This window comes from Bacteroides sp. NSJ-48 (assembly GCF_014287405.1).
Lineage (GTDB): Bacteria > Bacteroidota > Bacteroidia > Bacteroidales > Bacteroidaceae > Bacteroides > Bacteroides stercoris.
Genome location: NZ_JACOOD010000009.1, coordinates 57,672 through 115,342 on the forward strand (window position 1 = coordinate 57,672; position 57,671 = coordinate 115,342).

The following is a 57,671-nucleotide window of genomic DNA, read 5'->3' on the forward strand; positions in this document are numbered from 1 at the left end:
TTGATATACGCCCTGCACAATTTCGATGCGTTAGGGCTTACGGGCGGTATTCTCCATGTAGAGGGCAAGATTGCGGCTTTTACTTTCGGCATGCCTATCAACCAAGACACATTCGGAGTACATGTAGAGAAGGCCGATACCTGTATAGACGGCGCTTATGCCATGATTAATTACGAATTTGCCAACCATATCCCGGAACAATATATCTACATCAACCGGGAAGAGGACTTAGGTATTGAAGGGTTGCGGAAAGCAAAACTTTCCTATCAGCCTGCCATTATTCTGGAGAAATACGTCGCCTGTTTAAAAGAACAGCCGGTAGAGGCCATCAAGTGGTAAAAAAGGTAAAGTTGACAGGACTATAAAACAGGGTGCACAATTATGATAAGGGAGGAAGCAATGCGGGAAAAGATAAAGAGTTTATGGAAACTATGCTTTAACGACAGCGATGAATTTACAGATATGTATTTCCGCTTGCGTTACAGCAATGAAGTCAACATCGCCATTCAAAGCGGTGAAGAGGTGATTGCCGCCCTGCAAATACTACCCTATCCCATGACTTTCGGAAAGAGCGAAATCAAGACAGGATATGTGTCGGGGGCCTGTACACATCCCGATTATCGCAACCGCGGGGCTATGCGCGAACTGTTATCGCAAGCCTTTACCCGTATGCTACACAATGGCATGTCCATTTCCACGCTGATTCCGGCAGAACCCTGGTTGTTCGGGTATTATGCCGGTATGGGCTACATGCCGGTATTTAAATACTCCTCAACAACCTTCACGGCTTCAGAGGTTACCATCGCTGACGAAACGGCTGTTCTGAACAAAATAAATGATTATCAGGAAGAATCATATCGCTATTTAAACCGGAAACTGCGGGAACGCCCCTATTGTATCCAGCATACGGAAACGGACTTCCGGGTAATCCTTGCCGATTTACAGTTGGGGGAAGGCTGCGTCTATACATTGAAGCAAGGCGATAAGATTACGGCTTTAGCCATCGTATATCCGGCAGGCAGTACTTGGCAGGCAGGAGAAATCGTTGCGGAAACTCCCGGTATGTACCCGTTGTTGCTACAACGTATTTGCGAGCAGCTGAACATCCCGTCCATCCGGGTTATTAGTCCGTCTGAAACAGAGCCGACCCCGCAAGTATTGGGTATGGCGCGCATCATCAATGCCAAAACGATACTGCAACGATATGCCGCCGAGCATCCGGAACTGAAAATGAGCATCGCACTTACAGACTCGCAGATCAGCGCCAATAACGGTTACTACTATCTGAATAACGGCAAGTGTATAAGTAGTGCCAAGCGGCTGCCGGGCAGCCACTTGGCACTCACTGTCGGCGAACTTGCCGAAAAGATATTATCGCCATCAAACCCTTACATGAGTTTAATGCTGAATTAACAGCTGCTACAATCCGCTGAAGTCTACGCCCTCGAATACCAGCGACGGGATGCGCCATGAAGAAGACATACGGGGATCATTACCCACAGCCGATAGAGAAGCCCAAAGCGTAATCATATTACCCGTGACATTCATTTCGCTGACGGGCTGGGTCAATTTGCCATTTTCAATCAGGAAACCCTCTATACCGTACGAAAAGTCTCCGGAGCTGCTGTTACAATTACCGCCATTGAATCCGGTAACCAGGATGCCTTTCTGCACGTCGGCCACCAGACCGTTCAAATCTTTGTTTCCCGGTTTGAGCACCAATAAGGAAGGAGAGTTGACAGTCGGCTCCACTCCCATTTTTTTAGAGTTGTAGGTATCAATGAAGTATGTTTTCAACACACCTTCTTCAAAGATAGAACGCCGTTCGGTTGCCACTCCTTCGCTATCGAAATAGCGCGCACCGCTTGCACCGATTAAATGGGGCTCATCCATCAGATTCAATAATCCGGCCCCTACTTTCACATTCAGTTTATCCAACAGAAAAGAGTTTTTTTGCTGTAATGCCGAACCGTACAGCGCACTCAGTACCGGACTGAGCAAATTACTTGCATTCATCGGGTCTACCACCATTGTATACTTGCCGGAAGCAACCTTCTTCTGTCCGAGTTTCCGCAGTACGCGCTCCAAGGCTTTCGTTCCGACACCCGATTTTACTAGTTTGTCGTAAAACAGAGCCGATTCATACCAATAAGAAGATGGACGCGCCTCTCCCTCGCCACGCAATGCCACATCGGCAGAAACCGAAAACCAGGTAGACTTGGACTCGCCTTCAAAACCGTTGCTCGTCAAACGGTAGGAAGAGCTTTCTCCGTCACCATACGAAGTTCCTACGGATATAATACGGCTGTCTTTGCCCAAGACTTCTTCGGCAGCAGCACGCGCAATGGCAACTTTGTCATCCGGATTAATAGTTTCGAAACGCTTGTCAAACAATTGCAAGTCCGGCTTTCCACCTTTATAATAACGGGAAGCATCGGGCAACACACGTGCCTCATCCACTGCCAGATAGCGCGTAGATTCGATACCGTTCTTTATAAACGTCTCCAGTTCTTTCTTATCCAAACGGTTGGTTGAATAAGAACCATACCTGCCGTCCACATACAAACTGATGCTCAACCCGCTTTCCGAGGCTTGTTGCAATCTGTCCATCTTGGCATCGCGTAATTCAAATGAAGCGTTGGAGTTGGAATACAGCACCAACTTTGCTGCCTGACACCCGTTTTTCAAGGCATAGTCCATTGCCCACTGCGCCAGCTTTTTATTATTGTCTGTAATCATATTTTCAGTTGATTGTTAGCTATTGATAATTGACAATTAGAAATTATCAGTTATCAATGCTCCGTTAGTACTTAATTTTCCCCTCCTACGGTGAGTTTGCTGACTAATGCCGACGGCATACCGCACGTCACCGGACAAGACTGTCCATCCTTACCACAGGTCCATGTACCATTGTCAATCTTATCATTGTCGGCCACCATTGTGATGTCTGCCAATGCTTTCGGACCGTTACCTATGATATTGATGTCCTTAATGGGCTGCGTCAGCTTTCCGTCCTCAATCAAGTAACCGGACTTCACGAAGAACGTAAAGTCACCGGCTCCAATCTGTACCTGACCATTCGTAAACGTGTCTACGAAAATACCGTTCTTCACCGTAGAAATAATATCCGCTTCTTTCATATTGCCGGCTTCCATATACGTAGCACGCATACGGGGAATAGGCAGGTTACGGAATGTATCGCGGCGACCGTTTCCGGTGGGATTCACACCGTAATGCTTTGCACTGATACGGTCGTGCAGGTAGCTGGTGAGCACACCTTCCTTAACAATATACGTTTTCTGCCCCTCTACGCCTTCATCGTCGAAATTCACGGAACCCCGATTGAAAGGTATCGTACCGTCATCCACCACGTTAATATGTTCGTTGCACACCTTCTTGTTCAACTGACCGGCAAATATGGATATATCCTTACGGTTGAAGTCTGCCTCGAACGCATGTCCTATAGCCTCGTGCAGCAGGATTCCCGAACCGCCCGAACCCATTACAACGGGCATTTCACCACCTTTAGGCTTAATGGCCTTAAATAGAATAGCAGTACGATCTACCACTTCACGGGCAATCACGTCCACCACATCATCGGTCATAAATTCGAATCCCTTGCGATAAGACCTGCCAGCATAGCCGTTTTCCATCTTACCGTTCTCCTCCATGATGCAGACTGCCATAAAGGATACCATTGGACGGTAGTCGTAATAGCTCACACCTTCCGAATTGCAGAACAGTACATGCGAAGTGCTGTCCTGCAAATAAGCCTGTACCTTTCGCACACGGTTGTCCAAAGAGAATATTTTCTCATTCAGTTTCTCCAAATAGGGAATCTTCTCTTTTACGCCCACATCTTCCCAAGGAGTAGCCACGGCATAGCGACTCCGGGCTATGGTTTTCTCCGTCAGCCCCACAGGTTTGCCTGCCCTGCCCGAAGATGCAATACGGGCAGCAGTACGGGCGGCACGCAACATTTCTTCCAAGGTAACGCCTTCTACATAGGCATAGCCACTTTGGTCTCCGGAAAGCACACGCACTCCCATACCGAAATCGATATTGGAGCCGCAGTTATTCACCTTACCGTCCATTAAACTCACACTATTATTGAAAGTGTGTTCGAAGTAAAGGTCCGCATAATCGCCGCCCTTTTCCAAAGCAACAGCCATTACTTTCTTTAAATCCGCTTCCGTCACACCAAAATGATTGGCAGCGGCAGCAACGGCAGACTTAGAGTCCGCACCGCCCAATGCTCCGCGCACAGACCCGGGCATAGCCAGCGAAGGCATAGCCAGTGAACCAAGAACGGCCATTCCGCCGGTTCGCAAGAAGTTTCGTCTATCCATATAAGTTTGTTATAAATTATAAATTACAGGTCGCTTATCCTCAATATAACGGGGGAATACAGAAAGGAGAGCTACCTTTGATTACCGAACAACCAATGCGCCTCAGCCTACTAATGCCGCATCTAAATTTCTTTTGTCAAAAGACTCTCCAATTCCTCGGCACTCAGGCGCAGATAAAACTGCCCTTTGTAGGCTACCGAAATAGAGCCTGTTTCTTCCGATACAATGATTGCATGGGCATCCGACACCTGAGATATTCCCATCGCTGCACGATGCCGCAAACCCAATTCTTTCGGAATGTCCAGATTGTGCGACACGGGCAGGATACATCCTGCCGCCTTAATGCGCTTCTTGCTGATAACCATAGCTCCGTCGTGCAACGGACTATTCTTGAAAAAGATATTTTCTATCAGGCGCTGGTTTATATCGGCGTTGATAATCTCCCCTGTACGCACCACATCGTCCAACGGCATATTATGTTCCACCACAATCAATGCACCGACTTTCTGCTTGCCCATACTGATACAAGCCATTACAACGGGCATAATTTCATCGTGTTCCATACTTTCTTTCTTGTTTCCCGTAAAGAAGCGCACCAACGCACTGGCATGCTGATGCGAACCGAGCGTAAGCAGAAACCGCCGTATTTCATCCTGAAACAAGACGATAAGTGCCAACACGCCCACGCTGACCAGTTTATCAAAAATAGACCCTAACAGTTTCATCTCCAGCACCTGAGAAACCACCAGCCAAATCAGGATAAACACCAGTATACCCGTAAACACATTGATAGATCCGGAAGCTTTCATCAGCTTATATGTATAGTAAAGCAGGAAAGCTACCAGCAGGATATCTATAAAATCTTTTATGCCAAATTCAAAAAACACGGTCGCAAGTGATTAATGGTTAATTATTAGCGATTAACGCAGAACGGGCCGCATTCATGGCTTCCACGATTTTCACCGCTTCCACTGCCTCGCGCACATCGTGCACACGAAGTATATCAGCCCCTTTCAACAGACAGATGGTATCCAATACGGTTGTACCGTTCAACGCTTCCTGCGGAGTCGTTCCCAACAAGCGATAAATCATAGATTTACGGGAAACGCCAACCAGCAAGGGAAGTTCAAAAATACGAAATTCCTCCAGATGAGCCAACAATTCATAATTATGCTCAATGGTCTTGCCAAAGCCGAACCCGGGGTCCAATATGATATCCTTTACGCCTAAATCGCGTAATTGCTGCACCTTACGGGCAAAGTACATAAACACCTCTTTCAGCAAATTATCATAATGGGGATGCTGTTGCATATTTTGCGGCGTACCCTGCATGTGCATCATGATATAAGGAACATTCAGGTCGGCAACCGTACGGAACATATCATCATCCATTTCTCCGGCGGCTATATCATTGATAATTGCCACACCGTATTCCTCGACACACATTCTCGCCACATCCGCCCTAAAGGTATCTACCGAAACAATTGCATCGGGCTGTACCTTCCTCAGAATACCCAACCCCATGCGCAAGCGTTCCATCTCTTCCGCAGGCGACACATTCTCCGCATTGGGACGCGAAGAGTAAGCACCCACATCGATGATAGCAGCTCCTTCCGCCACAATCTGCTCTATGCGGCTTGTTATGTCGGCTTCCGTCTGCATGCGGCTGCCGGCATAAAAAGAATCGGGAGTGACATTGAGAATTCCCATGACGCAGGGAGAAGAAAGGTCCAACAGCGAACCGTTGACGTTTATATATTTGGATTGCAGAACTTTCATGGCAGCGTTTTTTGATTTATATATCTGCAAATGTAAACAAAAAAGCCATTGTTGGTACACCAAGTCTGAAAAATAAGGTATCTTTGTTCGCAAAATATCATTTTTATTACGAACTGCAAAACTCCCCCGAAGGAGAAAGATATGGATATAACCGCTCTTTATCAGATATTTCTCGGCTGCACCGGCATAACCACCGACAGCCGCAACTGCCCCGAAGGCTCACTGTTTATCGCCTTGAAAGGCGATACGTTCAACGGCAACGCCTTTGCCGCCAAAGCATTGGAAGCAGGCAGCGCCTACGCCGTTGTAGACGAAGCCGCCTATGCTCCTGCCGGAGATACACGTTATATATTAGTGGATAACTGCCTGCACACCTTGCAACAGCTTGCCAATTATCACCGCCGCCAACTGGGTACGCGCATCATCGGCATTACAGGAACCAATGGGAAAACAACGACCAAGGAGCTTATATCCGCCGTATTGTCTCAAAAGTACAATGTACTGTACACACTGGGAAATCTGAATAATCCGATCGGTGTACCGCTCACCTTGTTGCGCCTGACAACAGAGCATGAGCTCGGCGTAGTGGAAATGGGAGCCAGCCACCCCGGCGACATCAAGGAACTGGTGGAAATAGCCGAACCCGATTATGGGATTATCACCAATGTAGGAAAGGCTCATTTGGAAGGCTTCGGTTCTTTCGAAGGCGTTATCCGGACCAAAGGCGAACTGTACGACTATCTGCGCCGGCAGGGAAACTCCACCATCTTCCTTCATCAGGACAATCCTTACCTCAGGGAAATAGCCCGGGGACTGAATCCGATAACCTACGGAGAAGAAAACAGTCTGTATATCAACGGCCACGTTACCGGCAATTCCCCCTACCTCGCTTTTGAGTGGAGAGCCGGAAAAGAAGGAGAATTTCACCAAGTGCATACCCGACTGATTGGCGAATATAACTTTCCCAATGCTCTGGCAGCCGTCACTATCGGGCATTTCTTCGGAGTAGAAGCAGAGAAGATAGACAAAGCCCTGAATGAATATGAACCCCGGAACAACCGTTCGCAACTGAAAAAAACGGCCGACAACACCCTGATTATCGATGCCTACAACGCCAATCCCACAAGCATGCTGGCAGCCATCGGAAATTTCCGCAACATGCAAGCCGAGAAAAAAATGCTGATATTGGGAGATATGCGCGAACTGGGAAAAGACAGTGCCGAAGAGCACCAGAGAATAGTAGACTATCTGGAAGAATATGGCTTTGAGGATGTAATATTGGTAGGCGAATTATTTGCAGCAACCCGCCACACATATACCACTTATCCCGATGCTCCGGCTCTAATAGCCGCGCTTCAAAAGCACAAACCCTGCGGAAAGACAATCCTGATAAAAGGCTCGAACGGAATAAAGCTGAATACGGTAGTCGATTATCTCTAATCTGTAGATTTACGCATCACTCTTGGTTTCAGCACGAAACAAGCCACCAATGACGCCAGGACAGCTCCCGTGGTATTGGCTGCAAAATCCAGCCAATCACCGCCGCGGTAGGTAGTACAAAATGCCTGTAACAATTCTATCGCTCCGCTGAACAATACCGGACAGACAAATGCTCCTACCCATGCGTGCCACATAGGCGTGCGGTCTCTCCGATGCGCCCGCAAGAACTCCAGCCACAACATACCGGACATGCCGAAATACATACAGATATGCACCACCTTGTCAAGGTTAGGGATAGTGCCCAAATCGGTAGTGGGCGGTTTAAAAAACGACAGATAAATTACAGCAAGTATTATCACCAGCGATACCGGATATTTCTTAATATAATATAGCATATCTCAAATTATGAACAATCTGTGTGCAAAAGTATGGAACATTTTCTATATTTGTGCGTTTTAAGAGCAATTAATAACGAATTGTAAGAAAAATCCACGTTTTATGACAAGAAATGAAAGAGCCAACTTTGGAAGCAAATTAGGAGTGATACTTGCTTCAGCCGGTTCTGCAGTTGGCCTGGGTAATATCTGGAGATTCCCTTTTGAAACAGGCAATCATGGTGGCGCAGCCTTCATACTGATTTATCTGGTATGTGTACTTATATTAGGTATTCCTATCATGATAGCCGAATTTCTTATCGGACGCCGTTCACGCGCCAACACTGCCGGAGCGTATCAAAAGCTGGCCCCGGGAACCCATTGGCGTTGGGTGGGACGAATGGGTGTATTAGCCGGATTCCTTATTTTGGGCTACTACTCGGTAGTAGCGGGTTGGACCTTGGAGTTTATAGGAGAAGCCGCAACCAACAGTTTTGCCGGCAAGTCCGCCGCAGAGTTCATCGCTTCCTTCAACGGCTTTGTCAGCAATCCGTGGCGTCCTGTTATCTGGTTGGTGGTATTCTTGTTAGCCACACACTTCATCATCATAAAAGGAGTGGAAAAGGGTATTGAAAAATCAGCCAAGATAATGATGCCCATGCTGTTTATCCTGCTGGTAGTGCTTGCCATTTGTTCCGTATCACTACCCGGTGCAAGTGCGGGTATCGAATTCCTGCTGAAACCCGACTTCAGCAAAGTGGACGGTAATGTTTTCTTAGGTGCAATGGGACAGGCATTCTTTTCACTCAGCCTCGGCATGGGATGTCTTTGCACATACGCTTCTTATTTCAGGAATGACACCAACCTGCCTAAAACAGCACTCAATGTGGCAGGTATCGATACGTTAGTTGCCATTCTTGCCGGATTCATTATCTTCCCTGCAGCGTTTTCCGTTGGCATCCAGCCGGATGCAGGACCGAGTTTATTGTTCATCACCTTACCCAATGTATTTCAACAGGCATTCGGCAACATACCCTGGCTGGCAATCGCCTTATCCATCATGTTCTACGTTTTGCTGGCGCTGGCGGCATTGACTTCAACCATTTCCTTGCACGAAGTGGTAACAGCATATCTGCATGAGGAGTTCAAGTTTACACGAGGAAAAGCAGCCAAACTGGTTACTGCCGGCTGTATCGTGCTGGGAGTGTTATGTTCGCTGTCATTGGGCGTAGGAAAGAGTTACACGATTTTCGGTCTTAACCTGTTCGATTTATTCGACTTCGTCACCGCTAAAATCATGTTGCCCTTAGGCGGGTTCTTTATCTCTATCTTCACCGGATGGTATCTGGATAAAAAGATTGTATGGGAAGAAGTCAGCAACAACGGAACTTTAAATATACATATATACAGATTACTAATCTTCATTCTGAAATATATCGCTCCAATAGGAATCGGACTTATTTTCATCAACGAATTGGGCTTCTTCAAATAAACCATAATGAAGAATCCGTTTAAAGACTTCTTATACTTCTCCCGGGGAGAAAGACGAGGTATCCTTGTTCTCATCATTGGAATAATCCTCATCTTTCTCTCCGGGTATATCTATTCTTTCCGGCAAAACAGCAGGCAACTTTCTGAAGAAGAATCCAGGATACAGGCTGCCGCCTTGAAAGAATACGACAATTTTATCAGTTCTGTGCGGGAACAAGAAAAAAACGATAACAGCCGTTTCAAGAAATCGGAGAGATATAAAAAGAGAACAGTTGTATTAGCTCCTTTCGACCCTAACCGTACAGACTCCGTCACCTTCTGCCGCTTAGGTCTTCCTGCATGGATGGCAAAGAACATCTTACGTTATCAAAGCAAAGGGGGAAAGTTCCGCAAGACCGAAGATTTCAAAAAGGTATATGGATTGACAGAAGAACAGTACCAAACGCTCTCTCCCTATATCTATTTTACGGCAGAAGACACTATAAGAAAGGCGACCTCTCTACTCACCCTTCGGCAGGCATCCAAAGACAGTATTTATAAATATCCGGCAGGCACCGTGCTTAACTTAAACCATGCAGATACTACTGAATTGAAGAAAGTTCCCGGCGTAGGCAGCGGCATAGCCCGGTCGATAGTGAACTATCGGCAACGTTTAGGCGGCTTCTACCGAATAGAGCAATTGCAGGAGATTCATTTGGATTATCGCCAACTGCAAGCATGGTTCACCGTTACGCCTTCTGAAATCCGGCGCATCAATCTGAACCGGATCGGCATAGAGCGCCTTCGCAACCATCCTTATATAAACTTTTACCAGGCAAAAGCCCTTGTGGAATACCGTAAAAAGAAAGGAACACTCCACAACCTCAAACCCTTTGCCCTCTACGAAGAATTTACCGAAAGCGATTTGGAGCGGCTTAGCCACTATGTTTGTTTTGAATAATGAAAGGACGGACAGCTATTCCTTACAAACCTCACCGTCTTTCAGATGAATGGTACGGTCGGTGATTTGTGCCAATCCCTCATCATGCGTCACAATTACAAATGTCTGGCCCAAACGGTTACGCAAATCGAAGAACAGTTGGTGCAGTTCTTCCTTATTATGCGTATCCAAACTTCCGGACGGCTCATCCGCCAACACCACCGCAGGATGATTGATGAGCGCACGGGCAACGGCAACCCTTTGCTTCTCTCCACCGGACAACTCATTGGGCTTGTGCGAAGCGCGTTCCGCCAATCCCATGAAGTCCAATATTTCGGCAGCCGCCGCTCTGGCTTCCTGCTGTCCCACTCCGGCAATGAAAGCCGGTATCATCACATTCTCCAAAGCCGTAAATTCCGGCAACAACTGATGGAACTGAAAGACAAAGCCTATATGCTTATTACGGAAGGCGGAGAGTTCTTTCTCCTTCAGGCAATTCACCAATGTACCGTCAATCGTTACCGAACCGCTATCGGGCATGTCCAAAGTTCCCATAATCTGCAACAAAGTGGTCTTGCCCGCACCGCTGGGACCGACAATACTGACCACCTCCCCTTTTTTTATCTCCAGGTCGATGCCCCGCAACACCTGCAAACTGCCGAAACTCTTCGTTATTCCTTCTAATCGTATCATTGTTTTAGTTACTATTTATTCCTTACGGTCATGACACATTTTATCTTTAACACATAGGTACGTTCTGACTGTTTGATAGCCCTATTACAACCTCTTAATAACGTATTCCGCAAGGTAACAGCCGAATACAGCCGGCATATAGCTTACAGTTCCGCAAGTGGACTTTTTATTCTGTTCATCTTCCGTCAACAGCACTGCCTTAGGGTCGGCTTGCTCGGTACTGAATACAACCGGAAGTTTACGTTTAATCCCCAGCTTCTGCAAACGTTTCCTCACCGCCTTACTCAATCCGCAATGATAGGTATCCCATATATCGGCAAAACGTATCTGCGTAATATCACTCTTTGCGCCCGCCCCCATACTCGATACAATCTTAATATGCCGTTTCAGTGCTTCCGTTATCAAATAGCATTTGGGAGCAAGTGTATCGATGGCATCCACTACAAAATCATATCGGGCGGCATCAAGCAGTTCGGGTATATTATCGTCTTTCAGAAATACCGGCAGCACCGTCAACTGTATGTCCGGATTGATATCTTTGAAACGTGCCGCCAAAACCTCCGCTTTCTCCCTCCCCATAGTGGAATGCAAAGCAGGCAGTTGACGATTTATATTGGTAGGCTGCACCGTGTCCGCATCCACAATCGTCATCCGCCCCACACCTGCACGGCATATCATTTCGGCTGCATAAGCGCCTACTCCGCCAAGACCTACAACCAGCACATGCGCCTGTTGCAGCCTTTCCATTTTCTCCTCTCCCAGCAAAAGCCGGGTTCTCTGTTTCCAATCCTCCAGCATCACCAACCACTAATCATTAATCACTAATCGCTTATCACTAATCACTAATCACTTACTAATCTTCCTTAAACCATTTATAAACCCACTTTCCTACCTTCTCGTAATGCTGCGCCTCATTTCGCGGATTAGAGAAAGAGACGGCATCCTGGGGTTCGCCCAACTGGTCGGGATAAAGTACAATCAAACTATTATTGGAGAAGTATTTGCTCAACTGCGCCGGGAGCTTCTCGAAGGAGCTGTCGTAAGAGATGGATCCCCTACGTGCGCTTATCACTACAAGCAAATGATCGTAATTCACTTGCCCGGTCAATATCAGCAAATCCCCCCAATCATCCAGACGAGAGAAGTCCGTCAAGGTCTGTCCATACTTTTTCTTCACCAATGCCTGCAACTGTACAGTTGTTTCCTCGTTTGCAAAGAAATGTACCCGGCAGCCCAACGTACCGCCCATCCGGCAAAAATGCTCCACCCACTTCTGAAAGCCTGCTTCGTATTCCGCCTTGGGAGGAACGGCAATGATGATTCGCCGTATCGTATTAATCGGAATCAGGAATTTGGCAATCATAACTTCGCGATGCAGTCCTTTCAGCAGGTTCTCGGCAAGCATACCGAAGAAAGAGTCTACAATATTGACCTTACGGTGCAAACCGATAATCACATCGGTCACCTCATATTCTTTCGCCGTATGGATAATACCCGAAGCAATATTCAAGTCATACCGTGTAATCTGGCGCAACGGCACATCGGCAGAAGCCGTAATCATGGCCGCCTTCTCCAAATACCTTTTACCGCGAAGCTCCAAACCCTCGGAAGTATTGTTGTCATTGATTACGTTCAAAGCCAACAGATTATCTTTCTGTTTGGTATCACGTATCAACAAGGACAGGTTCATCAGATATTCAATCGTATCCGGATTTGCCACCGGAATAAGAATCCTTTCCGCCTCAACCGTACGCTCCTCTTCCAGATGCGCCTCGCACATGGCAATCTTGCGTGCGGCCCTTTCCGTAATAAAGGAGCTCACCACACATGTCACAAGAATCAGCAATACCGTACCGTTCAGCACATCCTCATTCAACAAACGCTCACCGTTCGGCAAGATGATATTATAACCCACCAATACCGCCGCCAGCGTAGCTGCTGCTTGTGCATTGCTCAAGCCAAACATCAGCTCACGCTCTATGGGAGCCATTTTATAAATTTTCTGCGTCAGCCAGGAAGCGATCCACTTGCCCACCAGCGCCACAACAATCATAACGGCAGCCACCTTCAAAGCGTCTCCCTGCCCGAAGATGACATGAATATCAATCAGCATGCCCACCCCTATCAGGAAATAGGGTATGAACAGAGCGTTACCGACAAACTCCAGATGATTCATCAACGGTGATACATGCGGTATGAGGCGGTTCAAGACCAGCCCTGCCAAGAATGCTCCCAAGATGCCTTCCATTCCCACGAACTCCATTAAACCCGCTCCCAGAAAAACCATGGCAAGTACGAAAATAAATTGCATCACGTTATCATCATAGCGGCGGAAGAACCAGCGTCCGATACGTGGAAACGAATACATAATCAGCGCTCCGAGGAATATGACCTTAACCACCAGCCACAGCCAGAACAGTCCGCCGGACTCTCCTTTAAACAGACCGCCCACCACTGCCAGCACCAGCAACGTAAGCGTATCCGTCACAGCCGTACCGCCCACAGCAATACTTACACTGCGATGGCGGGACACACCGTAACGAATTACAATCGGGTAAGCCACCAGCGTGTGCGAGGCATACATACTTGCCAGCAATATGGACGTCACGAGACTATACTTCAGCAACATCATATTGGTAACCAAGCCTATGCCTATCGGAATGACGAAAGCCAGCAATCCCAGCATCACAGCCTTTCCGCGATTCTTCTTGAAATCGCCCATATTCATTTCCAACCCTGCCAGGAACATGATATAATAAAGTCCGACCTTGCCGAACAACTCGAAACTGCTGTCGCGCACCAAGATATTGAAGCCATGCTCGCCAATCACCAATCCCGCCAGAATCATACCGATAATGTGCGGTATACGTAATTTATTCAGCAATATGGGCGCAAACAATATAATAAGGAGTACAAGGAGGAATATCCATGTAGGGTCTGTTACAGGAAGTGTCAAACTGAAATTGAGCCAGTCCATACGCAGTGAGTTTTAGGTTTTAACTGCAAAATAACGAAAAAGTTTTCACTTTATGCGGTGTCATACAGCAATTTGTTATAAATTTGCAGCCAACTCTATCATTTATAGATAGATTAGAACTATTTTATAAACTAAATTAAAACAAAAGAAAAATGAAAGTAGCTATTGTTGGAGCAAGCGGAGCCGTAGGACAAGAGTTCCTGCGAGTGCTCGATGAAAGGAATTTCCCGTTGGACGAGTTAGTATTGTTCGGTTCTAAACGCAGTGCCGGCACTAAATATACCTTCCGCGGTAAACAGATCGAGGTTAAACTCTTGCAACACAACGATGACTTTAAAGGGGTTGACATTGCTTTCACTTCCGCAGGCGCAGGCACCTCTAAAGAGTATCTTGAAACAATCACCAAGCACGGCGCTGTGATGATTGACAATTCAAGCGCTTTCCGTATGGATGCCGATGTTCCTTTGGTTGTACCCGAAGTCAATGCCGCCGATGCCAAAGACCGTCCGCGCGGCGTTATCGCCAATCCTAACTGTACTACTATCCAAATGGTAGTGGCACTGAAAGCCATCGAACAGCTTTCTCATATAAAAACCGTACACGTATCCACGTATCAGGCTGCCAGCGGTGCAGGCGCCGCTGCTATGGATGAGTTGTACGAACAATATCGCCAAGTATTGGCGGGTGAACCCGTGACCGTGGAGAAATTCGCCTATCAACTGGCATTCAATCTGATTCCCCAGATTGATGTGTTCACTGAAAACGGATATACCAAGGAAGAGATGAAGATGTACAACGAAACACGTAAGATTATGCACTCCGACATCAAAGTCAGCGCAACATGTGTTCGTGTACCTGCCCTCCGCTCGCATTCGGAAAGTATCTGGGTAGAGACAGAACGGCCCATTTCTATCGAGGAGGCACGTGAAGCATTTGCCAAAGGTGACGGACTGGTATTAATGGACAATCCGGCAGAGAAAGAATATCCGATGCCGCTGTTCCTCGCAGGAAAAGACCCTGTATATGTAGGACGTATCCGCAAGGACCTCACCAACGAGAACGGATTGACTTTCTGGATTGTGGGCGACCAGATCAAAAAAGGTGCTGCATTGAATGCGGTACAGATTGCAGAGTATCTGATTAGAGAGAAAGCGCTTTAAAATTTCTCCTAATCCATAAACCGACAAGGGTGTGTTAAAAATAGAATGTCATTACTATTACAGCATTCATTTTTAACACACCCTTGACTATGTTGCTTGAGACTTCCGGTTTTTAGGTCGTTTTAAGTATATCAATAAGACACAGTTTCTGAAATCTCACTTTCTGCATTATCTTTGAATAACGAAGTCACAAAATAAACTCCCTTTTCCGATAATTTAAATGACGTTCCTTGGGTAATACCTACCAAATCGGCTTTCCGCTCTTTCCCATTATCTTTATATATAGCGTAATAAGCAACATTTGAAACCGCTCCCCAAGACAAATCAGACCCATTCAACCTGATATTGTCCGGTGCCGGAGGAAGTACCGCAGCAGTTCGTCCTAAATAAGGAGGCAATACTTTCTTTCCATATATAGCCTTGACCGCATCTGCAATACCAACCTTATTTTCTACCAAGTTCTTGGCACTGTACAATACACTTCCCTTTACCTTCGGCTTTGCACTGGCCAGTTCAAACTGCTTCATTAAGTCATCTGACGATTGAAACTTACTTCCATATTGCGAATCGCCAAATTTATAAATGCCATATCCTATCAATAAGTGGTTCTCATATGTATATTGCGACCATAAATCCAACCTCAGATTAAAACTGGTAACCTCATTGCCTGTGGCAAAATACAGCTGCGGAATAACCACATCCACCCAGCCTTCCTTTGCCCACGTATTGACATCTGCAAACAATGTATTGTAGTTACGCTCCATATCAGCTGCCGGACTAATAGAGAAAATCACTTCCGGACGAGTCTCAATAATAGTTTTCTGGATATTCCTAACTACGGTATTTACATTATTACGCCTGAAATCCTCGACATTCTTAAATTTATCCTTCCCATATTTTTGAAATTCCGCACCATCATTCATTGTCTCAGAAGCTTCCAATGACGGATAGAAATAATCATCCATGTGAATACCGTCAACGTCATACTTGGTAATAATTTCCCTGACAATATTTGCAATCCGTTCCTGAACTTCCGGCAAAGCAGGATTATAAACTCTGATTTTCTCATAATCCTTAACCAGTTCCATGGGTATTTTGGCATCCAGTTTTGGGAAAGCAGCATTCTTATTTGCACGCGTAGCTATACGGTATGGATTTAACCAAGCATGAAACTGGATACCTCGCTTATGGGCTTCCTCAACAAGAAATCCTAAAACATCATAATCGGGTCTTACTCCTGCACTTCCTGTAATATACTTACTCCAAGGCTCATATTCCGATTCATAAAACGCATCTGCCATACCTCTGATTTGGAAAAATACCGCATTCATGTTATACCCGACCAATAAATCCAGATAATCTGTATACAACTTTTTCTGAACATCGGCATCATACTTTTCCATAGGCCAATCGAGCCCCCATACCGTAGCTATCCATACTCCTCTCAGTTCCTTTCCGGGCAGAACAGACGAAGAGGTCTGACCTTCTCCCTGAGAATGGCTGCCATCATTCAAAATGCCTTCATCGTCTTTACTACATGCTGCGACCAGCACAAGTAAAATGATTATATATATATAGTTCAAATGTTTCATCCTTAAATTTTTAATAAGAAAGCCGCCTGATATTTTTAAAATAGACGGCTTTCAAGTTGACAATATAAAAATTCAATTTAAATGTAGAAAATCAGCATATTATTCCTCTTCCTGCTTAATAGGGAACTCGCATATTACAAATCCTGATCCTGTGCGTGATGCAAACACACAAAGCTTGGCATCTTTCCCGTTCTCATCTTTCTCTATATAATAATCTGTCTGCGCCAAGGCGTTTCCATTTCCACTTCCACCTAATTTAAATTGGTACAAAGGATTGTGATTGTCTCCTTCGTCAAATTTCCGCAAAGCCTCTTCTATGGTAGCCCCTTTGCTCAAATCATAAATTTCCAAAGCAATGGTTGCAGTAGATGCACTACCCTGACCAGCGGTACAAACCAACAGATAACGCTCCTCATTAAAGTTGATTATCCTTGGAGCCACAGCCTCTCCTTTTATGCTCGACGCATATATTTCGCCTACAGACTCATTGACCAATGTTACAGGAATTCTGACACCCGACCATAAATACTGGTCTGTATTTCCCACTCTATATACATTGGTCACCATCGTAGCATCAGATTTTGACGGTAATACTTTAATGGCAGTGGCATCAACTGTTTTATAGCTGCTTACGGGTATTCTTAGAAAATCAGTAGCTGCATTATCACCAAAGAATATAAATCCGTTACCATTCTCATCTATATTATAAGAGGCATTATCACCATGTCTGTTTCCTGCTCCGGAGATACTTCCAACATTAATATTGGCTATCGTTTCCGGTTGGGAATCCGGTGTTTCCCAATGATAAATCTTAAGAGGAGAAGCTTTGGCACCCGACAAACTTGAAAGATATACATGACCATTACTCAACGCACCCATGTTATAAGAGAAAGTACCACCGCTAACTCCAGTCAAATCCAGCAGAATCGGGTTGATTTCCCCCTTCTTCAAATCCGATACTTTAAGAAGATGAGGTTGTGTAGCTCTGCTGACAACCAATACATGTTCGCCATCATAAGAAGCACAACGGGTAGATGCAGCATCGGCATAATCACTATAAATGTTATCTCCTGAAAAATTATATACAGTAGGCTTTTCAAAATCAGCCCCATACACAGGAACTCTTTTCCGGACTTTAACAAAATATTCCTTATACCTCTTATTATTTACAATCCGAAGTATCAAAGTCTTGTCGGAAGTTTCCTCATCCATTGAGAAATCCATGACCGGAGTCTGAAGCTCCGCGCCCTCCGAAAGTTCCGCCTCAAAGCTCAAAGCTGAAAAATTAGTTTCAACATCCAAACGGGGAAAATTAATTGTCTTATTGGCTTCATCAATTGTTCCTTCCACCACAGTTTTCCCGTCTGCCCCGGCATTAACTATCTTTATTGCTAAAAGCTCCGTATCATAAGGTGCTATATGGCTTTTAGGATAATCCTCCTCACAAGAGACAAGACTAATACCAAGCAATACAGCCATAAATCCTAAACTTTTTATTAATTTATACATAATCTCATGTTTTAATTAAAAACCATTGTTAACTCACGGATGTATCCGTCAATTCAAACTTGCCGGCCATCCCTCCGTTTGAGTAAGTGTATATCCTCTACTCTTATAATCTTCAATCTGATTAATTCCGATAGGTGAGAGATATGGGTTTACATTAGGCACATTCAAGAAGGGCAGTCGTCCTTTATTCTGTTCCGGATAGAAAAATCCTTTCATAGCAGCAGCATTAGTGCCATCATAAACGGTCAGACTTCCATCCTTGCCCATAACCCTGATTTTCCCGCTATTCTCTGATTTCAGTTCTTCGGGAACCTCATCCTTGAAATTTACCCAAGTACCTACCAGCAAATCCTGATTTCTATCGGTATCCATGTACTCCAATTTTTTCCAACGTCTCAAATCGACGATACGTGAGAATTCAAAAGCAAATTCCATTCTTCTTTCCCGTCTGATTTCCCAAAGTAACGGAGATACGGTGACATCTCTACCCGGATCATCAGGCAGAGCATCTAACTTCATGTCTGCTGTCCTGACAACACCCAACGCTTTTGCTTCCTCTGCAATCGGTCTGTTACGGATCTTGTTAATAGACTCATCTATATCAGTCTGGACAACCGCCGGTCCTCCCAATGTAGCAAGTTCCGCTTTAGCCTCAATCCAATTCAATAAAACTTCAGCATAGCGGATTACCGGATAGCCAGTCACATTCTTTTCACCCTGGAATTCCGGAGCCGGAGAACCGCCTTTTTCAATATACTCCAATGCACTCCGAGGGATAAACTTAGTTACATACAAATAACAGCTTTTAGCTCTGGGAGTCGGCTTTTTGTAAAAACTTGCCTCAAATCTGGCATCTCTTGTCTTTATCAGGTTACTTAAAGTAAAATCGGCTGCATTGGCAACTGCAGAAGTTTGCCAGTCCTTACCATCCGTACAGATAAACGCCTTAATCAAATCCAAATTCGGACCGACATCGGTAGGGTCATTCATGTTACAAGTCGATGCTATGGAATGAGTCACACCCTTATCCGCATCATAGGTACGATACAGGATACAGTCTTTCGTACTTTTCGTCGACCCGAATAAAGAGCGGAAATCAGTCACAATATCATATTTTCCACTGCTCATCACCAAGTCAGCCGCAGCAATAGCCTGCTCAAAAAATTTCTTCGCACGTTCATCATTCTTATAATAATATTTTTGCCAACTTGCTTCAAACAATGCCCATCTCGAAACAAAAGCAGCCACCACATAACGGTTCACATATTGTGCATCCCCGTCATCCAAACGGACATTCTTCATGGCAAAATCAAAATCATCATAAACGGCATCCATCACTTCATTTCTCGGAGTACGATCCTTATACAAGGCATCCTTATCCGTATTCAACACCTCTGTATCGTAATAAGGGACATCACCAAAAACATTGACCAGACGAGCATACTCCATTCCTCTGAAGAAGCGGCCTATTCCCATCCAATGATTGTATTGTTCTTCGGTCAGAATATCCTTCATTCTGGCAGACACACGATCAAGCATGACATTCGCTTTCCTTATCCAAGCAAAATTCCATGTCGGACCGGTAAATTCGCTCTGCCACATCATATCCAGACTCGTTGAGCCTTTTGATGTAGGGACAGTCCGTCCAAACTGCGTTTGGGTGGACAATCTCACTGCATCATCATTAAAAGTATAATTTGCATTAGGAGCATACGTCGTTTCATACTTCAATCCATATCCTACAAAGAAGTTGGTATAAAAGGCATTGGCATACAAACGTACCCTATCCTCACTGGTCCAGTAAGCATCATCTTCCGATGTAGTCAATGAAGGACGGTCCAGCACATCATTACAATTCGTAAACAGGAAGATGATTCCGGTTAAAATCATATATATTTTAAATCTCATAATTACTCTTTTTTAGAAGGTTAATTGAACGCCACATGATAAAGTCTTGAAAACAGGTGTGCCCATACCCGTACGTCCCAAGTTATAGTTTGAGTCAGACCTGAACATTGAATAACCTGAGATAGCCTCCGGGTCGATAGGCAATCCGTTCAGCTTGTCAAATGTAAAGAAGTTCTCTAATGACATATAGAGTCTGGCCTTGGATATATACACTTTTGAAAGAAGATTCTCCGGGAAAGTATATCCCAACGTTATATTCTTGATTCTCAGGTAAGACATATCCAGCAAATAGCGTGACTGTTTCTGCATACTGAAACCAGTATTGCTTCCACCCAAATTCCATGCTCTCGGATAAAATGCATCCGTACGCTCTTCTGTCCAATAATCGGTTGTGAAGGTTTTGGGAAGAGCACCCTCTTTGGCATTATATCCGGGAATAGCCAACTGACCGCTACCCCAAATCTGACGCTTGCCGATGCCTTGGAAGAAGATTGAAAAATCAATCCCCTTATAATCCGCTCCCAAACGGAAGCTATACTCATAGCGAGGAGTAGAATTGCCAATCACAGTCTGGTCACCGGGATTACCATTCGTACCTGTTCCCGGCGTGATATAACCGTCTCCGTCCAAATCCACGAATTTAACGTCACCCGGTGCAAAAATCAATTTGTTATTGTCTTCATAATGTACCTGATACACCGGATATGGGGAAGATTGTTTATTGGTAGTATGCGCTGTTCCGTTATAAATGACAGTAATTTTTTCTATTTGTCCGTCTGCTCCGTAAACAAAGTCCTCTTTTTGAAACAATCTATCTGTCACAAAACCATAAATATCGCCATATCGTCTTCCGGTAGAATAGGTTGTCCCTAATTTACGGTCTTCCCATGGAGTCAGATAGTCCGCGCCTTTGGTTATATAGGTAGTTGCATCGGAAATAGAAGCCATAACATTAATTCCCAATCCATTGGAAAAACGATGGGTAAAATCAGCCGACAACTCCCAACCTTTGGTTCTCAAACTACCGTAATTACCTTTAGGAGCTGTAGCACCAAGTGTCACCGGCAAGCTTTCTCCTTCAATAATCATGTTTTTCGTATCCCGACGATACCAATCGAAAGTTACTCCGAATTTATTCTTAAAGAAACGCAGGTCTACTCCAAAATCCAAAGTCTCAATCTCTTGCCAACTGATATCACTGTCCACTAACGAAGGAGTACCGTACAAAGGCATCTTATTACCGCTTCCGTCCAGCCATGACGATTGGCCGTCAGCCAATATGGCTTTGTACAAGGTATTGGATACCGTCTGGTCACCAATACTACCCCATGAAGCCCTAAACTTACCAAAGCTCAAAATATTTTCAACCGGTTTCATGAAACTTTCATTGGTAAACACCCAACCGGCAGAAAAAGAAGGGAACCAACGCCACTGCAAATTCTTCGGAAATTTAGATGAACCATCCCTACGTATATTAGCTTCTAAGAAATATCTGTCTTCGAAAGAATAATTCAGACGTCCGAAAAAACCTAATTGAGCTTCCCAATTGCGGTCTCCTTCAATGAACTGGTCACCGGATGCCAATGGAAATTGCGGGTTTGTCAAATCAATAAGATTTGTTTTCCACCCTTTATGCGAACTCCATTTACTGGTAACCCTGTTCATACCCACCATAAACTTAAAGGCATGCTCTTTTTCAGCTCCCAATTGCAGGTTATAGGTGGTATAAATATTAAACGTATTATTATCTACCGATTTATTCTGATAGCCGACCTGACTAGCTCCCGGACCCGAACTGTTATAATATTTTTCTACAGGGAAACGGTATGCCGGCATGCCTCCCGTGTCTACTCTTTCGCCTTGTTCATTGACAAAGACCTGACTGCCGTTCTCTATCCACGCCGTAGGCGCATACCATGTAGCACCGGCCTCGTATTGGGTTACAGACGAATTTGTTTCCGAAGTTTGTCTGTCGTAAGTATAATCAAATTTAACATCCCAATTCTTCGTAATATTCAATGTAAAACCCAGGTTAACGTTATAATATTTATTTTGCAGATTATCTGTATTTGATGCAGCCATTTCATACGACGGCTCTTTCAAAGGATTGCCATGTTCTGTCACTCCCATCGGAAACAATGGGCTCCAACGATACATATACAACCAAGGGTCAGCAGAAGTATTACCAATACCCGGATAACGTTTATTACGGTCGGAATAGATAGAACTGGCTCTCACTGTAAGATATTTATTCAATTCCGATGTTACACTGACCGATGCATTATATCGTTTGAAATCGTCCTTCTTGGCAGTCTTAGACATACCACTCTGATCCAAATACCCCAATCCTATATTATAGCTGGTCTTGCCGCTTTTACCATTTACCGATAAATTATGGCTCATGGTCGGAGCCCAGTTCCTGACCATAGCTTTAGCCGCATCATAAAGTCTATATCCATATTTATCTTTTCCGTCATAATACCAGTCACGGCCATATACTACCGGTTCATTCCATTTTACCTTTCCTCCATACTGTTTCTGCCATTCTATGGCTTTCTCCAGGCTTTCGGGACTAATACGCCAAAAGCCACCCGCCGGCATCGGTTCTCCTCTGTTTATTTGAGCATCCAATGTGTACTGCAAGGCTTCAATTCCACCAATTTCAATGCTTTTGGCAGGATCTTGCCAAGAAAAGTTATTGGAATAGCTAACTTCAAATTTATCTGTTTGCGCTCCCGATTTAGTTGTTATCAAAATAACGCCAAACGCAGCTTTTGAACCATAAATAGAAGATGAAGCTGCATCTTTCAATACGGAAATAGACTGGACATCATTGGGATTAACCATCTGAATACTTGGAATTTCCACGTTATCCAACAAAATAAGCGGAGTATTATTTCCCGAAATGGATCCAATTTGACCGCGAATTTTAATCAAAGGGTCCGAACCGATTTCTCCCGTTGGAATTGTAATATTAACACCCGGCACTGAGCCTTGAAGTCCACGACCGATATCCGCAATAGGACGACTGTCCAATGTTTTATTTACGTCGACTGTTGCAACTGCACCTGTTAAATTAGCTTTCTTTTGAGTTCCATAACCCACCACAACAACTTCCGAAAGTAACTCGCTATCCTCTTTTAAAACAACCTTTACCGTCTTGGTTGCTTTTACCTCTTGAGTTTGATAACCAACGAAAGAGATTTGTAAGGTTGAACCCGGCTTTACATTCAATGTAAACTTTCCGTTAATATCAGTTATTCCACCATTTGTCGTACCTTTCTCTACCACACTAGCTCCGATAACCGGTTCTCCGTTTACATCTACAACCAAACCATTGACTATTTGAGTTTGCAACTGTTCTGTCACTCTCAAAGAACCGTCAATGGTAGTCTGAGTAGCTATCACATTTCCACTGCTTAATAGCAAGGTGCTGATTGCTACTACCGTGAGGATCTTTTTATTAGACAATCCTCTTTTTCTGCAATCTTCATTCATAAGTGATTGATGATTTTGTTAATTAAAAATAGTTTTTTCCAAAAATGGTAAGATAGAAATTAATAAGAGTAGGATAGAATCACCCAAACTCTTGTGTTTTCACTTTTCCATAGGCATTTCTCAATTTAAGGGTTCATAAATGGTATGTTGTATCTCTTTTCTCTCTAAAATTCCAAGTCCACCGGGAACTTAGACAAAACGTTTTATTTACAATAATGGCATCAGGAAATATTAAATGCTTGAATAGCAGTTTCTTTTATTTTCTTTCGTATCAGTTAACCTCTACGATTGCAAGTAGTAATTCGTTAAACCTTGGTTGCCCTTTCGTTAGACCTTGGTTATCCTTTCGTTAAACCCAGGTCTAACGAAAGGGCAACCAAGGTCTAACGAATTAAAAATAAACAATCAACTGCTTATTTATAACAGATGCACAAATAGTTATCAGCTTACAACTATTTTATTTAAAAAGACTGTTCATTATGGGGAATACCATCTATGTAGTAAACTTTTCGAAGAATTATCACAGGAATATTAAAAATAACTATATATTTGTATTCAATTCTAAAACTAATTAGCTATGAAACTGATTGCGGAAAGTGGTTCTACAAGAACTGAATGGGCACTGGTTGAAGACAACCACTTGATACAGCGTGTTTTTACCGAGGGATTGAATCCTTTTTTTCAAACAAGAAGAGAAATTAGCCGGAGTGTACGTTTAGGATTGCCCGATATTTTTTTCAAAAAGAAATTGGAACAAGTATATTATTATGGAGCCGGATGCACCTCTTATGAAAAAAAGAATATATTGGGTGCATCCTTAGTAGCACAATTCAAGACCCCTATTCAGGTTGAAAGTGACCTGCTTGCAGCGGCACGCGGTCTGTTTAAATGCGAAGCCGGCATTGCCTGTATCTTGGGAACAGGCTCTAATTCATGCTTTTATGACGGAAAAATAGTAGTCAAGAACGTCAAGGCAGGTGGTTATATCTTGGGCGATGAAGGCAGTGGAGCTGTATTAGGCAAAATGTTTCTGTCCGATGTGTTAAAAGGCTTGGCACCTAAGGATGTAATGGCCGATTTTTTTGAAAAATTTCGTATCAGTTCTAATGAAGTAATGGAATCGGTATATAACCGTCCTTTCCCAAACCGTTTCCTCTCAACGATTTCTTACTTCTTGGCAGACTATACAAACGATGATTATGTCTTTGAGCTGATAACTAACAATTTAAGAGGATTTTTCACTCGTAATGTCTGTCAGTACGACTATAAGAATTATCCGATTAGATTTGTTGGTTCATTGGCCTATAGCTATGCGGACATCTTAAGAGAAGTTGCCGGTGAATTTGGAATTGAACTGGACGTAATTGAAGAAACTCCAATGAATGGACTGATAGAATTTCATTCTTTGAATATAGAAGAGCCTTAAACTATTTATATAATAATGTATATAGGAAAAGAATTTGCAAATTTTAAAGTATAAGACTAAAAAAAAGCAAATATATGTTCTTGATATTGAATAATAATATATCTTTGCTCCGTATGAAGTATGCAAGTTCTTCATCACCCTTTGTTAATAATAGAATTTATCTCTTAAAGCAATCGATAAAGTTAATAAATTGACTGATAATCAATATATACCAAGTTCCCGGTGGACTTAGAATTTTAGAGAGAAAAGAGATACAACATACCATTTATGAACCCTTAAATTGAAAAAATGCCTATGAAGCAATGAAGAAACTTAGAGGATATACAGTTCATTTTACCTCTTAATCCTCCCTTTTTTTTACCTAACTGAAAAACTATTTTTATTAACAACAAAATCATCAATCACTTATGAATGAAGATCGCAAAAAAAGAGGAATTAAAAATCATAAAATCCTCATGACAGTGGCTATCTGTGCACTGTTTCTTGGCAGCAGTAACACTTTTGCTGCCCGATCTACTTCCCATGAAAACCATGGCGTAACAGAGCAGATGCAGTCTGTCGCTGTAAATGTTTTAGTAGTAGATGCCCAAGGCGAGCCTATCATTGGCGCCAACGTTGTAGAAAAAGGTACTACCAATGGCGGCATTACGGACATCAATGGAAAAATCAGAATGAATGTTAAAGCAGGAGCACTTTTACAGATTTCTTTTGTAGGGTATACCACTCAAGAAATAAAGGCCACTCCTAATCTACGGGTAGTGTTGAAAGACGACACTGAATTATTGGATGAAGTAGTAGTCGTAGGTTACGGCTCACAGAAAAAAGAGAACCTGACAGGAGCAGTCGCTTCCGTTAACGTGAATCAGACATTGGAAGGACGTCCTATTGCCGATATCGGTCGTGGTTTGCAAGGTACCACTCCGGGCTTGTCCATCCAAGTACCAAGCGGCGAAGTCGGTTCTGACCCGATTATTAAGATACGCGGACAAATCGGTTCCATCGAAGGAGAAGCTACACCTTTGATTTTGCTCGACAACGTAGAAATACCTTCTATCCAAATGGTCAATCCCGATGATATAGAAAGCATTTCTGTACTGAAAGATGCTGCATCTGCTTCTATTTACGGTGCAAAAGCAGCATTCGGCGTAGTATTGATTACAACGAAAAAAGGCGCCAAGAGTGATAAGGTCAATGTTTCTTATCAAGGCAATCTCTCTTTCCAAAACATGGCAAAAGAGATGAAAATGGGACAGCTCAATGCACTGGAATACAGTATAGAAGCAATGAAACGCTCCGGAAAAACAGCCACCGGCGGTATTTCATTCTTTATGACGGAATCCGGCTTGGAGCGCGCCCGCGAATGGCAAAACAAATATGGCGGCAAGTTAGGTCCCGACGACCCTTATGTATATGGGCGAGACTGGTATGTGGATGCCAATGGACGAAATATCGGTCTGAGAACTTTCGACCCGTATGATTATATGATACGCGAATGGGCACCGACTCACTCACACAACGTTTCAATCAACGGTAAAAGTGGCAAGACAACTTACAACATCGGCTTAGGATATCTGCATCAGAACGGTATGATGAAGCCTGCCAAGAAAGACGATTTTACACGTTACAACGCATCCGTACGTTTAAGCACCGAAATCAACAAATACCTGACTATACGTGCGGGTTCTATCTTCTCCTCACGTGACAAGAGATACCCTTATTCTACCTCATCCACTACTGCCGACCCGTGGCTGTACTTGTATCGCTGGGGTCCTAACATGCCGTTAGGTGTCAATGAAGACGGAAACGACTTGCGCAGTCCGTGGTCTGAAACAAAACAAGCCAATACAGCTTCACAAGTAGATAATTACCTCAACATAAGCTTGGGTACAACCGTAAATGTGACCAAAGACTGGAAATTTGATTTTGACTATACATATGCCAACGAAACAGGAGTTATCAAGAAACCCGGAACACGATATAGCGCAGCAAACGCATGGAGTGCCGGTGTGCCGAGAACCGATGCCAACGGCAATCAGATTTATGTAAACAACTTGGGACAACAAGTAGACGCAGCAGCCGAAGGTGCAATGCCCGCATACAAACTTCCGTATGAAGAATATACTCCCCATGGTTCAAATCCCGACCATATCTACAGAAAATCCTCAGGAGCACGTCGCCATACCTTCAATGCAACAACCGATTACAACTGGCAAATAAACGACGATAACAACTTCAAGTTTCTGCTTGGTATGAACCTGGTGACTTATGACTATGAAGACAACTGGTCACAAATTACAGATTTGACAGATATCACCAACCCGCAGTTTGACCTCGCAGTTGGCACCCAGACCGCAAGCGGAAACCAAAAATGGGAAGGTCAAATGGGTTACTTCGGCCGTATCAACTATAATTACAAAGAAAAGTACCTGTTGGAAGCCAATTTACGTTATGACGGTACATCCAAGTTCCCCTCTGGTATGAAATGGCGTTGGTTCCCTTCATTCTCAGCCGGTTGGCGCTTAAGTGAAGAAGCTTTTATGGAATGGGCAAAACCCGCATTGAACTCATTGAAGCTTCGCGGCTCATGGGGTATCATTGGCGACCAAACCGTAGATAACGGCTTGTATGTATCCTCTCTCGGCACAGGACAAGTAAACTGGCTGGGTGCCGATGGTCAGAAATTATTCTATCGCGGTACTCCTTCTGCCGTTGCTTCTTCTATTACATGGCAGGACATAGCTACACTCGACTTGGGATTTGATGCGCGTTTCTTCCACGGAGATTTCGGTGTAACATTCGACTGGTATCAACGCGATACACGTAATATGATTGTACCGGGTTCGGGCATTGCCTACACATTCGGTGCAGCCGCTCCCAAAGGCAACTACGGTTCTTTAAGAACACGCGGCTGGGAAGTTTCATTGGATTACAACCACCGTTTCAACAACGGATTAGGCATTAATGCCATGTTCACGTTGTCTGATGCCCAAACTGAAATTACAGAATACAGTGATACGCGTTTAATCAGCGATTATTATGTAGGCAAGAAATATGGCGAAATATGGGGCTACAGAACAGAACGTTTGTATCAGAAAGATGATTTCGTATATGACAATAACGGCGAACTGGTTACTGTATGGGCTTTGAACGGAAAAGAAGTAGCAGCAGGAACTCCGGGTGCTAAAGAAATGAACAAACTGAAAGACCCGAACGGAGTATATCAGGACTTCCTGCAATCCGGTGACTTCAAATTTGGTCCGGGCGACGTAAAATATGCCGACTTGAATGGAGACGGAAAACTGGGTAATGGCGCCGGCACTGTAGAAGACCCGGGCGATAAGGAAATAATTGGTAATGAAACACCGAGATTTGAATACGGTATCCGTCTGGGCGCAGATTATAAAGGCTTTGACTTTTCTATCTTTATGCAAGGTGTAGGCAAACGTCAGATATGGGGTAACGGTTTCCTTGCCATTCCCGGTTATAATACTGCCGACGGTGCTATTCCTGACGCTATCGCAAGTGACTACTGGACTGAAGAGAACACAGGAGCATTCTATGCACGCCCATGGAACCAATCCGGCTCGAACGATGCTTACAACTATTACAAACAGTCACGCTATCTGCTGGATATGTCTTATTTCCGCATCAAGAATATCACATTAGGTTATTCTCTTCCGGAAAATATCATAAAGAAAGTACGCATGCAAAAGGCACGCATCTATCTGGCGCTGGAAAACTTCTTTACATTTGACAACCTGAACGGACTTCCTATTGATCCGGAAGCAATCTCCGGTTACTCCATGTTCAATGCAGAGAACTATAACAGCGGCCGTACGGGTGTAGGAACCCCGACTTTCAAGAGTGTGTCAGTAGGTGTACAATTGAACTTCTAATAAACTGAATTATATGAAAAAATATATATTTGCTTTACTTTCTGCCGCAACCTTTATGACAAGCGGGTGCGACTCTATCCTGGAACGTCCGGAATTGACAAAGCCACTGGACGAAACGTATGGAAAGACAGATAACGAATACCGACTCTATGTCAACGAAGCATACCCCGTTTATTTTGTGGGTTACAACAATAGCTGGGGCAGCGCATACGCTCCTTTGAGAGGATACAATTTTTCTGATGACAATGCTTCATCCGGAAAACAGACCTCTTTTGAGAATACCGTTCCCACCAGCCGCGGAAGTTACAACACCAGCGACCTCGCCAACTCCTGGATTTCCCAATACGCAGCCGGCAACTGGAACTTTGCCTGGGTACGCAAATGGAATATAATGATTGACAAACTGGAGAAGTATAAAAGTGCGCTGGAAGAAGAAACCTATAACCACTGGATGGGAGTAGCCCGATTCTTCCGTGGATTTGAATACTGCCGTCTGGTAGAAACTTTTGGTGATGTACCCTATTATGGAAAATCCATTAGCGATGCAGATACCGATGAAATGTATAAAGACCGCACGCCACGCAACGAAGTCATGGAACATGTGTACAATGACTTTGACTTTGCATTAAATAATATCCGTGAAAATGACGGAACCCAATATCTGAACAGATTTATTGCAGCCGGTTTCGTCAGCAGACTGATGTTATTCGAAGGAACTTGGCAGAAATATCATAAGAACGATACTGAACTTGCAAAGAAGTATCTGACTATGGCCAAGGAAGCAGGAGACAAGGTATTAGGAAACAGCCAATGGCAGATTTCCGGTGATTTCAAAAGTCTGTTCGGCTCAACAGACCTAAGCGGCAACAAAGAGGTACTGATGTACAGACACTATGATGCCGGAGTCAACGTAACTCACTGTGTGGCTTCTTACTCTAACGGTACGGAAAGCCAAGGTGGCGCAACATTGGCATTAGCCAAATCATTCATCTGCAATGACGGTAAGGTGTACAAAAAATCAACTGTTGCCGGAGCAGACGAACTTGATGTCAAGAACATGGCCAAAACCCGTGACCCGCGTTTTGAAGCTACATTCTGGGATGAACCTCGTATCCAGGCAGGTACCTTGCTTTATAGCTGGAAATTCATTGACCGTGTAGGCCCGACCTATTTTGGCAAGACTTATCCTCCTCAATATAAAAGTATAACTAATACCAATGATTATCCGGTAATGCGACTGGCAGAGGTCATGTTAAACTGGCTGGAGGCCAAAGCCGAACTGGCTTTGATGGGCGGTGACCCTATCATTCAAGATGACATCGAAAAAACAATCAACCAAATCCGCAAGCGTCCTCTCGATGAAACGGCAATAAAAAAAGGCTTGCAACAAACCGCACCTATGATGTTAAGTGACATCACTGCCGACTTCGACCCGGATAGAGACAAAGGCAATTTGGTAGCAGGAGATTACGAAGTAGATCCGCTGATTTGGGAAATCCGCCGCGAACGCCGCATGGAGTTTGTATACGAGCACTCCCGTTTGCTCGATTTGAAACGTTGGAAGAAACTGCATTATATGAACAACAAAACATATCCGGACACAATGCTCGGCTTATGGGTGAACCTTGCGGAAGAACTACCCAATTATCTTGAAGAAGACAACATAGGCATCACCACCGTAGCAGTTCCCGATGGTAACGGATATAAATACATAGTCTATGACGGAACCAACGCCGATGAAATGACAGGTTTCTATGTGCCGGAAGCAGCCGAAGCAAGAGACGATTTCAGCGATCGTTCATATCTGGCTCCAGTAGGAGAAGCTCAAATCAACGAGTACAATGCTAAGGGATATAAATTGACACAAACCGTTCTCTGGTAACAGAAAAAAGCATAACTCACAACAAGAGGTGTATCAAGAACGAAAGTTTTTCTTCTCGATACACCTCTTTCCTATATATACTTGAATACCAGACAAGAGTGTTTGGTTGTAATTGTAAATTAATAATTATAATACTAAATATTCCAAAATAAGTGTTTTTGATATTAAAATAAAAAGTATCTTTGTTCCATACAAATTCTCCTTAAGTAATACTATTATGAAGAAACTGCTACTATTAACCATCCTGCTATGTAGCTCATTACTGTGTCAGGCACAAAAAGAGCGCATTGTCTTAGGCGATGAACAAACTTCAGAGTATTTTCCAATCCTGAAAGGAAAACGGATTGCAATCTTCTCCAATCACACCGGAATGGTGGGAGACAAGCATTTACTGGACATACTGCTGGAAAACAAATTCAATGTAGTAGCTATTTTCTCACCCGAACACGGCTTTCGCGGAGATGCGGATGCAGGAGAACACGTATCCAGTTCGGTCGACAAGAAAACGGGTGTCCCCATCCTTTCTCTTTACGACGGGAAAGACAAGAAACCGAGCGAAGCATCCATGAGAAAATTTGATATATTGGTTATTGACATCCAGGATGTAGGCTTGCGGTTCTATACCTATTATATAACAATGTGCCGGCTGATGGACGCCTGCGCCGAGTACAACCGCAAGGTATTGTTGCTGGACCGCCCCAATCCAAACGGACATTATGTAGACGGACCGATACTGGACATGAAATACAAATCCGGAGTGGGTTGGTTGCCTATTCCCATTGTACATGGCATGACACTGGGCGAACTGGCATTAATGGTAAACGGAGAACGCTGGTTACCGGCCTCACGCGTGTGCGACCTTACCGTCATACCCTGCAAGAATTATACGCACCAGACAAAATACACATTGCCCATTCCCCCCTCTCCCAACCTGCCGAACATGAAAGCCGTCTATCTGTATCCGGCTACCTGCTATTTTGAGGCCACTCCCGTCAGTCTGGGCAGAGGAACTTCACTCCCGTTCCAGATATACGGACATCCCAATATGACAGGCTATGATTACAGTTTTACGCCCAAAAGTGTTCCCGGCGCCAAAAATCCGCCCCAACTGAACAAGTTATGCCACGGCGTAAACCTCAGTAATATGAGCGACGAAGAGATTTGGAAGCGCGGTGTGGATCTGAGCTACGTAATTGACGCTTACAAGAACCTGAACATAGGCGACCACTTCTTCCGTCCGTTCTTCGAACTGCTGGTAGGAACAGACTATGTCCGTAAGATGATAATAGAAGGAAAGAGCGCCGAAGAAATCAAAAACCGCTGGAAAGGCGATGTGGAAAAGTTCAAGGAACAGCGTAAGCCCTATTTGCTTTATCAAGAATGATTATTCATACAAACCGGAACCTATTAACCAGTAAACACTAATACCCAATCAATACAATGAGCCCGTTATCCGTTATCATCACCATTGCAGCCTATTTTGCAATACTCTTCACAGTATCTTACATTGCCGGCAGAAAAGCAGACAATGCAGGTTTCTTCGTGGGCAACCGCAAATCGTCCTGGTATGTGGTGGCATTTGCAATGATTGGCTCCAGCATATCCGGAGTAACGTATGTATCCGTGCCCGGCATGGTTGCCGCAAGTAACTTCGGCTATCTGCAAATGGTATTGGGATTTATTGCGGGACAATTAATCATCGCCTTTGTTCTGACCCCCTTGTTCTACCGGATGAATCTGGTTTCCATTTACGAATATCTGGAGAACAGGTTCGGCATGTCCTCATACCGTACAGGGGCCTGGTTTTTCTTCATCTCCAAAATGCTTGGAGCGGCAGTACGCCTGTTCCTCGTCTGCCTGACATTACAACTGCTGGTATTCGAACCATTCGGATTACCTTTTATTCTGAATGTGGCCATCACCGTAGCTTTGGTATGGCTGTACACTTTCCGTGGAGGCGTAAAGTCGCTCATCTGGACGGACTCCTTGAAAACGTTCTGCCTTGTGGTATCGGTTGTATTGTGCATCTGCTACATAGCCTCCGACCTTAATTTGTCTTTCACCGGTATGCTCGGTACAATTGCCGACAGCGATATGTCCCGCATATTTTTCTTCGACGATGTCAACAGCAAGCAATACTTCTTCAAGCAGTTCTTTGCCGGAGCATTTACCATGATAGCCATGACCGGATTGGATCAGGACATGATGCAACGCAACCTCAGCTGCAAGAATTTCAAGGACTCACAAAAGAACATGATTACCAGCGTCATTTCGCAATTCTTCGTCATTCTGTTGTTTCTGATGCTGGGTGTACTGCTCTACATATTTGCCGGCAGCCAAGGAATACAAGTGGAGAAAAGTGATGAACTTTTCCCCTTAATTGCTACAGGAAATTACTTCCCCACCGTTGTAGGCATCCTGTTTATTATCGGACTGATTTCTTCGGCTTACTCGGCAGCAGGCTCCGCACTGACAGCCCTTACTACATCCTTCACCGTAGATATTCTCGGCACAAGAGGAAGGACGGAAGAGGAAATCGTAAAAATCCGGAAACGGGTACACATAGGAATGGCCGTAATAATGGGTATTACGATTTTTGTATTCAACCTGCTGAACAATACCAGTGTAATCGATGCCGTATATATTCTGGCAAGCTACACCTATGGTCCTATCTTGGGACTGTTTGCTTTCGGCATCTTCATGAAGCAGCAGGTGCGGGACAAATACATACCGTTAGTCGCCATCGTATCCCCGCTTCTTTGCTTCATCCTGCAAAAGAATTCGGAAGCATGGTTCAACGGTTATCAGTTCAGCTATGAGCTGCTTATATTCAATGCACTGTTCACCTTCATCGGACTCTGCATACTGATAAAGAAAGACAAAAAGAACATTTAACTTAATACATCATCATCATGAGTGTAAGACTCCACTTTTTGCTCAGCATGCTTGCCACCGCCCTTATCCCCCAAACGGGCGGTGCGCAAGAGCTTCCGACAGAAACCCGCCGGGAAATAGGCAAGTTTCTGGATGCCACTGCACGAAAAGAAATATCCGTAGGACATATCACCGTTGACTCTGTTGCCATAAACGGCAACACCCTGCAACTCTTTGCCAACATGAACTGTTCCTACATTCCTTTCCGTGAGGATAATGTAGCCGAAATTTACAAAGGTATCAACGCCTTGTTGCCCACCGAATTTGCAAAGTACAGGCTACAGCTACGCACCAACAGACACAGTATCGAAGAACTGATTCCCCAAGCGTTGCGTTCGAAAAAAGACAAAAAGGCTCTTACATTCAGCCAGGATGTAGAAAAGCCTCTGGTAACCAAAGTTTCCAGACCTTATACTCCAACCAACGGACTGCAAAACCGTCATATTGCCTTATGGCAAAGCCACGGTTTTTACTACGAACCGAAACTCAACCGCTGGGAGTGGCAGCGTGCCCGCTGTCTGCAAACCGTGGAAGACCTGTATACACAGAGCTTCGTATTGCCCTACCTTGTTCCGATGCTGGAAAACGCCGGAGCCAATGTACTGCTTCCGCGTGAACGCGACTGCCAGACTGCCGAAATCATTATCGACAATGACGGTTGCCTTAACACCAACTCTACCTATACCGAACGTACCGCAGACAAGGTATGGCTGCAAGGCACAGGAAAAGGCTTCGCACATCTTCGCCCGCAATACATAGATTTTGAAAATCCTTTTAAAGAAGGTACATTCCGTATCGCAGAAACCGTCAAAAAAGGAAAAGAAAGCACGGCCGAATGGATTCCCGAAATACCTCAAAACGGACAATATGCAGTCTATGTATCCTATCAGACTGTTCCCAACAGCAGTGACGATGCCCTTTATACCGTTTATCATAAAGGCGGGGTATCCCAATTCAAAGTCAACCAGAAAATGGGGGGCGGCACTTGGGTTTATCTGGGAACTTTCGGTTTTGATGCCGGAAAAAGCAATGCCTGCAAGGTGACTCTGAGCAACCGTTCTGCCAAAGCCGGACAAATAGTCACAGCCGATGCCGTAAAGATTGGCGGCGGCATGGGAAACATTGCCCGCCGCATCTCTGAGGAAGGGGCAACCGATAATTTGAAAAGCTCCGACAAAACTGTCAACGCATCAGATGCAGCAAAGAATATACCGGCAGCATATCAACCGTCCTATATCACCGAATACCAAAAGAGCGGTTATCCACGTTTCTGCGAGGCCGCCCGTTACTGGATGCAATGGGCCGGCATTCCGGACAGCGTATATTCCGAAAGCCACGGAAAGAATGATTACACGGATGATTATAAAAGCCGTGGAATATGGGTGAACTACCTGGCGGGCGGTTCTGCCGCCAACCCCACGGAAAAGGGGTTGAATATTCCGGTAGACCTGGCGTTTGCCTTCCACTCGGATGCAGGAACTACCCTCAACGACTCTATCATCGGAACACTCGGCATCTATCAGACCGATGCCTACAACGGAGTATTTGCCAATGGGGCATCACGCTATTTGTCTCACGACCTGACAGACCTGATTCAATCCAATATCGTACGCGACATCCGCACACTGTATGAACCCCGATGGACCCGCCGCGGCAAATGGAATCAATCATACTATGAAGCCCGCGTTCCACGCGTACCGACCATGTTACTTGAGTTGCTTTCTCACCAGAACTTTGCCGATATGCGTTACGGTATCGACCCGCGCTTCCGATTTACGGTAAGCCGCGCTATCTACAAAGGAATGTTGCAGTTTCTCTGTTCGCAATACCGTATGGATTATATAGTACAGCCCTTGCCAGTAGACCACATGGCATTGCGCATGATCGGTGAAAATGAAATCGAGTTGACCTGGGAGGCTGTAAACGACCCGCTGGAACCGACAGCCGCTCCCGAGAAGTACATCGTTTATACGCGTATCGGCAACGGTGACTTCGACAACGGCACAGTAGTGGATAAAAACAGTTACCGCACCGTTCTTCCCGCCGGTATCGTATGCAGCTATAAGGTAACCGCCCTCAACAAGGGTGGTGAGAGCTTCCCTTCTGAAATTCTTTCGGCAGGACAGGCTTTCAACAGCAAAGGTGCAGTATTGGTCATCAACGGATTCGACCGCATCAGTGCTCCCGCCGACTTTGTAGCCCCTGCACCTGCCGACACGCTACTTGCAGGTTTTCTGGACGATTTGGACCATGGAGTGCCTTATATCAAAGACATCAGCTACATCGGAAAGATGAAAGAGTTCCGCCGTTCCATCCCCTGGATGGACGATGACGCATCCGGTTTCGGCGACTGCTACGGCAACTACGAAACACAGGTTATCGCCGGAAATACATTCGACTACCCGGCAGTGCACGGAGCTGCCATACTGAAGGCCGGTTACTCCTTCGTTTCATGCAGTGATGAAGCTGTTGAAAACGGACAAGTTGTCCTGAACGACTACACATACACCGACCTTATTCTCGGCAAAGAGTGCCAGACCAAGATAGGCAGAGGCGGAATAAAGCCTTTGGAGTTCAAGACATTCAGCAAACCGATGCAAGACTGTATTACAGCTTACTGTAGCCAAGGCGGCAATATCTTTATATCAGGCGCCTATGTAGGAACCGACTTATGGGATAACCGCCTGATTCCCGCCAATGAAGAAGACAAGAAATTTGCTACGGAGGTTCTGAAATATAAGTGGCGTACAGGACAAGCCGCCACAATGGGTAAAGCGAAGTGCGTAGCTTCCCCTTTCCCTTCTCTTTCGGGAAACTATACTTACCATAATGAGCTTAATTCGGATTCTTACGCAGTGGAGTCCCCTGACGCCATCGAGCCTGCTACGAAAGAAGCGTATACCATAATGCGCTATTCGGAGAATAACCTGAGTGCCGGAATTGCCTATCAGGGCGAATATAAGACATGCGTCTTAGGATTCCCTTTCGAATCGCTTCGTACGGCAGAAGAAAGAGCATCTCTGATGGACGCTATTCTGACATTTTTCAACAGCAGTACCAAGAAATAAAGAATAATTTATAAAACCAATCATCATTTATGAACCGAAGACTATTCACCAGCGTCCTGTTTGCCTGCCTGCTACCGTTTATGGTGCAGGCACAGCAGGCCGTGTTCCGCTTCGCACAACTGACGGACATCCACTTAAGTCCGAACAACCCCAATCCTACGGAAGATTTATTGCGTTCCATTGCACAAATTAATGCAACCGACAGCATCGATTTCGTATTGGTGACAGGCGACATTGCCGAAGAGGGCGACCGCACCACCATGAAAAAAGTGAAATCATGCCTCGACCTGCTGAAAGTGAAATACTATGTAGCACTGGGTAACCATGAAACCAAATGGAGCGATTCCGGCTGTACTGCCTTCGGAGAGATATTCGGCGGCGAACGGTTTGAATTCGAACACAAAGGTTTTTTGTTCCTCGGTTTTAATTCAGGCCCGCTGATGCGTATGGCATACGGCCATGTTGTCCCTCAGGATATCCGCTGGATGACGGAAACGATGGACCGGTACAATGCCGGCAATTCCCGGCCGGACAAACCTGTAATACTTGTTACCCACTATCCGATGACGGAAGGCGATGTGGACAACTGGTATGAAGTGACGGATGCCGTGCGACCATACAACATACGCCTGTTTATAGGCGGACACTACCACCGCGACCGCGACTTGCGCTATGACGGCATTCCGGGTATCCTGATGCGCAGCAACCTGCGCGACAAGGATGAAAAGCCGGGCTACGGCATTTATGAGATTACAGAAGATTCCATCCTCGTTTATACACAACGCATCGGAGAGCCCAAAAGGCAATGGGCCGCATTCTCGCTGACGGATTCATACTATGACCGTAATGGGAAAGCCGAAAAATATCCCGACTTCTCCGTAAACAAAGAGTATGCACAAGTACAAGAGCAATGGATAGTGCAAACCGGAGCCGGCATCTACTGTTCACCGGCAGTGGAAAAAGACAAAGTATTCGTTGGCGACGACCTGGGACGCCTCACTGCCTATGCCCTTAAAAACGGCAAGAAACTATGGAGTTTCCAATCCGGAAAAAGAATTGTCGGGACACCTGCCGTAAGCGAAGGAATTGTCGTATTCGGTTCCGCCGATTGTAAGATATATGGTCTGGATGCCCAAAACGGTAATCTGTTATGGACAGTAGAAGCTGCCGAACCTGTATTGGGAGCAGTGACAATAGAGAACGGAATTGCCTATATCGGTGCCAGCGACCACACTTTCCGTGCCGTAAACATCCGTACCGGAGAGGTGAAATGGGCTTTTGCAGGCGTAAGAGGCTACATCGAGACCAAACCTTTGGTAACGGACAATAAAGTTATCTTCGGCGCATGGGACAATACCTTATACGCTTTAAATAAAGCAGACGGCAAGGAACTATGGAAATGGACAGGCGGACTGACGCGCATGCACTTCTCCCCTGCCGCCGTATGGCCGGTGGCAGCCGATGGAAAGGTATTCATTACCGACCCGCAACGTGCCATGACCGCCATTGACATAGAAACGGGCAATACCGTATGGCGTACTTTCCAATCCATGGTACGTGAGACAATAGGATTGTCCGAAGACAAAGAACGTATTTACAGCAAGACCATGAACGACAGTATCGTATGTTACTCCACCAAAGGTAACCAACCGCACAAACTGTGGGCATCCAATGTAGGCTTCGGCTACGAGCATGCTCCTTCCATGCAGGTAGAAAAAAACGGAGTCGTATTCGGAAGTACCAAAGAAGGACTTATCTTCGCGCTGGAAGCCGCGACTGGCAAAGTGCTGTGGAAACACAAAACAGGCAATTCGCTCATAAGCACAGTGGTACCGCTCGACAATAACCGGGTGCTGTTTACCGCCACGAGTGGAGAAACCGGAATGCTGAAGTTTAAAATAAAAAAATGAGAATTTTAAAATAATACCTTACAGATATGAAGAAGATTGATTGCTTTATTCCTTTTGCAGGAAAAGAACAGGCTGAAAAGACAGTACAAGGATTACAGGCTACAGGCCTTATCGGTAACATCCGTTTAGTTACGACAGACTCTACGCTCGAGCCATTGCCCGGTTGTGAGATGTTATCCGTAGACATGCCATACAGCAGTACTACCATGAAAACCATTGCCGAAAAAACCGATGCTGAATATACATTGCTATACACCAAAGAAACGACTCTTGAACTGGGTATGTTCGCCTTGGAACGCATGATGCACATTGCAGAAGATTCGGATGCAGGAATGGTCTATGCCGACCATTACCAGATAGCCGACGGCAAGCAGACGAATGCTCCGGTCATCGACTATCAGTTCGGCTCGCTGAGAGACGATTTCAATTTCGGCTCGGTACTCCTTTTCAATACTTCAAAGCTAAAAGAGGCAGCCTGCCGCATGAAATGCAATTATAACTTTGCCGGCCTTTACGACTTACGACTGAAGCTGAGCCAAAAGGCAGACCTCGTGCATATCAATGAATATCTGTACAGTGAAGTGGAAAACGATACACGTAAGAGCGGCGAAAAGATATTCGATTACGTCGACCCGAAGAACCGTAACCGTCAGATTGAAATGGAAGCGGCATGCACGGAACATCTGAAAGAAATCGGTGGCTACCTGAAACCGGAGTTCAAGCAGATTGAGTTCTCTGCCGGAAATTTCGAATACGAGGCATCCGTTATCATCCCCGTACGTAACCGTATACGTACCATCCGCGATGCTATCCGTTCCGTACTGGACCAGAAGGCAGACTTCAAGTTCAATCTTATCATCATCGACAACCACTCCACCGACGGAACGACAGAAGCCATCGACGAGTTTAAGAATGACGAGCGCCTCATCCATATCATCCCCGAACGCAACGACCTCGGCATCGGCGGTTGCTGGAACATGGGCGTACACCACCCCAAATGCGGCAAGTTTGCCGTACAATTGGACAGTGACGACGTATATGCCGATGAAAACACATTGGCCACCATGGTACGTGCTTTCTACGAACAGAACTGCGCCATGGTAGTAGGTACTTACATGATGACGGACTTCAACATGAACATGATTGCTCCGGGCATCATCGATCACAAGGAGTGGACACCGGACAACGGACGTAACAATGCCCTCCGTATTAACGGTCTGGGTGCGCCGCGCGCATTCTATACTCCGGTACTGCGCGAAGTAAAAGTGCCCAATACGAGCTATGGCGAAGATTATGCCCTTGGACTGAATTTCTCCCGCCAATACCAGATAGGCCGTGTCTATGACGTTGTTTACAACTGCCGCCGCTGGGACGACAACTCGGATGCCTCATTGGACATCGTCAAAATGAACGGGCACAACCTTTACAAAGACCGTATCCGCACGTGGGAGTTGCAGGCACGCATTGCTATGAACAAGAAAAACGGTAAATGACCTATGAATCAAACCATACACAATCTTCTAACCGAACAGCTTGCTTCCTGGGAAACGGCGCGTAATAACTACGCCGCCCTTTCCGGAGTGCAGGTGAAAGAACTGAATGTAAACGGCACCCTTTATAAAGTACAGTTCAATCCGGCACGTATCGTATCTTCCGGAGCCAAAGTAGATGCAAAGTCCATTAAGGAACGTAAATGCTTTCTCTGCCCCGCCAACTTGCCGGCAGTGCAAAAAGGCATCCCGTTCGAAGGACACTACAACATATTGGTCAATCCGTTTCCCATATTCCCCCGTCATCTGACGGTACCGGAAACCGCACATGTCGCCCAGCGCATAGCTCCCCGCTTCGGGGATATGCTGGACCTGGCACGGCAACTGACCGACTACACCATTTTTTACAATGGTCCCAAGTGCGGCGCTTCCGCTCCCGACCACGCCCACTTCCAGGCCGGTAACAAAGGTTTCATGCCTATTGAACAAGACTGGCGTGGACAAGTAGCAGGTAAAGTAGCCGACTACGGTCAGGCCACCCTATGGTGGCTGAACGATGCCCCGCGCACTACGCTCGTCATCGAATCTGCTGACCGCAAGACGACGATTAAGCTGTTCGACACCGTTTATCACTCACTGGACATACAGCCCGGTGAAGACGAACCGATGATGAATGTCCTTGTAATGTACGAAGACAACAAATGGATTGTATTTGTCTTTCCTCGTGCCAAGCATCGTCCGGCATGTTATACGGCCGAAGGCGACGCCAACCTGCTGAGCAGTCCTGCCTCCGTAGACTTAGGCGGCGTATTCATCACCCCCGTCGAGAAAGATTTCATCAAAATAACGGCAGAAGACATCGCACAGATATTGAGTGAAGTATGCCTTTCTCCCGCAGATTTCCAAAAGGTGCGGAAACGCATCCAAAGCCAACTGTAATATCCGTCACCCCCTTAAATAAATAAGTATGAAAGAGCCCAAAGTAGAAGTCGGCATCCTATTCGAGCCACAGATAGAATTTATCCTGCTTACCCCCTACCACGTATCCGGCAAGGAAGTCAACGACAAGCAGACTGTTACCTACGACGAAGGTAAAATCCTTTGGAACGGCAGGCAATATGACGAATTAGTGTTTGAACCCCTGCAAGAATCCGTTGCGGCATTCGAGTTGCTGGACGTGACTATCGGGATAAACTTCCACTGGGAACGCAAAGAAGACCAACGCTTCCAGGGTTCTTTAAAGATTATCGTAGAGAACGGCAAGCTGACTGGTATCAATGTCATCCGCGTGGAAGATTACCTGACCAGCGTCATCTCCAGCGAGATGAGTGCAACCGCTTCTCTGGAACTGCTGAAGGCACATGCAGTTATCTCGCGCAGCTGGCTGCTTGCAAACCTTTCCGGTTTGCAAACTGACAAATTACAACTGCCTGTTGGTAATGATACCATACGGAATAAAAACGCAAACCAAGACAACGCAGCCAATTGCCAACTGTCAACTGCCGACTGTCAATTGAAATGGTATGAGCGCGACTCCCATACCCATTTCGACGTATGTGCGGATGACCACTGCCAGCGCTATCAGGGGATAACGCGCGCTTCCACCGATATAGTCCGCCAGGCGATAGCCGCCACCCGCGGACAGGTACTTATCTCAGAAGGCAAAATATGCGATGCCCGCTTCTCCAAATGCTGCGGCGGAGCATTCGAAGAGTTCCAGTATTGCTGGGAAGATATCAAATATCCCTATCTTGCCAAACAGCGCGATTATCTGACAGGAAATGAAAAGACTGCTCCCGAACTGCCCGACCTGACTCAGGAGTCCGAAGCCGACCGCTGGATACGTACTTCCCCCGAAGCATTCTGCAATACCACGGATAAGAAAATCCTGTCACAGGTTCTCAACAATTACGACCAGGAAACCACCGATTTCTACCGTTGGAAAGTAGAATATACTCAAGACGAACTCTCTGCCCTCATACTGAAACGCTCCGGCATAGACTACGGGCAGATAATCGACCTTGTTCCCGTGGCCCGCGGCACCTCCGGACGCCTTTGGAAACTGAAAATCGTAGGTACGAAGAAGACGCTGACTATCGGGAAAGAACTGGAAATCCGCCGGACGCTTTCTCCTTCACACCTTTACAGCTCCGCCTTTGTCGTAGACCGTGCAGAAGTGTCGGAAGCCGGCATCCCCGGGCGTTTCATCCTCACCGGAGCCGGATGGGGACATGGCGCAGGTCTCTGCCAGATAGGTGCTGCCGTAATGGGAGAACAAGGATACAAATACGATGAGATATTGCTGCATTACTACATCGGCGCCAGTATCGACCAACTATATGACTAATCCTATAACAGAAAAACAATTGACAGAATGAACAATATCAAGAAAATATCCCCCTGGGCATGGGTCCCTACCTTATATTTCGCACAGGGTATCCCCTACTTTATCGTAAACAACATCTCCGTACTGATGTTTGCCAAAATGGGTGTACCCAATGGAGACATGGCGCTATTTACCAGCCTGCTGTATCTGCCATGGACTATCAAACCCTTCTGGAGTCCGTTTGTAGACATTATCAGAACCAAAAGATGGTGGGTAGTTTCCATGCAGATTCTTATGTCGATAGCTTTCATCCTGCTGACCCTGACCATTCCGCATCCGGACGAAGCGACCATGGCGGCGGGCACGACTCCTATCAGTATGTTCACCGTAACCTTGATACTGTTTATCATCACGGCATTCGCTTCCGCCACACACGATATTGCCGCAGACGGGTTTTATATGCTGGCATTGAAATCGGGCGAGCAGGCTGAGTTTGTCGGTATCCGAAGCACTTTCTACCGCCTTGCGTCTATCTTCGGACAAGGAGTGCTCGTAGCCATTGCCGGTGCCATCGAACTGAAATACGACAACATTCCGCTGTCGTGGACTATCACGATGCTGGTTACGGCCGTTATGTTCAGCATAGTAAGTTTTTATCACCTTTTCATGATACCCAAACCGTCTTCCGACAAATCAGTCTTGGCCCCGGGAACAGCCGGTGCCAAGGCTATTTTCAAGGAGTTCGGACGCACTTTCGCCACCTATTTTACCAAACCGGGTGTACTGCTTGCCATTGTATTCATGCTGCTCTACCGGCTGCCCGAGGCATTCCTCATCAAGATGTGCATGCCTTTCCTTGTTGCCGGTAAAGAGGCGGGAGGCTTAGGGCTTTCCACGGCAGAAGTAGGCATCGTATACGGCACTATCGGTGTGATATTCCTCACATTGGGCGGTATTCTCGGCGGCATATTCGCATCGCGCATCGGATTGAAGAAATCCATCTGGTGGATGGCGGCATGTATGACACTTCCCTGCCTGACTTTTGTCTACCTGGCTATTTGCCAGCCCGAAAACCTGTTTGCCATATCAACGGCGATTGCTATCGAACAGTTCGGCTACGGCTTCGGTTTCACAGCCTATATGCTCTATATGATGTATTTCTCCGAAGGCGAGTTCAAGACATCACACTATGCTATCTGCACCGCATTCATGGCGCTGAGCATGATGATTCCGGGCATGTTTGCCGGTTACATTCAGGAAGCTATCGGCTATACCAACTTCTTCTGGATGGTAATCGCATGCTGCATTGCCACTGTGATAGTCACCGTCTTTGCCGACAGGCGGATAGACCCCGAATACGGCAAGAAATAAAAGATTGATAAACGAACCATAAAGATACCCATTATGAAAAAACATCTCGTTCTCTGTATCCTTTGCACCCTTTGCTGCGTGGCATACGCACAGAAAATAAAAATAAAGACCGGCATCGAAGTGCTGAAAGAGCAAAACTTCAAATGCCTGGAAGGTAAACGTGTGGGACTGATTACCAATCCTACGGGAGTAGATAATCACATGAAATCCACCATCGATATTCTGCACGAAGCGCCGAACGTGAATCTCGTGGCACTCTATGGTCCGGAACATGGCGTACGCGGCGATGTACATGCCGGCGATCACGTAACGGACATCAAGGATGCCTCAACCGGACTGCCCGTCTATTCCCTCTACGGCAAGACACGTAAAGCGACTCCGGAGATGCTGAAGGACATTGACGTACTGGTATACGACATCCAGGACATCGGCTGCCGCTCATTCACCTACATCAGTACCATGGGACTTGCCATGGAAGCCGCTGCCGAGAACGACAAGGAATTTATCGTACTGGATCGCCCCAATCCCGTAGGCGGATTGAAGATAGAGGGTAATCTGACAGAAGATGACTGCATTTCCTTTGTCAGCCAATTTAAAATTCCGTACCTTTACGGACTCACTTGCGGTGAGTTGGCTTTCATGCTGAATGGGGAAAAGATGCTGAAAGACGGCAAGCAATGCAAATTGCAGGTTGTAAAGATGAAAGGCTGGAAGCGCAAGATGGACTATACACAGACCGGATTGCAGTGGGTTCCTTCTTCTCCGCACATTCCGCACCCGCACTCCGCATTTTTCTATCCCGTGAGCGGCATTTTGGGAGAGTTGGGCTATATGTCTATCGGAGTAGGTTACACGATTCCGTTCCAGATGTTCGCTGCCCCGTGGGTGGAAGCCGAGAAGCTTGCCAGAAACCTGAACGGGCTGAACGTACCGGGTATCGTCTTCCGACCGATGTACCTGAAACCGTTCTACTCCGTAGGTAAAGGAGAGTTGCTGCAGGGCGTGCAAGTGCACATCATGGATTTCGGCAAAGCACCGCTAAGCGAGATACAGTTCCTCGTAATGCAGGAAGTAGCCGCGCTCTACCCCGACCGTGCCGTATTTGACCATGCGGATAAAGGCCGTTTCGCCATGTTCGACAAGGTAAGCGGCTCAAAACAGATACGCGAACGCTTCAGCAAGCGCAACCGTTGGGAAGACATCCGCGACTATTGGTACAAAGATGTCGAGGAGTTCCGTAAACTGTCGAAGCAGTATTATTTATATAAATAATTTGACAAGTATAAAAAACGGTAAGTCGCATACTGAATATCATTCGGTTGTATATTGAATGCACTTCCCTATAAAGTCCTTTCACAAGTTATTGCGACAAGGATTGCGGGAAGAAGCACAGGAGTAAAAAGATCTATACATTATGGAAAAGAGTAACTACATGGCTTTCCTGCAGGAAGCGAGACAATTCATTCCGCAGGAGAGGATTTACACCGACGAACTCCGTCGGCTGGCTTGGGGAACAGATGCCGGTTTCTACCGCCTCATCCCGCAAATCGTAATCCGTTCGGAAGGAGAAGAGGAAATCTCCCGGCTGCTGAAACTTGCCGGCAGCCACAACCTGCCCGTCACTTTCCGGGCAGCAGGAACCAGCTTATCCGGACAAGCCATCAGTGACTCCATACTTATTGTAGCCGGCAAACATTGGGAAGGCTACAGCATATCTCCCGACCACGAAGAAATCACCCTGCAGCCCGGCATCATCGGACAACGGGTCAATGAATTGCTGGCCCCTTTCGGACGGAAATTCGCTCCCGACCCTGCCTCCGTAAAAAGCGCCATGGTGGGCGGTATCGTCATGAACAACGCTTCGGGCATGAACTGCGGTACGCATGCCAACAGCGACAAGGTGCTTCTCTCCGCCCGCATCGTACTGGCTGACGGAACGGTTCTCGACACCGGAGACAGCGTAAGCCGCGCCGCATTCGAAGTGACACACCGCGATTTCATCCGGCGCATCTGCACGCTCCGCGATGAAGTGCGTGCCGACGGGAAACTGGCGGAACGCATCCGCTACAAATACTCCATAAAGAATGTAACCGGTCTGAACCTGCTCCCTTTTGTCCGCTTCGACGACCCGTTCGATATCATAGCCCATCTTATGGTGGGTTCGGAGGGAACACTCGCATTCCTCTCGCAAGTGACTATGAAAACGGAGTATGACTACCCTTGCAAGGCAAGTGCCATGCTCTACTTCAAGACCATAAAAGAAGCTTGCCGTGCTGTGGTAGCCATGAAAAAACTAACCGACGGCAATGGTGAGTGGACCGTAAAAGGAGCAGAGCTGCTGGACTGGAAATCTCTGGCATCGGTAAGCGACCCCGTATTCCTGAAGTATAAGGGCGAAATATGTTCATCCACCCTGCCCGGCGTAGAACCGGGAGACGAAACCGGACTGACCGCCGTGCTGACCGAGACCAAAGCCCGCAGCACGGAAGAACTTCGGCAGAACATCCGTACGATAGAACAATGCCTTTCCGCTTTCCAGACCTACACGCCCGTATGCTTCACCGACAAGCCCGAAGAATATTCGAAGTACTGGGCCATCCGCTCCGGCATCTTCCCTTCCGTGGGCGGGACGCGGAAACCGGGAACAACGTGCCTCATCGAAGATGTGGCTTTCCACATCGAGGACCTGCCCGAAGCAACCGCCGAATTGCAGCAACTCATAGCCCGTCACGGTTACGAGGATGCCTGTATATACGGACATGCGCTGGAGGGGAACTACCACTTCATCCTCAATCAGTCTTTTAGCAGCGAAGCCGAAGTGAAACGCTACGAAGACCTGATGAATGATGTCAAGACACTGGTTGCGGACAAATACGACGGCTCGCTGAAAGCAGAACACGGTACGGGCAGAAACATGGCTCCTTTTGTACGCCACGAATGGGGAGATGCAGCCTATGAGGTGATGAAAGCCGTCAAAAACCTGTTCGACCCGAAAGGTCTGTTGAATCCGGGCGTTATTTTCAATGACGATCCGAAATGCCATATCAAAAATTTCAAACCGCTTCCGCTGATTCCTTTGGATGCCCAAAATCCGGCAGCCAAAGTAAACCGCTGCATCGAATGCGGCTTCTGCGAAGTGAACTGCCTGTCCTGCGGCTTCACCCTCTCCTCAAGACAGCGCATCGTGCTGCAAAGGGAGATAGCCCGCCTTCGACAGAGCGGCGAAGCCCCCGAACGTCTCGCCCTACTGGAAAAACAATACCGCTATCCCGGCAACCAGACCTGTGCCGGCGACGGCCTCTGTTCCATGTCCTGTCCTATGGGAATCAATACGGGTGACCTGACACACATCATCCGCCAGAAAGAATTGCCGCAAGGCAGCATGGGATATAAGGCCGGCAATTTCGCCGCCAATCACTTCGCCGGCATAAAAAGTGCACTGCGCCCCGTATTGGGACTTGCCAACCTCGGTCATTCCGTATTGGGAACCAAAGCGATGAGCTGCATCACCAAAGGCATGCACAACGTTCTCGGCATCCCCCTTTGGACACCGGCAATGCCCAAAGCCTATTCAATTAAAAGTTCACAATTGACAATTGACAACGATACCCTGCGGAATAAGAACGCGGACAAAGACAGTGCGACTAATGGTCAATTGAAAGTGGTTTATTTCCCCAGTTGCATCAACCAGACAATGGGACTGCCAAAGAAATCGCCTGTGGAGCAGGCATTGGCGAGCAAAATGATTGCCTTGTTGCAAAAAGGCGGTTACGAAGTCATCTTCCCCGAAAACATGGAAAAGCTTTGCTGCGGCACAATCTGGGAAAGCAAGGGAATGCTTGACATTGCCGACCGCAAATCTGCCGAACTGGAGGCAGCCTTGTGGAAAGCCAGCGAACAGGGCAGGTATCCTGTATTGTGCGACCAAAGCCCGTGCCTGCACCGGATGCGCGAAACTATCCATAAGATGAAGCTTTACGAACCGGCAGAGTTCATATATACATTCCTGCGTAACAGACTGGTATTCACCCCTACCGACCGCCCTGTGGCAGTCCACATCACCTGTTCCATGCGCAAGATGGGGCTTGCCGATACAATTACAGCCTTGGCACGTCTCTGCTCATCCAAAGTCATCGTGCCCGAAGAAGTAGGCTGCTGCGGCTTTGCCGGCGACCGCGGCTTCACATATCCCGAACTGAACGCATACGCCCTGCGCAAGCTCCGCCCCCAGATAGAAGCAGCCGGCGTAAGCATCGGATATTCCAACAGCCGTACCTGTGAAATCGGGCTGACAACCAACTCCGGCATTCCGTACGTGTCCATAGTCTACCTGGTAGATGAATGTACCCAACCCGCAACCGTTAAACTCAACAACTAACTTAACACACAAAAATCATGAGTAGTACAGTAAAAACAAACAAGCGCATCCTTGCCCTCGACATCCTTCGCGGTGTCACCATTGCAGGCATGATTATGGTTAACAACCCCGGTACATGGGCGCATATCTATGCCCCCCTGCGTCATGCGGAATGGAACGGTCTTACCCCCACCGACCTTGTATTCCCGTTCTTCATGTTCATCATGGGAATTTCCACATACATCTCCCTGAAAAAGTATAATTTCGAATTCAGCCGTGCCGCCGGCATGAAGATTCTGAAACGTACCATACTCATCTTCCTCATTGGTATGGGTATCGGCTGGTTCTCGAAGTTCTGTTATTACTGGACTTCTCCCACGGAGGGCATCGGCTTCGGCGCCCAACTGTGGGAAGCCGCATGGACATTCGACCGCATCCGTATCCTGGGTGTCATGCAGCGTCTGGCCCTTTGCTACGGTGCTACCGCTATCATTGCGCTGACCATGAAGCACCGCAACATTCCCTATCTCATTGCTACCCTACTGGCAGGCTACTTCATCCTGTTGGTTTGTGGCAATGGATTTGCCTACAACGATACGAACATCCTTTCTGTTGTAGACCGTGCCATCCTTACCCCCGCACATATGTACAAGGATAACGGCATCGACCCGGAGGGCTTACTAAGCACCATCCCTGCCATAGCTCATGTACTGTTGGGCTTCTGTGTAGGCCGTATGATGCTCGAAGGAGGCAAGGCTGATGAAAGCCGTGAAAGTATGCTGAACTCGCATCTTATCAAACTGTTTTTAGCCGGTACCATCCTTACATTCGCCGGCTTCCTGCTGAGTTACGGATGCCCCATCAACAAGAAAATATGGTCGCCTACCTTCGTACTGGCTACCTGCGGATTGGCTTCCAGCTTCCTGGCGCTGCTCATCTGGATTATCGATGTGAAAGGCTATAAGAAATGGAGCCTCTTCTTCGAGTCGTTCGGTGTCAATCCTTTATTCATGTACGTACTGGGCGGTGTGCTCGGCATTCTCTTCGGCAGCATTTGCTTCCCGTGGGGCGAAGGTAACATCAGCATACACGGATTTCTGTACAAAGTGCTGTTGATGCCTGTATTCGGCGAAACCGGCGGTTCGCTGGCATATGCGTTGCTGTTCGTCGGCATCAACTGGTGCATCGGCTACCAACTCTATAAACGGAAGATTTACATAAAACTATAATCGAATAAACTCAAAACAAGTAATAATATGATTCTAATAGCAGACAGTGGCTCTACAAAGACCGACTGGTGTGTTGTAGAGAACGGACAACTCATCCGGCAGATATTTACGAAAGGAACCAATCCTTTCTTTCAATCGGAAGAGGAAATCAGTAATGAGATTGCGACAGCACTGTTGCCCCGGTTAACAACCGATGCATTGGATGCTGTATATTTCTACGGTGCGGGATGCGGATTTCCCGACAAGATAGCCATGGTTCACCGTGCCATCACCAAGCATCTCCGGGTAAAGGGAGAGGTGGAAGTAAACACAGATATGCTGGCGGCAGCCCGCGGACTTTGCCAGCACGATGCCGGCATTGCCTGCATCATGGGTACAGGCTCCAACTCATGCTACTATGACGGCAAGCAGATTGTATCCAACGTATCTCCACTGGGATTCATCCTCGGAGATGAAGGCAGCGGCGCCGTATTGGGCAAGTTGCTGGTGGGCGATATTCTGAAAAACCAGATGACTCCCGAACTGAAGGAGAAGTTCCTCACGCAGTTCAACCTGACACCCGCCGACATCATCGACCGTGTATACCGCAAGCCGTTCCCCAACCGTTTTCTGGCAAGCCTCTCTCCGTTCCTTGCACAGAACCTGGACGAACCCTGCATACGCACGCTGGTATCGGACAGCTTCAAGGCATTCCTCAAACGTAACGTGATGCAGTACGAAAACTACCGTGAAAGCAAGGTACACTTTATCGGCTCCGTGGCTTTCTATTACAAGACGATATTGGCCGAAGCTGCCAGCGAAATGGGTATCCGGCTGGGTACGGTCATCAAGAGTCCGATGGAAGGTCTGATAGAATATCACAAGTAATCGCAAATAGTAAACCGTAAACTCGTAAATAGCCTTATGTTTGTAAAAATCTCAGAGCAACCTTCGCTCTACAACGACTTGGAAAAGAAGTCTGTCCGTGAAATACTGGAAGACATCAACAGGGAAGACCAGAAAGTGGCGCTTGCCGTACAAAAGGCAATACCGCAAATAGAGAAATTAGTGACACAAATCGTACCCCGCATGAAACAAGGCGGACGCATTTTCTATATGGGTGCCGGCACAAGCGGCCGCCTCGGCGTGCTCGACGCCTCCGAAATACCACCGACATTCGGCATGCCGCCTACCTTGATTATCGGTCTGATAGCCGGCGGAGACACTGCCCTGCGCAATCCCGTGGAAAATGCGGAAGACGACATGCAACGCGGCTGGGAAGAACTGGTAGAACGCAATATTACGGACAAGGATACGGTTATCGGCATAGCGGCCTCCGGTACAACCCCCTACGTTATCGGTGCGCTGCACGAAGCCCGCGAGCATGGTATCCTGACGGCTTGCATCACCAGCAATCCCGATTCGCCAATGGCTGCAGAATCCGATGTACCTATCGAAATGATTGTAGGACCTGAATACGTTACAGGAAGCTCGCGCATGAAGTCGGGTACAGGTCAGAAGATGATTCTGAATATGATTACCACTTCCGTAATGATACAGTTGGGTCGTGTGAAAGGCAACAAGATGGTGAATATGCAGCTCAGCAACAAGAAACTGGTGGATCGTGGCACGCGTATGCTGGTCGAGGAACTGGGACTTGACTACGGAAAGGCCAAGGCGCTCTTGCTGATGCACGGCTCGGTGAAGAAAGCGGCAGACGCTTACCGGGCCAAGGAATGACAACTGGCAGATTCACTACAGAGCACACAGAGATCTCACCCGGTTTTCAGACAGAAGAACAAAAGAACGGAAAAATAAACTCTGCCTTGCCGCATGCGGCACCTTCCACACAGTTTATGTTCCCGGTTCTTCTGTCCGAAAATCCACTTATAGCAAACAAAATATGAAAACACTTACCAGCATCCTTGTACTTCTGTTCGGTCTGCAGGCAGCCACCGCACAGCCTTTGCAGCGGGTAGCTCCCGAACAGGCGGGACTGGATTCCCGCAAACTGATGTATGCCGATGAAGCCATTGAAACGGCCATCGCCGGCAAAGAGATTCCCGGCGCCGTACTTGCAGTGGTACGCAACGGCAAAATGGCCTATCTGAAGGCATACGGCAACAAACGGATTTATCCGGACACAGAACCTATGACCGTAAATACCGTTTTCGATATGGCATCCTGCAGCAAGTCCATATCCACAGCCGTATGCACCATGATTCTGGCAGAACGCGGAAAGATACGCCTGCTCGATCCTGTAAACCGCTACATCCCCGGCTTCAAGGACTGGGAGAGCGAAGACGGAAAAAACAAAAAGGTAATCCGCATAGCCGATTTGCTGACACACAGTTCCGGACTCCCGCCTTATGCCCCGGCTGCGGAGCTGGAACAGAAATACGGTTCTCCCAACCCGGCAGGGCTGATGGAGTACATCGCCGGATGCAAACGTGATTTCAAGCCGCAAACCGGCTTTCAGTACAGCTGCCTAAACTTCATCACCCTGCAACACATCATAGAGGCCGTCAGCGGACAATCCTTGCGCGACTTTGCCCGTGAAAACGTCTTCGACGTACTGGGTATGAAGCATACCGATTATCTCCCTTGCCTACGCGACAAGAACGGCAAGTGGATAAATACTGTTCCCCTACCGGAAAACATTGCACCGACAGAGAAACAACCCGACGGGCAGGTTCTTTGCGGACAGGTGCACGACCCGCTTGCACGCATTCTCAACGGCGGCATCAGCGGCAATGCAGGCGTATTCTCCTGCGCCGAAGACATTGCCATACTTTGTGCCGCCCTGCAAAACGGCGGAGAGTGGAACGGACATCGCATTCTCAGTCCGCAAGGCGTAAAGACCATGCGCACCGTACCCCGTGCTACAGCGGGTCTGGGCCGCTCACCGGGTTGGGATGTATGTAGCCCCTACGCATCCAATGCCGGCGATTTCTTCGGTCCGAATACCTACGGGCATACGGGCTACACCGGTACATCTGTCGTAATCGACCCCGACAATGACACGTCCGTAATCCTGCTGACTAACGCCGTGCATCCGGAAGACGGACACAGCGTGGTACGCCTGCGCTCACTGGTAGCCAACGCAGTGGCAGCCTCTCTGTATCCCGCTCCGCGCACATATACGGACCATTATTACAAACGTTTTCTCCAGTTCATGGACGAACCTGCCATCGGCAGCAAAGATATAGTCATGCTGGGCAACAGCCTGACGGAAAACGGTGGTGACTGGGCCGCCCGCCTTGGCAACAAGCACGTACGCAACCGCGGCATTATCGGTGATGAGGTAATGGGTGTGTACGACCGCCTGCACCAGATATTGCCAGGACAACCTGCCAAACTATTCCTGCTTATCGGCGTAAACGATGTTTCGCACGACCTGACAGCCGACAGCATCGCCGGTATGATTCGCATGACGGTAGAGCGCATCCGGAAAGAGTCTCCCGACACCAGGCTTTACCTGCAAAGCCTGCTTCCTATCAACGAAAGTTTCGGCCGTTACAAAAGACTGGCAGGCAAGACAAATATGATACCCGAAATCAACAAACAACTGGAAGCACTTGCCAAAGAAAAGGGCCTGACGTACATCAATCTCTTCCCTTTATTCACCGAGAAAGGAAGCAATGTATTACGTGCCGATTTGACAACAGACGGATTACACCTGAAAGAAGAAGGCTATAAAATATGGGCGAAAGCCCTCAGGAAAAAGATTTAGAGAAAACACATGACACGCATATAAACGGAAAAAGGTGATAAAGAACAAACTTTACCACCTTTTCTGTTTTTATATCCAATCAATCAGTCTGCAATACCTTCCAAACATACATCAAAGGTCAATGACGTATAACCGGGAATATCACCGGATGAACTGCCGCTTGCACCATATCCGCTCTGCCAGGGAATATACAGCATCCAACGCTCACCGGCCCGCATATATTGCAAAGCCCATGTCCAGCCTGCAATAACTTCGGATACCATAAATTCGGAAGGGGAATTAAACGCCGTAGGCCATTTGGATTCGGGAGAGTTTTCGGACAAGGGATCTGATAAAGGCAACGGAATTTCACGGTCTGTTGCTCCGAAACCGTCAAAATTGCCATCGAACTCTTCTCCGGTAATGAAAGTACCACGATAGAAAACGCTTACCTTTTCCGTGAACAACGGGTATGCCCCGCTATCTGTTTTCCACAACTTCTTGCAATACACATACTGAGGACGTAAAGTACCATTGACCCCGGTACCGCTGGTCGGCACGGATATGGCATACAACGTGCCAATCTCCATCTTCTCGGCATCTTCAAGCGAAGCCACGATATTATCGCCGGTCTTACCTTTTATGGAATCAATAAAAGCTTCATTACGCGGTACCCAGTTATCATATTTTCCGGCCTCCTCCACTTCTTCGCAAGCCACAAACGCACCTGCTATGAACAGCAAGAAGGGTAAAAACAAAAGGAACGGTCTCTTCATCTGATTATAAATTACGGGATTACTATTATTCGGCATTTGTCTCCCGGCATTCAGGGCACAGCTTTTTCGCTACACTCTGAACGGCAGGGACAAACAAAATACATTTTATCTTATTGCAGCGTTTTCAGCAAAGACGTAATGCTTACGCGGTCTGCAATGATATTGTTCAGTTCGGAGATAGCCACACGCTCCTGCTGCATCGTATCGCGGTTGCGCAGCGTTACGCAGTTATCTTCCAACGTCTGGTGGTCTACGGTTACACAATACGGAGTACCGATAGCGTCCTGACGGCGGTAGCGCTTGCCGATGCTGTCTTTCTCGTCGTACTGGCAATGGAAGTGGAACTTCAGGTCGTTGATAATCTCACGAGCCTTTTCGGGCAGACCGTCCTTCTTCACCAGCGGCATAACCGCCAGTTTCACCGGAGCCAGCGCAGCAGGCAATTTCAGCACCACGCGGGTTTCGCCGTTCTCCAGCTGCTCCTCACAATAAGAAGCCGACATGATGCTAAGGAACATACGGTCTACGCCGATAGAGGTTTCGATAACGTACGGAGTATAGCTTTCATTGGTTTCCGGGTCAAAGTACTTGATGTTCTTGCCGGAGAATTTCTCGTGCTGGGACAAATCGAAGTTGGTGCGGCTATGGATGCCCTCTACTTCCTTAAAGCCGAACGGCATCAGAAACTCGATGTCGGTAGCGGCATTTGCATAGTGGGCCAGTTTGTCGTGGTCGTGATAGCGGTAATGGTCGTCGCCGAATCCCAGCGCCTTATGCCATTTCAAACGGGTTTCTTTCCAAGTCTTGAACCAGTCGAGCTCAGTGCCCGGTTTTACAAAGAACTGCATTTCCATCTGCTCGAACTCGCGCATACGGAAGATGAACTGGCGCGCAACGATTTCGTTACGGAAAGCCTTACCTATTTGTGCGATGCCGAAAGGAATCTTCATACGTCCTGTCTTCTGCACGTTCAGATAGTTCACAAAAATACCCTGAGCCGTTTCCGGACGGAGGTAAACCTTCATCGCACCTTCCGAAGTGGAACCCATTTCGGTAGTGAACATCAGGTTGAACTGACGGACTTCCGTCCAGTTCTTCGTACCGCTGATAGGGCAAACGATTTCTTCGTCCAGGATTATCTGGCGAAGCTCTTCAAGATTGTTGTCGTTCAGCGCTTTGGCAAAACGTTCGTGCAAAGCGTCGCGCTTGGCCTGATGCTCCAGTACGCGGGCGTTCGTGCTGCGGAACTGTGCTTCGTCGAAAGCCTCACCGAAACGCTTGGCGGCCTTCGCCACTTCCTTGTTTATCTTGTCGTCATACTTGGCGAGCTGGTCTTCAATCAATACATCGGCACGATAACGCTTCTTTGAATCGCGGTTATCAATCAAGGGGTCGTTAAACGCATCCACGTGTCCGCTTGCTTTCCAGATTGTAGGGTGCATAAAGATAGCCGAGTCGATGCCTACGATGTTTTCGTGCAGCAGCACCATGCTCTGCCACCAGTATTGTTTGATGTTATTTTTCAGTTCCACACCCATCTGACCGTAATCGTATACGGCTCCCAGTCCGTCATAGATGTCGCTGGAAGGGAATACGAATCCGTATTCCTTGCAGTGTGATACGAGTTTCTTAAAAACGTCTTCCTGTGCCATTTTTTATTGTATCTTAATTAATTCGAAATCTTTGTTCAGTTAAAAAGCGCCACAAAGATAGGGATTTATCTTATATGTAGGGCAACGGGGGTATTAATTTATGGTAATGTTTGTAGCCACAAACCCATAAAACAGTTATATGCGGTGTAATCAGACAGCGAATTGCAAATACTAATCCTTTTTCAGGGCAATACATATCTCTACCAGCGGATGCCAGACAAGGTTACCGAATACTTTCTATTTCTTAACACTCCCGGAGTTATATCCGGCTTATTCCTCTGCCGCCTCTTGACTCGCGAGGGTCTTACCTTTCCGAATATATATTACCTGTTCCGGATACTCGAAGAAAAGGGCCATAAGAGCCGCCCGAACTTTTTTATAATTTCTCGCACGGTATATCATTACTTTCCCCGTGTCGGACGACAAGAAAAATGTAGATTTCAGGAAAGCATCATATTTCAACAACAGGGCATCGTACATATCCAAAAGAAAAATAAGCATTATCGCAAATGGAGAGAAAGAAAACTGCAATTATATCCTGCTATTTCTCTCATTACCGGACATTTTACTTAAAAGTATAAAAGTCGTATCCAAAAGTGCAAGAAAAAAGCGTGTTCTCCCGCTACATTTGTGGTGTACAACAATTAAATAATATTATGAAAAAACTTTTCCTTCTACTCGCTACGGCAGCTGCCACAACCGGTATGCTTCAGGCACAGAACCCGGTTATCAGGAACCAGTTTTCTGCCGACCCCACGGCACGGGTATTCAACGGTAAGGTATATATCTACCCTTCGCACGACATACCCAGCCCAGTAAAACATCTGAAAGAATGGTTCTGCATGGCCGACTATCATGTATTTACCTCGACCAACTTGACCCACTGGACTGACCTGGGAGTTATTCTCTCCCAAAACGAAATTCCCTGGGTACAGCCCGACTCCTACTCCATGTGGGCTCCCGAGTGTGTATATAAAAACGAAAAATATTACTTCTACTTTCCCAGTACGCCCAAAGGTAAGGGCAGGCGCGGCTTCAACATCGGCGTAGCTACCGCCGACAACCCGGAAGGACCTTTCACACCAGAAGCCGAACCCATAAAAGGCATATCCGGCATCGACCCTTGCGTCCTTGTAGATACCGACGGAGAAGCGTATATTTATTGGTCGGGACGCGGTATGTCGGTTGCCAAACTAAAGCCAAACATGAAGGAGCTTGCCTCCGAACCTATACAGGTTCAAGGGCTGCCCGAAGGCTTCAAGGAAGGACCATATGTATTCAAACGCAACGGCAAATATTACTTCACTTTCCCCTGGGTACAGGACAAGACCGAAAACCTGGCTTATGCCATGGGAGACAGCCCTATGGGACCGTTCACTTTCAAAGGAATTATCATGGACGAATCACCTGTCGGCTGCTGGACCAATCACCACTCCATTACGGAATACAACGGCCAGTGGTATCTTTTCTATCATCATAACGATTATTCTCCCAACTTCGACAAGAACCGTTCGGTACGTATCGACTCACTTTTCTTCAACACAGACGGTACTATCAAAAAGGTGAAGCCAACCTTGCGTGGAGTGGGCATGACTGATGCACGCAGCAAAATCCAGCTTGACCGCTACTCTGCAATAAGTCCTTACGGAGTGTCCATAGACTACTTGGACCCGACAGACACATTCCAGGGATGGCAGATTTTATTCCACAGGACAGACACGTGGGCGGTGTACAACAATGTCGACTTCGGCACTGCACCCGTAAAACGGCTCAAAGCACGCGTACGTTCAGAAAAAGGAGGCACGATAACCTTACAAACTATCGGAGACAAAGGGGTGACAATCGCCGTTCTGTCCGTAAAACCAACCGGGCAATGGGCGGAAATAAGCACAAGTGTACGCAATGCGCCCAAAGGTGTCCAAAGTTTGAAAACCATTCTTACCGGAGAACATCCGGTGGCAGTAGACTGGATAA

Annotated in this window: 38 protein-coding genes (2 of these 38 cut by a window edge); 24 read left to right on the forward strand and 14 right to left on the reverse strand. The window is 46.6% G+C overall.

The window, feature by feature from the left end; translation table 11 throughout:
* Together H8S52_RS06280 and H8S52_RS06285 are read left to right on the forward strand one after the other, a co-directional pair.
* Positions 1-339: the final stretch of a DUF2156 domain-containing protein gene (locus H8S52_RS06280; RefSeq protein ID WP_186909485.1), read on the forward strand. 576 nt of this gene lie to the left of the window's left edge; the window shows 339 of its 915 coding nt (coding positions 577-915); its start codon lies beyond the left edge, outside the window; it ends in the stop codon at positions 337-339.
* A 42-nt stretch (positions 340-381) separates the two neighbouring features.
* Positions 382-1,413 carry a GNAT family N-acetyltransferase gene (locus H8S52_RS06285; RefSeq protein ID WP_186909486.1) on the forward strand — a complete coding sequence of 344 codons (1,032 nt, stop codon included), beginning with the start codon at positions 382-384 and terminating at the stop codon, positions 1,411-1,413.
* Positions 1,414-1,419: 6 nt separating this feature from the next.
* Here the strand turns inward: H8S52_RS06285 and H8S52_RS06290 are convergent, their stop codons facing one another.
* The 4 genes from H8S52_RS06290 to folP form a co-directional block, all read right to left on the reverse strand.
* Positions 1,420-2,739: a TldD/PmbA family protein gene (locus H8S52_RS06290; protein ID WP_117984485.1), complete on the reverse strand. Its 1,320-nt coding sequence runs from the start codon at positions 2,737-2,739 to the stop codon at positions 1,420-1,422.
* Positions 2,740-2,810: 71 nt separating this feature from the next.
* Positions 2,811-4,349: a TldD/PmbA family protein gene (locus H8S52_RS06295; protein ID WP_016661141.1), complete on the reverse strand. Its 1,539-nt coding sequence runs from the start codon at positions 4,347-4,349 to the stop codon at positions 2,811-2,813.
* Between the two features lie 122 nt (positions 4,350-4,471).
* Positions 4,472-5,236 carry a diadenylate cyclase CdaA gene (cdaA, locus tag H8S52_RS06300; protein ID WP_117984487.1) on the reverse strand — a complete coding sequence of 255 codons (765 nt, stop codon included), beginning with the start codon at positions 5,234-5,236 and terminating at the stop codon, positions 4,472-4,474.
* Positions 5,237-5,255: 19 nt separating this feature from the next.
* Positions 5,256-6,128 (reverse strand): dihydropteroate synthase, encoded by an 873-nt coding sequence (gene folP, locus H8S52_RS06305; RefSeq protein WP_186909487.1) that lies wholly within the window; start codon positions 6,126-6,128, stop codon positions 5,256-5,258.
* A gap of 141 nt (positions 6,129-6,269) precedes the next feature.
* On the opposite strand from folP, the gene murF reads away from it, so the two are divergent.
* Positions 6,270-7,568, forward strand: a complete 1,299-nt coding sequence (gene murF / locus H8S52_RS06310; RefSeq protein ID WP_117984491.1) for a UDP-N-acetylmuramoyl-tripeptide--D-alanyl-D-alanine ligase — start codon at positions 6,270-6,272, stop codon at positions 7,566-7,568.
* On the opposite strand, the gene H8S52_RS06315 is transcribed toward murF, so the two are convergent.
* Entirely contained in the window at positions 7,565-7,963 is a 399-nt protein-coding gene (locus H8S52_RS06315) for a VanZ family protein (protein WP_186909488.1), read from the reverse strand. The two genes, murF and H8S52_RS06315, sit on opposite strands and share 4 nt — an antisense overlap.
* 103 nt (positions 7,964-8,066) lie before the next feature.
* On the opposite strand from H8S52_RS06315, the gene H8S52_RS06320 reads away from it, so the two are divergent.
* Both H8S52_RS06320 and H8S52_RS06325 read left to right on the forward strand, forming a co-directional pair.
* Positions 8,067-9,434 (forward strand): sodium-dependent transporter, encoded by a 1,368-nt coding sequence (locus H8S52_RS06320; RefSeq protein WP_005656239.1) that lies wholly within the window; start codon positions 8,067-8,069, stop codon positions 9,432-9,434.
* Positions 9,435-9,440: 6 nt separating this feature from the next.
* Complete coding sequence (locus tag H8S52_RS06325; RefSeq protein WP_117984494.1) at positions 9,441-10,373, forward strand: helix-hairpin-helix domain-containing protein; 933 nt, start codon at positions 9,441-9,443, stop codon at positions 10,371-10,373.
* 15 nt (positions 10,374-10,388) lie between these two features.
* On the opposite strand, the gene H8S52_RS06330 is transcribed toward H8S52_RS06325, so the two are convergent.
* The 3 genes from H8S52_RS06330 to H8S52_RS06340 all read right to left on the reverse strand — a co-directional run bounded on the left by H8S52_RS06330 (position 10,389) and on the right by H8S52_RS06340 (position 14,022).
* The gene (locus tag H8S52_RS06330) at positions 10,389-11,045 is read right to left on the reverse strand and encodes an ABC transporter ATP-binding protein (RefSeq protein WP_117955514.1); all 657 of its coding nucleotides are present in this window, start codon (positions 11,043-11,045) and stop codon (positions 10,389-10,391) included.
* 84 nt (positions 11,046-11,129) lie between these two features.
* Positions 11,130-11,843 (reverse strand): ThiF family adenylyltransferase, encoded by a 714-nt coding sequence (locus H8S52_RS06335; protein ID WP_181987219.1) that lies wholly within the window; start codon positions 11,841-11,843, stop codon positions 11,130-11,132.
* Between the two features lie 55 nt (positions 11,844-11,898).
* On the reverse strand, positions 11,899-14,022 hold the full coding sequence (locus H8S52_RS06340) for a cation:proton antiporter (protein ID WP_005656232.1): 2,124 nt from the start codon (positions 14,020-14,022) through the stop codon (positions 11,899-11,901).
* A 152-nt stretch (positions 14,023-14,174) separates the two neighbouring features.
* On the opposite strand from H8S52_RS06340, the gene H8S52_RS06345 reads away from it, so the two are divergent.
* Positions 14,175-15,182, forward strand: a complete 1,008-nt coding sequence (locus H8S52_RS06345) for an aspartate-semialdehyde dehydrogenase (RefSeq protein WP_005656230.1) — start codon at positions 14,175-14,177, stop codon at positions 15,180-15,182.
* 131 nt (positions 15,183-15,313) lie between these two features.
* On the opposite strand, the gene H8S52_RS06350 is transcribed toward H8S52_RS06345, so the two are convergent.
* The 4 genes from H8S52_RS06350 to H8S52_RS06365 all read right to left on the reverse strand — a co-directional run bounded on the left by H8S52_RS06350 (position 15,314) and on the right by H8S52_RS06365 (position 23,689).
* Positions 15,314-16,774, reverse strand: a complete 1,461-nt coding sequence (locus tag H8S52_RS06350; RefSeq protein WP_117984496.1) for a glycoside hydrolase family 10 protein — start codon at positions 16,772-16,774, stop codon at positions 15,314-15,316.
* A 99-nt stretch (positions 16,775-16,873) separates the two neighbouring features.
* Complete coding sequence (locus H8S52_RS06355) at positions 16,874-18,283, reverse strand: DUF4623 domain-containing protein (protein ID WP_117955510.1); 1,410 nt, start codon at positions 18,281-18,283, stop codon at positions 16,874-16,876.
* A 48-nt stretch (positions 18,284-18,331) separates the two neighbouring features.
* Positions 18,332-20,191: a RagB/SusD family nutrient uptake outer membrane protein gene (locus H8S52_RS06360; protein ID WP_117984498.1), complete on the reverse strand. Its 1,860-nt coding sequence runs from the start codon at positions 20,189-20,191 to the stop codon at positions 18,332-18,334.
* 12 nt (positions 20,192-20,203) lie between these two features.
* The gene (locus tag H8S52_RS06365) at positions 20,204-23,689 is read right to left on the reverse strand and encodes a TonB-dependent receptor (RefSeq protein ID WP_117955506.1); all 3,486 of its coding nucleotides are present in this window, start codon (positions 23,687-23,689) and stop codon (positions 20,204-20,206) included.
* Between the two features lie 577 nt (positions 23,690-24,266).
* Here H8S52_RS06365 and H8S52_RS06370 point away from each other — a divergent pair.
* The 17 genes from H8S52_RS06370 to H8S52_RS06450 all read left to right on the forward strand — a co-directional run bounded on the left by H8S52_RS06370 (position 24,267) and on the right by H8S52_RS06450 (position 53,290).
* On the forward strand, positions 24,267-25,115 hold the full coding sequence (locus H8S52_RS06370) for a hypothetical protein (protein WP_016661132.1): 849 nt from the start codon (positions 24,267-24,269) through the stop codon (positions 25,113-25,115).
* Positions 25,116-25,522: 407 nt separating this feature from the next.
* The gene (locus H8S52_RS06375) at positions 25,523-29,011 is read left to right on the forward strand and encodes a TonB-dependent receptor (protein WP_117984500.1); all 3,489 of its coding nucleotides are present in this window, start codon (positions 25,523-25,525) and stop codon (positions 29,009-29,011) included.
* A 13-nt stretch (positions 29,012-29,024) separates the two neighbouring features.
* Positions 29,025-30,893 carry a RagB/SusD family nutrient uptake outer membrane protein gene (locus H8S52_RS06380; protein ID WP_117907462.1) on the forward strand — a complete coding sequence of 623 codons (1,869 nt, stop codon included), beginning with the start codon at positions 29,025-29,027 and terminating at the stop codon, positions 30,891-30,893.
* Positions 30,894-31,110: 217 nt separating this feature from the next.
* Positions 31,111-32,277: an exo-beta-N-acetylmuramidase NamZ domain-containing protein gene (locus H8S52_RS06385; RefSeq protein WP_117984502.1), complete on the forward strand. Its 1,167-nt coding sequence runs from the start codon at positions 31,111-31,113 to the stop codon at positions 32,275-32,277.
* A gap of 56 nt (positions 32,278-32,333) precedes the next feature.
* On the forward strand, positions 32,334-33,788 hold the full coding sequence (locus H8S52_RS06390) for a sodium:solute symporter (protein WP_005656211.1): 1,455 nt from the start codon (positions 32,334-32,336) through the stop codon (positions 33,786-33,788).
* A gap of 17 nt (positions 33,789-33,805) precedes the next feature.
* Entirely contained in the window at positions 33,806-36,895 is a 3,090-nt protein-coding gene (locus tag H8S52_RS06395) for a xanthan lyase (RefSeq protein ID WP_117984504.1), read from the forward strand.
* Positions 36,896-36,924: 29 nt separating this feature from the next.
* Positions 36,925-38,805 carry a PQQ-binding-like beta-propeller repeat protein gene (locus H8S52_RS06400; RefSeq protein WP_186909489.1) on the forward strand — a complete coding sequence of 627 codons (1,881 nt, stop codon included), beginning with the start codon at positions 36,925-36,927 and terminating at the stop codon, positions 38,803-38,805.
* Between the two features lie 26 nt (positions 38,806-38,831).
* Positions 38,832-40,298 (forward strand): glycosyltransferase family A protein, encoded by a 1,467-nt coding sequence (locus tag H8S52_RS06405; RefSeq protein ID WP_186909490.1) that lies wholly within the window; start codon positions 38,832-38,834, stop codon positions 40,296-40,298.
* A 3-nt stretch (positions 40,299-40,301) separates the two neighbouring features.
* Positions 40,302-41,234: a DUF4922 domain-containing protein gene (locus H8S52_RS06410; RefSeq protein ID WP_117984509.1), complete on the forward strand. Its 933-nt coding sequence runs from the start codon at positions 40,302-40,304 to the stop codon at positions 41,232-41,234.
* Between the two features lie 28 nt (positions 41,235-41,262).
* The gene (locus H8S52_RS06415; RefSeq protein ID WP_186909491.1) at positions 41,263-42,642 is read left to right on the forward strand and encodes a SpoIID/LytB domain-containing protein; all 1,380 of its coding nucleotides are present in this window, start codon (positions 41,263-41,265) and stop codon (positions 42,640-42,642) included.
* 27 nt (positions 42,643-42,669) lie between these two features.
* The gene (locus tag H8S52_RS06420; protein WP_186909492.1) at positions 42,670-43,992 is read left to right on the forward strand and encodes an MFS transporter; all 1,323 of its coding nucleotides are present in this window, start codon (positions 42,670-42,672) and stop codon (positions 43,990-43,992) included.
* Positions 43,993-44,025: 33 nt separating this feature from the next.
* Positions 44,026-45,264 (forward strand): exo-beta-N-acetylmuramidase NamZ domain-containing protein, encoded by a 1,239-nt coding sequence (locus tag H8S52_RS06425; RefSeq protein ID WP_117907468.1) that lies wholly within the window; start codon positions 44,026-44,028, stop codon positions 45,262-45,264.
* A 142-nt stretch (positions 45,265-45,406) separates the two neighbouring features.
* Positions 45,407-48,370: an FAD-binding and (Fe-S)-binding domain-containing protein gene (locus H8S52_RS06430; RefSeq protein WP_186909493.1), complete on the forward strand. Its 2,964-nt coding sequence runs from the start codon at positions 45,407-45,409 to the stop codon at positions 48,368-48,370.
* A gap of 17 nt (positions 48,371-48,387) precedes the next feature.
* The gene (locus H8S52_RS06435; protein ID WP_186909494.1) at positions 48,388-49,578 is read left to right on the forward strand and encodes an acyltransferase family protein; all 1,191 of its coding nucleotides are present in this window, start codon (positions 48,388-48,390) and stop codon (positions 49,576-49,578) included.
* Positions 49,579-49,605: 27 nt separating this feature from the next.
* Positions 49,606-50,445 carry a BadF/BadG/BcrA/BcrD ATPase family protein gene (locus tag H8S52_RS06440; protein WP_005656190.1) on the forward strand — a complete coding sequence of 280 codons (840 nt, stop codon included), beginning with the start codon at positions 49,606-49,608 and terminating at the stop codon, positions 50,443-50,445.
* Positions 50,446-50,481: 36 nt separating this feature from the next.
* Positions 50,482-51,297, forward strand: coding sequence for an N-acetylmuramic acid 6-phosphate etherase (murQ, locus tag H8S52_RS06445; RefSeq protein ID WP_005656188.1), 816 nt, complete (start codon positions 50,482-50,484; stop codon positions 51,295-51,297).
* A gap of 163 nt (positions 51,298-51,460) precedes the next feature.
* A complete protein-coding gene (locus tag H8S52_RS06450; RefSeq protein WP_186909495.1) occupies positions 51,461-53,290 on the forward strand; it encodes a serine hydrolase in 1,830 nt (609 codons plus the stop codon).
* 83 nt (positions 53,291-53,373) lie between these two features.
* Here H8S52_RS06450 and H8S52_RS06455 read toward each other — a convergent pair whose 3' ends face one another.
* Together H8S52_RS06455 and H8S52_RS06460 are read right to left on the reverse strand one after the other, a co-directional pair.
* Positions 53,374-54,045 carry an FKBP-type peptidyl-prolyl cis-trans isomerase gene (locus H8S52_RS06455; RefSeq protein ID WP_117940896.1) on the reverse strand — a complete coding sequence of 224 codons (672 nt, stop codon included), beginning with the start codon at positions 54,043-54,045 and terminating at the stop codon, positions 53,374-53,376.
* Between the two features lie 110 nt (positions 54,046-54,155).
* Positions 54,156-55,697 (reverse strand): glycine--tRNA ligase, encoded by a 1,542-nt coding sequence (locus H8S52_RS06460; protein ID WP_005656181.1) that lies wholly within the window; start codon positions 55,695-55,697, stop codon positions 54,156-54,158.
* Between the two features lie 656 nt (positions 55,698-56,353).
* Here H8S52_RS06460 and H8S52_RS06465 point away from each other — a divergent pair.
* Positions 56,354-57,671: the 5' portion of a family 43 glycosylhydrolase gene (locus H8S52_RS06465; RefSeq protein ID WP_186909496.1), read on the forward strand. Its footprint extends 11 nt past the window's final position; only the first 1,318 of its 1,329 coding nucleotides appear in the window; it begins with the start codon at positions 56,354-56,356; its stop codon lies beyond the right edge, outside the window.

What these genes read in the sequence shown, in the direction of transcription:
- H8S52_RS06285 (WP_186909486.1), top strand. Translation starts at nt 382, where the DNA reads ATGATAAGGGAGGAAGCAATGCGGGAAAAGATAAAGAGTTTATGGAAA.
- H8S52_RS06290 (WP_117984485.1), bottom strand. Translation starts at nt 2,739, where the DNA reads ATGATTACAGACAATAATAAAAAGCTGGCGCAGTGGGCAATGGACTAT.
- H8S52_RS06295 (WP_016661141.1), bottom strand. Translation starts at nt 4,349, where the DNA reads ATGGATAGACGAAACTTCTTGCGAACCGGCGGAATGGCCGTTCTTGGT.
- folP (WP_186909487.1), bottom strand. Translation starts at nt 6,128, where the DNA reads ATGAAAGTTCTGCAATCCAAATATATAAACGTCAACGGTTCGCTGTTG.
- murF (WP_117984491.1), top strand. Translation starts at nt 6,270, where the DNA reads ATGGATATAACCGCTCTTTATCAGATATTTCTCGGCTGCACCGGCATA.
- H8S52_RS06315 (WP_186909488.1), bottom strand. Translation starts at nt 7,963, where the DNA reads ATGCTATATTATATTAAGAAATATCCGGTATCGCTGGTGATAATACTT.
- H8S52_RS06320 (WP_005656239.1), top strand. Translation starts at nt 8,067, where the DNA reads ATGACAAGAAATGAAAGAGCCAACTTTGGAAGCAAATTAGGAGTGATA.
- H8S52_RS06325 (WP_117984494.1), top strand. Translation starts at nt 9,441, where the DNA reads ATGAAGAATCCGTTTAAAGACTTCTTATACTTCTCCCGGGGAGAAAGA.
- H8S52_RS06330 (WP_117955514.1), bottom strand. Translation starts at nt 11,045, where the DNA reads ATGATACGATTAGAAGGAATAACGAAGAGTTTCGGCAGTTTGCAGGTG.
- H8S52_RS06335 (WP_181987219.1), bottom strand. Translation starts at nt 11,843, where the DNA reads ATGCTGGAGGATTGGAAACAGAGAACCCGGCTTTTGCTGGGAGAGGAG.
- H8S52_RS06340 (WP_005656232.1), bottom strand. Translation starts at nt 14,022, where the DNA reads ATGGACTGGCTCAATTTCAGTTTGACACTTCCTGTAACAGACCCTACA.
- H8S52_RS06345 (WP_005656230.1), top strand. Translation starts at nt 14,175, where the DNA reads ATGAAAGTAGCTATTGTTGGAGCAAGCGGAGCCGTAGGACAAGAGTTC.
- H8S52_RS06350 (WP_117984496.1), bottom strand. Translation starts at nt 16,774, where the DNA reads ATGAAACATTTGAACTATATATATATAATCATTTTACTTGTGCTGGTC.
- H8S52_RS06355 (WP_117955510.1), bottom strand. Translation starts at nt 18,283, where the DNA reads ATGTATAAATTAATAAAAAGTTTAGGATTTATGGCTGTATTGCTTGGT.
- H8S52_RS06360 (WP_117984498.1), bottom strand. Translation starts at nt 20,191, where the DNA reads ATGAGATTTAAAATATATATGATTTTAACCGGAATCATCTTCCTGTTT.
- H8S52_RS06365 (WP_117955506.1), bottom strand. Translation starts at nt 23,689, where the DNA reads ATGAATGAAGATTGCAGAAAAAGAGGATTGTCTAATAAAAAGATCCTC.
- H8S52_RS06370 (WP_016661132.1), top strand. Translation starts at nt 24,267, where the DNA reads ATGAAACTGATTGCGGAAAGTGGTTCTACAAGAACTGAATGGGCACTG.
- H8S52_RS06375 (WP_117984500.1), top strand. Translation starts at nt 25,523, where the DNA reads ATGAATGAAGATCGCAAAAAAAGAGGAATTAAAAATCATAAAATCCTC.
- H8S52_RS06380 (WP_117907462.1), top strand. Translation starts at nt 29,025, where the DNA reads ATGAAAAAATATATATTTGCTTTACTTTCTGCCGCAACCTTTATGACA.
- H8S52_RS06385 (WP_117984502.1), top strand. Translation starts at nt 31,111, where the DNA reads ATGAAGAAACTGCTACTATTAACCATCCTGCTATGTAGCTCATTACTG.
- H8S52_RS06390 (WP_005656211.1), top strand. Translation starts at nt 32,334, where the DNA reads ATGAGCCCGTTATCCGTTATCATCACCATTGCAGCCTATTTTGCAATA.
- H8S52_RS06395 (WP_117984504.1), top strand. Translation starts at nt 33,806, where the DNA reads ATGAGTGTAAGACTCCACTTTTTGCTCAGCATGCTTGCCACCGCCCTT.
- H8S52_RS06400 (WP_186909489.1), top strand. Translation starts at nt 36,925, where the DNA reads ATGAACCGAAGACTATTCACCAGCGTCCTGTTTGCCTGCCTGCTACCG.
- H8S52_RS06405 (WP_186909490.1), top strand. Translation starts at nt 38,832, where the DNA reads ATGAAGAAGATTGATTGCTTTATTCCTTTTGCAGGAAAAGAACAGGCT.
- H8S52_RS06410 (WP_117984509.1), top strand. Translation starts at nt 40,302, where the DNA reads ATGAATCAAACCATACACAATCTTCTAACCGAACAGCTTGCTTCCTGG.
- H8S52_RS06415 (WP_186909491.1), top strand. Translation starts at nt 41,263, where the DNA reads ATGAAAGAGCCCAAAGTAGAAGTCGGCATCCTATTCGAGCCACAGATA.
- H8S52_RS06420 (WP_186909492.1), top strand. Translation starts at nt 42,670, where the DNA reads ATGAACAATATCAAGAAAATATCCCCCTGGGCATGGGTCCCTACCTTA.
- H8S52_RS06425 (WP_117907468.1), top strand. Translation starts at nt 44,026, where the DNA reads ATGAAAAAACATCTCGTTCTCTGTATCCTTTGCACCCTTTGCTGCGTG.
- H8S52_RS06430 (WP_186909493.1), top strand. Translation starts at nt 45,407, where the DNA reads ATGGAAAAGAGTAACTACATGGCTTTCCTGCAGGAAGCGAGACAATTC.
- H8S52_RS06435 (WP_186909494.1), top strand. Translation starts at nt 48,388, where the DNA reads ATGAGTAGTACAGTAAAAACAAACAAGCGCATCCTTGCCCTCGACATC.
- H8S52_RS06440 (WP_005656190.1), top strand. Translation starts at nt 49,606, where the DNA reads ATGATTCTAATAGCAGACAGTGGCTCTACAAAGACCGACTGGTGTGTT.
- murQ (WP_005656188.1), top strand. Translation starts at nt 50,482, where the DNA reads ATGTTTGTAAAAATCTCAGAGCAACCTTCGCTCTACAACGACTTGGAA.
- H8S52_RS06450 (WP_186909495.1), top strand. Translation starts at nt 51,461, where the DNA reads ATGAAAACACTTACCAGCATCCTTGTACTTCTGTTCGGTCTGCAGGCA.
- H8S52_RS06455 (WP_117940896.1), bottom strand. Translation starts at nt 54,045, where the DNA reads ATGAAGAGACCGTTCCTTTTGTTTTTACCCTTCTTGCTGTTCATAGCA.
- H8S52_RS06460 (WP_005656181.1), bottom strand. Translation starts at nt 55,697, where the DNA reads ATGGCACAGGAAGACGTTTTTAAGAAACTCGTATCACACTGCAAGGAA.